The following is a 57671-nucleotide window of genomic DNA, read 5'->3' as shown; positions in this document are numbered from 1 at the left end:
AGCTGGAGAAGACCGCCCAGGTGCCGGCGGGCACCGGCATGGCGTCCAGGCCCTCCGGCGGGGTGACGCCGGTGACCACGCCGTGCCAGTAGTCCAGCTCGGCGCCCTCCTCCCGGTTGTCCCCCAGCTTGTCGCTGACGTTGACGATCCCGCGCGGCTCCTGGTCGGAGAGGGCCTCGATCCGCTCGACCGTCCCGGCGTCGATGCTCTTGACGAACGCGACGATGGCCGGGTTCATCCCCTCGTGCACGAGGGGGACGCTGGCCTTCCGCCCGACCAGGTGGAAGGCGTCCTTCTCGGTGACGCGGTAACGCATGCTGGTGCTCCCTTCGACGATGAGGCGGAAGGACATCCGGGGCTGGGACCGCAGCACCGCGCCCGTCCGCCGGGCCTCGCCCGGGCCGACCCCGTGCACCGCCTGGAACGCCCGGCCGAACGCCTCGGCCGAGCCGTAGCCGTACCGGACCGCGATGTCGAGCAGCGTCGACTCCCCCGCGAGCACCTCGGCGGCTGCGACCGTGAGCCGTCGACGCCGGACGTACTCGGAGAGCGGCATGCCGGCCAGCGCGGAGAACATCCGCCGGAAGTGATACTCCGACGTGACGGCGATCCGTGCCATCTCGGCCATTTCGATCCGCTGGTCGAGATGCCGCTCGACGTACGTCATCGCCTCGTTCAGCCGGTCCAGCACCCGGATCTCCCTCTCTGATGCCCACCACGCTAGGAAGGACGACCCCGGCCGGACCCGACATCCTGTGCCCGATCCGGTCGGGCCGTGGGGTCAGCGCTGCCAGCGCACGACGCCGCCGACCACGGTGAGCGCCACCGTGAGGTCACGCAGGTCCGCAGGCTCGACCTGGTACGGGTCGGCGGGCAGCGCGATGAAGTCGGCGAGCATGCCGGGGCTGAGTCGCCCCTTCAGGTGCTCCTCGTAGGAGGCGTACGCGCCGGCGACGGTGAACCCCCGCAGCGCCGCGTCGAGGCTGAGCCGCTCGTGCGGGTCCACGCCTCCCGGCGGGTTGCCGTCGGGCTGCTGCCGGGTCACCGCGGCGTGGATTCCGTAGAACGGGTCCGGGTCCTCGACCGGCGCGTCCGAGCCGAACGCCACCGTCGCGCCGGCGTCCAGCAGGCTCCGCCAGGCGTACGAGGCGAGGTCCCGGCCGGCGAGCATCCTGCTGGTCAGGGGGATGTCGCTGGTGCAGTGGGTCGGCTGCATCGAGGCGATCACGCCCAGCCGGGCGAGCAGCGGCACGTCCTCCGGCCGAAGATGCTGGGTGTGTTCGATCCGGTGCCGCAGCCGCCGTACCGCCCCGGCGACGGTCGGGTCGGTGCGCGCCGACTCCTGCCAGCGGGCGTACGCCCGCAGCACCATCCGGTTCGCCGCGTCGCCGATGGCGTGTGCCGCCACGGCGATGCCGGCCCCGGCCGCCTTCGCCACCAGCCGCTCGAACTCCTCCGCCGGGGTGACCGCGATGCCGTGGTTGTCCGGCTCGCCGTCGTACGGTTCGCTCATCAGGCAGGTATGCGAGCCGAGCGCCCCGTCGGTGAAGATCTTCACCGGTCCCGTACGCAGCCACCGGTCCCCGTCGCCAGTCGCCCAGCCCAGGTCGATCACCTCGTCCAACGCGGTCGACGGGATCGACTTGTGCACCCGCAGCGGCAGTTCGCCCCGGGCGTACAGGGTCTCGTAGGCGGCCCGGCAGTCCTGCCCGTCGAGGTCGTGGATGCTGGTGAGGCCGACGGCGAGCAACCGGGGCAGGTGGGTGCGCAACTGCTCGACCATGTCCCCGGCGACGGAGGAGCGCAAGATGTCGTAGGCCGCGTCCCCCGCCGCCTCCCGCAGGATGCCGGTCGGCTCGCCGCGTTCGTCGCGGGCGATCTGCCCACCGACCGGGTCGGGGGTGTCGGCGTCGATGCCGAGCCGCCGCAGGGCGGCGCTGTTGACCCAGGTGGTGTGCCCGTCGATGCTGGGCAGCACGGCGGGACGGTCCGGGCAGACCCGGTCGAGATCGGCCCGGGTCGGCTGTACCGGCCGGGCCCACTTGTGGCTGTCCCAGCGTCCGCCGAAGAGCCAGGCGTCGGGCGGCAGGGTGGCGGCGTGCCGCCCGATCCGGGTCAACGCCTCGTCGAGGCTGGCGGTGCCGCGCAGGTCCACCTGCTCCAGGCCGCGCACGTACAGCGCGGAGTGGATGTGACTGTCGATCATTCCGGGCAGTACGGTCATCCCCGCGAGGTCCACCCGACGCGCTCCACCGCCGGCCCGGTCCCGGCACTCGTCGCGGTTTCCGACGGCGACGATCCGCTCGCCGCGCACCAGCATGGCCTCGGCGCGCGGCCGGGCGGGGTCGAGCGTGTGGATCCGGGCGTTCTCGAAAACCGTACCGGTCATGGGGCTGCCTGCTTCGACGGTTGGACAGGGGCCAACCATGCTAGAGGACGGGCTCCCCGACGCGAGGCACCGTCCGCAGAGTGCCGCATGTCGCCGGCGGTGCCCGGTCCAACCGCTGAGACTGTGGACGACTGTCGAATTGGTTGCGGTCGCCCCGCAGGTGTTGTCGCGCAGAGCTACGGGGGTGACGTGCCGCAGTTGTCGATGCATGGGCGGCATCGAGAGGTCGGTTGCGGAACGCCTCGACCTGTACGCGGGTGTCCCGCTCCCGCACCTGTTGCGGGCGTTGACCCGCTCATCGCTGCGCTGCCCGTGGCCCAGCGCCGCATATCGCCTCTGCCGCGGCGGACATCACCGCCTGCGCGAACGCCTTGATCATCGCCTGCAACATGACCGGCGACACGCCCTCGATCCGCTCGCGCAGCAGGTCAACAGGGTTCGAACTTTCAGCTGCGGCCCATCGCGTTCCTCTTCCTTCCCTGGCTCGGTCGTCTTGAAGGACCACGCGATGACCGTCTCCCATCTGCGCAATACGCCCATCGCGGGCAAGCCGCACATCACTCCCGTGGACGCAGTCTGCGTCATGTGCAGATGTGTCAGTAGCCCGTGCGGCGAGCCGGTGACGCGGTGGGGTGTGCCGGCGTTCCCGTGCAGGCCGGAGCCGGGATCGGCAAGGAGGGACGGCTCGCGGATTCCACGGAAAGATGTTATCAATTGGATCACTGGGCCGGAACTGAGTCACGGGTCAGGGAACAGTCGCACAGCGTGACAGAAAGAGCGCCGTGGAACAACAAGAAGAAGTAACCGACTTTTACGACAGCCTCGCGCCGGACTACGAACTTCTGTATTCGGACTGGGAAGATCATACGCGTGACGAGGCCGGCAGGCTCGACGTCATTCTTCGATCCGTGCTGCCGTTCCCGGCCCGCCGGATACTTGACTGCGCGTGTGGTATCGGAACGCAGGCTGTCGGACTCGCCGGTCTGGGCTATGCCGTCACCGGAACCGACCTTAGCGAGACGGCCGTGGCCCGGGCGGGCAAGAATTCCGAGCGCCTCGGGACGCAGATCCAGTTCCGGCAAGCGGACTTCCGCCACCTGGAAGAGGTTGTGCCGGCTGATTACGACGCTGTGTTGGCGCTTGAAAACGCGATCTCGCACCTGCTCGAACCAGAGGACATCCTGCAGGCCTTCTCGTCAATGCGTAGCCGACTCCGACCTGGCGGAGTAACGCTGGTCAGCACGCGTGACTACGATTCCGACCGCGCGGCCAAAATCACCGGGACGGCACCAAGGATCATGGACGACGGCAATCGCCTTGCCTTCCAGGCGTGGGAATGGCAGTCGACGGACGTGTACCGGCTCCGCTACTTCCTGATGTCACGCCAGCCGGAGGCGCAGTGGACGGTCAAGGAGCGGTTGGTCCGCTACCGGGCCTGGCCTCGTGCTGAACTGCTGTCGCTGGCACAGGCGGCCGGGTTCGTCGAATGCCGGTGGCTGTCACCGAGTGAGTCGGGATACCGCCAACAACTGCTCCTCGGTTACAACCCGGTAAGTTGACTGTCGAGAGAGGAGACGGCCTGATGGCACAGGCACCGGTGTCGCGGGAGTTCGAGCAGGTGTACGCGTACTTCGGCCATCACAAGTGCGCAAGCCTCTGGATCCGGCGCGTCTTCGAGGAACTAAGCGCCGGATTGGGGCTCAAGTACGTCGCCTACAGTTCATGGCTGGTCTTCGACCCCGATGAAAAACCGATCGACCAGCTTTACGCTGCGGATTCTTTGACCGCAGGGCTCAGTCTCGGTGCCCGGTTCTTCGCGTTCACCGACGCGCATCCGCGCCACGTGGATCTCTTCCCACCGGGCACGCGATCGTTCCACGTGGTACGGGATCCCCGCGACATCGTGGTTTCCGCCTATTTCTCGCACCTTCTCTCACACGACATCGACGATTTTCCGTCCCTGGCCCGGCACCGTCAACAGCTCGCCGGGATATCCAAGGAACAGGGCCTCTATGCCGTGATGGACTACCTCGAACCGATGTTCGACGACCTCCGGCAGTGGTCGCAGCGACCCGACGTTCTCGAGGTGAAACTGGAAGACCTGATGGCGGACGAGGTCGGCGGGTTCACCGGGATCCTTCGTTTCCTCGGGCTCATGCCGCAGGTCGGCGCGGAAAGGCTCGCAGAAGTACTGGACGCGAACAGCTTCTCCCGGATGAGCGGCGGCCGGACGCCGGGTGTCCCCGACGACGGCAGCCACTTCCGGAAGGGAGTCGCTGGAGACTGGCGGAACCACCTTACCGATGACCACCTCAGCTACTTCCTCGCTCGGCACGCCGACGTACTGGCCAAGTACTCATATCTCTGAGGCCGCCCCCTTGATGCACGTAACCGACGACGCTGGCGTTCGGCTCAGTTTGACCTACGACCTCGTGCACGGTCGGCGGGACGCCGGATAACGACCTCGTGCACGATTAGGTAGCGCCGCGTGAAACTGATCCGCGACGAATCGAAACGGCCGAGACAACGGTGGACAGAGGTGCCTGGCCGTCCACCGGCGTACGCCTCACCGCCCCCCCTGCTCCCTGCCTCCGGGCCCGGGGGCAGGGGGCGGCCTGGTGGCTCGCCGCGCGAGACCGGACCGCGATACCCGGTGGCAAGCCGCGTAGCGGCGCAGCAGCGATCGCCCGGGCCTCGGCGGCGACCGGTCACCCTCGCGATCGTCACGGCAACCGAAGATCGTGCGGTCGCCGTGGCCCGACGGGCCCCACCAGCGACCTTGCGCACATCCGGCGCAGGGTCTACGTGTACGCAGCCGGGTGGGACGGCGAGTCGCCGTTCACCCCCTTCTACCACCGGCTGCGCGCGGAGCCCTCCTGGACGACGTACGCGCTGGACAGTCGGCACAACCTCATGCGGGACGCGCCGAAGGACCTGTTGAAGATCCTGCGAGAGGTCGTTGAACCGCACTGATCATTGAGGACCCGGACGGCCCCGCTGAGGAGCGGGTCGCCGCCCGGCCCGCCACGTCATGCGGACCTTGACGGCTCGTACGGACGTCGGCGCGACCGCCGCCAGCTCGCGGACGCCGCCGGCGTCCTTCCCGCCACGCGATCGTTCTCTGCTGACCCGATGCGTCCGGAATGCCCGGTCAGCGGCGGTTCCGCACTACCTGATCATGACTACTGCTGACCGCATGGGGCAAAAACAGGCGACCTGCGCTACCCGCTCAGGAGTCCTTCGCCCGCCGGCCGCCGATCCCGTCGCCCACCTGTCTACGCGGGTGCCGCTTGAACCACGCTACGATCTCCGACTCCCGGGGCTTCGCCCACCACGGGGCCTTACCCACGTAGTCGTCTGGCGCCGGGAACGGGTCCGAGACATACTTCCCCGCCTCCACCTTGCCGCTCTTGCGGCGGATTTCCGCCCGGGACTCGAACAGGTGCTGAGAGATCGTCTCCTTGCGCATCGACTCGACGCCCTGCACGCGTGCGCCAATCTCGGCAAGGTCGGCGACGGTGTAGAACGGCCGGTCCGGCATCTCGGCTCCCTCGGGGAGCTCGACAGCGACGTCGACCGAACCATACTCGGTAATGGTGTTCACGGTTGGCACCTCCTAACTGGTTTTGGCACTCGTCACGTACCGGCTGGGATACGTCCGGCCGGTGCGTAGAGCTAGCCGGGTGCTGGGCGGTAGGGACAGCGGCGGTCGCCGGGGCCCGAGCCGTTGTCGACGTTCACCACCGGTAGACGGTGTTCCGGTCTCTCTTCCTTCTCTGAGTTCGTCGTAGTAAAGGATCAGCGCGAAGGCCGTCTCTCATCTAATCAACACGCCCAATGAGGGGCACGTCGTACACCCCTTCCCTGGACGCAACCTTCGGCGCCAGCCGGTACGGCTGCCTGCCGCGCCGCTGCCGGGGGCGTCGCTGCCGGGGGCGTCGCTGCCTGCCGCTCGCGGATGGCGTACTCGCTGCGGACGCCCGCGATTCGTCCGGCGTCGGCTGACCTGCCCAGCCAAAAAATGATCATTGCACGCACTCTGCACGGCAGGCGTGGATGCCTGACGGCCGGCGGTGACGTGCGGCGTCTGAACGTCAGAGGTGCAAGAATGGGCGACGGTCCGAGATGCGGGAAGTGAGCCGTGACGTCGAGTAGCGCCGAGCAGATGCCCGAGTGGCCGACCGCTGAGCACGTACCGGCTGAGGAACTGGCGCGTCGTCAGGGCATCCGGCCAGCTGCCTCCGTCGACGACCTGGCCCGGCCCGACCTCTTCGAGTCGGACGACGAGTTGGACGACTTCCTCGCCGAACTCTGCGCCTCCCGCCGAGCTGGCGCCGCGTGAGCCAGGTAATCCCCAACACCGACGAGCCGTCCTGGACACCAACTTTGAACATCGCGAGGCAGTTGGCACGGGAGCTGGTAGGGGTGGCGACTGTGGAGATCGTCGGCATCAAGGGCGGGATATCGGTCGACGTCACACCACGTAACCCCGATGCTCATGCCTTCGGATGGACGGACTTCTCCGACCAACTCATCCTGCAGGTCGGCGACTACGGCGGCCGATGGGAACTGGGAGCCGGCCCCGAAGACGTCGCCCTACTCGAAGACATCGCTCGCTCAGTGATCGCCGGCAGGGTTCGGCAGGTGCTCGCTCCGGGTCGATCGGCCATTTCGGTCATGCGCGCCGATGGAACCGTGGAGACCGAGGTCGGGGGCGAAGCGCCGGCTGGTTGCCTGCCACTGCCCTTCTGGCGGCGTTGGTCCCACAGCATCCAGTACGCCCCGTACAGGTAATCCGGTTGAGGATCAGTTTGGAAGATCGAAATCCGCTGACCCTGTCAGTCTGAAGTGCCTGCTCGGCGGCGAAATCGCGGTGCCCGGTGGTGCCCGTTGAGGACCGCCCACGACACCGACTTCAGGCACGCGGATGGCACGCGGATGGCACGCGCTTGGATCCGGCGCGGCTGGCCGGCGCGTCGTACGGCTTTCCCCCGGCCTCGGCTTTCCCCCGGCCTGTGGGCCGGGGGCGGTTTCGCGTACCGCGCCGGCTTACCGCGCCTGGACCACGTACTCAGGTGGCAAGCCGCGAAGCGGCGCGGCAGCGATCGCCCTGACCTCGACGGCGGCCAGCCACCCTCGCAATCGTCACGGCCTGGCGGTGGCCGTGTACGGCTGGCAGGATGTCGTCATGAATGCCATTCGAAGGGGTCATGCCGCGTAATAGACCGGCATCGCTTCGGTTGCGGGAGCGGACCTGGCGCCGACCGTGGGTGCGTTATCGCAGCACTCCCGGGCTGTCCGGAGCAACCAACGCGGCTATTCGGCAGCTTGAAGGCGTGCGACTGATGCCAGGGGTCGTGGCTGCGGCAATCAACGTTTGGTCCGTGCACGTACGTGGGATCCGACGTCCATGGAAGCAGTGGGAGGCCGAGTTCACCTGTTCCTGCTGCGGCGCGGGCTGGGCTCGCGACATGCTGGAAGACGTCGTGACGATGCTCCCACCGCGCGCCGGGAGTGAGGTGCGTTCCCTCGTTGATGCCTTGGACGCCGTCCTGCTGCGCCGAAGCCTTCACGATCCGCAGACGTCGCCCGAACTACCGTGGTGGCACCGCCGATGCTGACCAGCCGAACGATCGGCCCGCCGCGCCGGCCGATGCCGGCAGGAGGCCGCCAGCAGGCCGAGTGCGGCGGGCGGGCCGCGTTTGCGCGGCCCCTCGATCCTAAAGAGAGCGTCTCGGCAGTTGCTGTATTGAAGCGGGTGTTGAAGCGAAGCTGAAGGGTCTGCTGCACGCCGGGGTGTCGCTCTGGCTCAACGCCGGGCTGCCGGCGCCCGAGGTCGCGCAACGGGCCGGGCACTCGGTGGATGTGCTGCTCAAGGTGTATGCGAAGTGCCTCGACGGGGACCGCAGCCGAATGAACGAGCGGATCGAGGCGGCGTCCAGCCAGTGATGCCGCACAGTTCTCGAAACTCGGTGAGCCACCCGCGCACCTGTGCATCGTCATGCAGGTACGGCTCATCCGGTCCGTGGCGTAGGTCGATGCCGGCGAGAATTCCGAGCGCCCACCACACCGCCTCGTCGACCTCGACGCCTTCCAGGTCGCGCATGATTCGGGTAGCCCAGCGGTCCACCTCGTCACGCGACTGGCGGCCGGAGAGAATGGCGGCGAACCGCGCCTCCAGGTCGGCGTGGCTGGGCGGGATCGGCTGCGGGGTCGTCACGGGCGCGATCCTGTCAGACCGACCTCCGCTGCTGCTCGTCGAGACGGCTCTGACCTGCCCGAACAAGCTTCCGCAAGCGTCCAAGATCATTGCACGTATTTTGCACGGAGGGCTGCAAACGGCGGCTACGGGTGGCAGCCGGCTGCAGAGGTCGGCCGATCGACGCGGTGACGTATCCGCTGGTCAGATAGCATCTTTGCTGATCTTTGAGGTGCCCCCGGCAGGATTCGAACCTGCGACACACGGTTTAGGAATGGAGTACGGCTCAGTCCGCGTGCGGCCTTCTGACCTGCTGCAACGGTTCACGCTCGACAGCTTCCGCTCAAGATCAGTCCGTGAATAATCCGTGGCTGTGCGCATCCTCGGTGAGGCCCTGGCTACGGCCTCGCTGGCTTTCGGCAGTGGTGTCGATGGCGCCCAGCCAACCCTTGAACGACAAGTACTGCTGGAGCTTGTCCGGTATCGGTCCCTGAGTAAGGAACCACTCGTCCCCCAAGGACGCGATAACTAGATCCGACTGATCGAAGCGCAGCACGACTCCACCGACATCCGGCGGGTTGCAGTATCCCTGGATGAGCCCGACATTAATAAGGCGTTGTCCGATCACTCCGCCCAACAGGTCCGAGGGCTGGACTGGTCCAACCACCGTGCTTCCGAACTCCTGCATGTCGTAGGACGGGTAAGGCTCCTCGACTTCCAGGTCAAGCCGTTCGCCACAGCCGTGAGCCATGACGGGTGGCTGCCCCTCGAAGTGCAGCCAGAAGTGGACCAGGCCCTCAGTGCCCGTCACCGAACCATCGTCAACCCAGGACCGCGCTTCAGTCACAGCAAGCAGGCGTCGGCCCAGGAGCGGGCGAAGGACAGCGGTAGCAGTTGCGGAGTCCTCCATGAGGGAACCGTAGCAACGACGGCAACCCCAGTATGGTCGCCCTTTCTCGGCTGCCTGGGGCTATCCGTGGTGCCTGGTCATCGGCGGGTGGCGGTGACCGCCCACGGTACGGGCGTCGGGTGCGTCGAGTCCCGCTTGCCTTGACCACGTACTTCGGTGGCAAGTCGCGAAGCGGCGCGGCAGCGATTGCCCCGCCCTCGACGGCGGCCGACCACCCCCGCAATCGTCACGGCCGTTTCATGCGAAGGGCTGTCGAGCCGAACTGCGGCACGATGGACCAATGGTGAACACCGAGGACCCCAGGTCGGCCGCACGCCGGCTCGTCGAGCTGGCACCTAGCCACGTTGGGCGCGCCTCCGGTCGCGAGCCGCTGCGAGAGGTACTTCAGTGGTTGACCCGAGGACGGCTGGGCCAACGCCACGGCTGGCCAGTAGTTCCGGACCTGGGAACCCCGTGGCAGGACACGATTTCTCCTGAGCGCGCCGGCTGGCGCCAACGAGCTGCCAACGTGGATGCCGATGGCAAACGAGACTTTGCATTTGCGGTCGGCTACCGCATCTGCGAGAAGTGCCGTCTCGGCTGGGTCGAGCATCCATACACGGCTCCGCAGTACCAGCGATGCGGGCTGGCTACGGCTGGCTTGGTGGCGTTGCGCGCGGAGAATCCCGGCGTTGCATGGCACACCCTCGGCGGACACTTCGCCGACTCTGAGCCCTTCTGGACGAACGTGGGGAAGAACGCGGACGGTGGCTACCAGCAGAGGTCCTTGTGTCCCCACATCACCGCCGGATGATGCAACCGCGCACCGAGCCTGTTGTCGTCGATCCGGATCACTGGAGTCTTGGCGGCGAGCGAAAGGCTCTGCAGGTCGCCACGCTCACGAATGCTCTGGCCCGGCCGCGTCGGCCGATGCCGGCCGGAGGCCGCCAGCAGGCCGAGCGCGGCCGGGCATGCGCCGCGCTTGCGCGGCGCCTTGATCCTTATGAGAACGTTTCGGCAGTGCTACCGCTTCCAGGCTGTCGGCCGACGACTCACGTACAGGCACCGCCCACCAGGATCCCGCCAGGGCAAGCGAACCGAATCGTCGGCCGCTACGGACGAGTAGCGCACCAAATCAGGGAGCAGTTGGCCGCGGTCGTCCGGTGACCTTCGGAACCGACTCGGATGGAGGGCTGGCATTGCCTTCCCACTGCCACGCCGCTTCCTAACCTCTCGCTTACAAGGCGCTTCCGGCACGAGTCGTAGCGTCTGCTGGCGACTACAGGGCTCGGGTCAGAGGCAGCCGACCGTCCGCCACGTCTGACCATGACCGCCACGGCTGATCAGGTCCCGCCCTCCCATGACCTCAAACGCACGATTGGGGGCATGGCCCTCCGTCCGGGGTGCGCAGACAGGTTCCCGGCGGTTACGGAGGGCACCAGTCCAGGCGGACGTGGCGCCGGCCGACGCTTTCTGGCGTCCAGGGACGGCTTTGGTCTATTTTGAGCCGCCCTCCGGCTGCCTCGCCACCGCCAGTAGCTGGCCCTCTACACCGGACGGTCGTGAACGCCGGACCTTAAGCCAGCAGCGCTCCGAAGCAACCCAAAGGACGGCCACTATGGACGGCCGAGGGATCGTGAGCAACGCTCAGGGCCGCTAACCTGCAGCAGGTTGCTACCACATGAGATCACTAGGACGGCTGCGGATGACGGCAAAGGACCACCGGCACGACCCTCAGGCAGGCGGCAGGCACTCTGGCCGTCTCGAGCTCACGTGGACCAACAAGTCAAAGACCTTGTTGGCGCATGAGGATCAGAGCTACGAGTGGGTCGATCCTGCCGACTACCGAGTGTCCGAGGTGCGTCTCCTGCACGACGTCGCGAAGGTTGGAGAGACCGCCTCGGATTTGAGGCGGGCTACGGATAATCTGCTGATTCGCGGTGATGCACTACATGCCCTCAACGCGTTGGTGCGCATACCCGAGTTCGCGCGTGAATACGCAGGTAAGGTCAAACTCGTCTACATCGATCCACCGTTCAATACCGGCCAGGCGTTCTCTCAATATGACGACGCACTAGAGCACTCGGTGTGGCTAACGATGATGCGTGACCGAGTAGTTCAGCTTGCTGAGTTGCTCTCTCACGATGGGACGTTATGGGTTCACCTGGACAATTCAGAGGTGCACCGGATGAGATGTGTGCTGGATGAAGTACTCGGCGCGGCCGCGTTCATCAGCCAAGTAGTATGGAAACGGACGAGCGGAAAGTCAGCTGCTAAGCGCGGCATGGGCACAATGTGCGACACGATCCTCGTATATGGCCGCAGTGAGCAGGCTCGACTGAAGCCCCTCTACGGGCCACTTAGCGACAAGCACTTGGCAACGGAGTACCGCCATCGGGACGAGCGGGGAAGATACATGCTAGGGGACCTGGCTGCCCCTGGAGCGCGTAGCGGAGACTCCGGCCTGCCGTGGCGGGGGCGGCCTCCGGGTGGGCGGAACCGCCACTGGGCAGCGCCAACCGTTCCTGGGGTGAATGATGGCGAGGCACTTTCTCTACCTACGCGACAGCGACTTGACCTACTCGACGTCGCTGGCTATGTCCACTGGCCGCAAGGCGAAAACAGCGTGCCGAAGTTCAAGCGGTACTTGACTGAGTCCAGCGGAATCGCTATGGGGGACCTCTGGGACGACATACCGAGAGTGGCGAACTCCTCGAAAGAACGCCGGGGATATGATACGCAAAAGCCCGAAGCCTTAATAGAACGCATCCTCTCGATGGGAACGGAACCGGGCGACATCGTTCTTGATGTCTTCGGTGGCTCCGGCACCACTGCTGCGGCTGCGCACAAGCTTGGGCGGAAATGGGTGACGTCGGAGCGCTCTGTCAAGACAGTGGCCGACTTCATGCTTCCGCGGCTCACCGAAGTTATTGCCGGCAGAGATTCCGCGGGAATCAGCACGCGTGTTGTGGCGATCAATGAGGGATTGCCGGATGGGGTAACGGTCGAATCTGTCAAGACGGCGGCGAACGTGATCGCTACGCTCGACGCCGATGGCATGCTAGATAATCTCGACAAGTCGGTCGTCTCTACGCTTCGCAGCTTGGCGAGGACTCGCACCGAGCAAAGGTGGTCGGGCGGTGGCGGGTTTCGGGTTCTCGACGTTGGTTCGTCGATGTTCGAAGAGATCGACGAGCGGGTATACCTGGCAGATTGGGCAACCGACGAAGCGCTTGGAAAGGCTGTCGCCGCCCAGTTCGGCTACGACTATGCCCCGGATGGGCCCTTCAGTGGAACTAAGGGGAAAACTCGACTAGCTGTCGTCGACGGCCTTGTGAATGAAGGCGTCGTTCGGTTGCTCGCCGACCAGCTGCCGATCGGTGAGAAGATGCTCGTCTGCGGTACAGCCATCGACCCCGATTGTCGGGTGGCGCTCCGGTCGCTCCGGCCCGGTTCCTCTTTGAGGAAAGTTCCGGCGTCCATCCTCGACGATTACCGGATCCGGCGACGGGATAGGCTGGCGCTCGCTTCCGTATTGGACTGGGGTGCCGCCGAACGGATGATTGATACTGCCGCTGCAAGCTCGCCGGAGAGCCTACCGAGGGTAGCAGCAGAATGACGGCCAACGGTATTCGTAACGAAGCTGGCGGTGCCCGAGCCATGACCCCTTCCGTTCCCATTGACCTCGACACTCTCGAGGCGGTTTCATCGCGCCTAGAGTTGCGGACGCCGAACAAAGAAGCGCTCGACAGCCTCATCTTTGAGTTGGCCCAGTACTACGACGTAGAAGGGAAGTCGTCACCCTTCGAATCCGTGATCGACTCGGCCACAGGAGTTGGAAAGACCTACATAGTCGTGGGCGCAATTGAGTATTTGGCGGCCGTGGGTGTACGCAACTTTGCCATCATCGCGCCCGGAGCAACAATTCGTGACAAGACGGTCGGCCATTTCACGCCGGGCCATCGCAAGAGCCTGCTAGGTGGGATGGAATCTAAGCCATACCTTGTCACGTCAAACAATTTCAACACCTCGGCGACGCGTGCAATACTCGATGACGACTCGCGGGCGAAGGTCTACGTCTTCACCGTACAATCGCTCATTGCCCCAACCACCAAACAGGGTCGCAAGACGCACGTTTTTCAGGAAGGCTTGGGCGCCGGTTTTTACGCACATCTGTCGCAGCTTGACGATCTGGTGGTATTCGCCGATGAGCACCATTGCTACTTCGGTCCCGCCTTCTCTGAGGCGATCGTCAACCTAGACCCGTTCGCGGCCATCGGCCTGACTGCAACCCCGGATAAGCGTACACCCGAAGATCAGATCATCTACCGCTACCCACTCGCTGCTGCGATAGCTGACCGGTGGGTCAAAACACCCGTAATTGTTGCTCGCAGGGATGACCGTGTGGATTCGTTCACCAAACTTGCCGACGGCGTCAAACTTCTCGACTATAAGGCCTCCGCTGCTGCGGCATATTGCGCGGAACAGAGCCTTGATCCAATAAACCCTGTAATGTTGGTAGTTGCCCAAAACACGGCCGAAGCCGACGAGTTTGCCGATATTTTGCGTTCCGAGGAGTTCGACCGTGGGCGTTGGGCAGACGCGATCCTCGTCGTTCACTCGAACCTTACGGGCGAGAAGAAGGAGCAAGCTCTGGCCGCACTCGATGACGTCGAGGATCCTAGAAGCCCCGTTCGCATTATCATCTCTGTAGGCATGCTCAAGGAGGGGTGGGATGTAAAGAGCGTCTATGTCATTGCCTCAATGAGGGCGTCGGTCTCCAAAGTCCTCACGGAGCAGACTCTCGGGCGAGGATTGAGGCTTCCCTTCGGGCGGTATACCGACGTTGAAATGCTGGACACCCTCGAAGTTGTTGCGCACGAGAAATACGACGCGCTGCTACGCACGGCTGGCGTCCTCAATGAGCAGTTCATTGACAAGCGGACTCGTGCTGTCCTTCGGCAGAACAGTGCTGGTCAAATGGTTGCGGTGAGCGAGACTACAGAGGTCAAGCCGCAAGTAATTCTCGATCGGGAAGAAACCGGGCCACCGCTCAATAACGACAGTCATGATGCGGCGGAGGAGGCTCATGAGCAGGGCGGCGTAGCTCTTGAGTCTCTGGAAAGCCGGCATGTGGCGCTGGACAAGCAGGCGGCAACCCAGCAGACGATCATAGAGACTTATGCGCCATTGGAAGGCATGCCGAAAATCATCGTACCCGTACTAAAGATGACTGCCGTCCAAACCAAGTTTAGCCTAGCTGATATTACTGATCTCGACGCTTTCCGGAAGCTGGGCAGACAGATTGCCGCAGACCCGGAAACGGAGCTGAGGCGGATGCGTGTCTCCGCCCGCATCGTGACCGGCCGGGACGGGCTCCGGCGAACGGAACTCGTCACCAGCTCCACCACCGACCGTCTAAAGGCATCCAGCTCGCTGCTCCCGCTCCTCGATATGCGCAAGAGCCTGGTCGACGCGATCCTGGCTGCACCCGTGGTACCAAAGCGCGCCAACCAGGCGCATCCCGCAAACCGAATCGTCGACGCCTTCCTTGAAGGAATCGGAGTTAACAAAGCAGAAGAAGTATTGTCAGCATACGGCGATCGGGCGACTGCCAGACTGGTTCGGCAGGTGACGGTAGAGCACCGCAGGTTCCTTGGTGCCCCCCAGTTCGAGGAGGTTGTCGAACTCCGGGCTCTTGGTAAGCCGCGGCAGTCCAAACGCAAGGTCGCCCTTGACCGCACCGGCAAGTTCAGCAAACTTCTCGCCTACGACTCCTTCAGCTGCAGCCTTTACGGTGTCGACTGGTTTGACTCTGAGCCGGAACGGGCAGTCGCAAACATAGCTGAGGATTCGAACGATGTTGCTTGCTGGGTACGGCTGCAGGTGGGTGAGTTGCCGATCCTTTGGCGCTCGGACGGCCGCGAATACAACGCCGACCTGATTGTGGTCGAAGAGGAAGGTGACCACTGGGTGGTCGAGATCAAGAGCGATGATGCGGCCGACTCAGCAGATGTACAGGCGAAGCGGACTGCAGCGCGACGCTGGGTAAATCACGTCAACGCAAGCGACAGCATCGACTCGCCGTGGCATTATCTGCTCGTCACTGAAACTGACATCAAGCAGGCCAAGGGCTCCTGGCGGGCCCTTAAGGCGCTCGAAACGTAGCTCCAACCATTTACGATCGTTCGTGTGGCTGGCGGCGGGTACCCATCGAGATAGTTCGGGTCCACGGTGTACCCGCCGGGCAGCCGCTCGACCGGAAACCTCCAGTTCCGGTCAGCCCTGCCTTGGTGCTAATCAGGTCCTCGGCCACCGGCCTTCGCCCATCAGCAGCCCGGCCCCGTCGGCACCGCCCTTGCGCTTTCTGGGGCCTGACGTGGTCGCCGTGTGACCGGTCCCGTATCATCTTCAGTGTGTCTCGGCCCTATCTGGTGGTCCTAGGTGAACGGCGCGCGATCGGCTGGGTATTACGGGAGCAGCGGATGGCCTTTCCGGCCAGGCCTCGAGCCGAGGTCCGCACGCTGGCTGCCGGCGATCGCCTCTACCTGTACTCGACCCGCGGCGCTTGGAGTAACCCGACGAGACACCGCGGGCGGCTTTTCGCGTATGCCACGGCAGACTCGTCGGTACGTGCATTAGAGCAGCCTGTTGAGATCGCCGGCCGGTCCTTCCACTCTGGGTGCAATCTGCAGATCAGTGGCGTTGCTGCTTACCCAGGCGGTGTGGAGCTACAGCCGCTCGTGCATCTCCTGGGGGCGTTTCCTAAGCCTGAATCGTGGAGCGTCTACCTCCGTCGTCCGCTGGTAAGCCTGTCGGAAGGCGACGCCGCACTTCTCGATCAGGAACTCGCGCCGCTACTCAGGGACCGCAGCGAGGTGGTGTCCACCTACCCTTGGTAGGACACGCTGCGGTCACGCGAGGCTCAGACTTGCTCGCTACGCAACTCCGGCATCATCAGAGCAACTGCCTAAAATGGTCTGATGTCGTCAGCCCTGCGCGTGCCCGACGTGATGGCCGCAGAGCATCAACGGTAGCGGTGGCGGGCGCCCAAGCGGCGACGCGTGCGGCCCCTTCAAGGGCCGCCTTAAACCTGTGCCGAATTCTGGACTAGAGGGCGTTGCCGTGCTCCGCATAGGTGGCATTGTTGCTGTTGCGCGCTGCGATCGCTGTACGAAGCCTGCGAGTGAGTCGAGGCGGCCCGTGATGGTCCAGCCCATCTGCTGCCACGTAACGCCATTCGGTGAGTTCTCCGTCCACGAAGCGGATGGCCTGTTCCTGCTCCGTAGTGAGAGATCCGGCGTCGAAGATGAAGAGGAGCTTGTCTCCTTCGTACTCGGCCGGCGCCCAGTCGACGACGAGCATGGGGCCGACGGCGGTGGTGAGGCCGAGTTCCTCCTCGATCTCGCGCATGCACGCCGCACGCGGTGACTCGCCTGGCTCGACGTAGCCGCCGGGGATGTCCCAGTGCTTCTTGTAGCTGGGGCGTACGAGGAGCACGTGGCCATCGTCGTTGAAGAAGAGGGCGCCGGCGGCGACGCGTGGGGTTGCCATGGGTGGCATCTCGTTGGCCGTCACCAGGGCAGCCTAGATGGGCTAGGTTCAGTCGAGCACCTTGAGCCGGCGTGCCAGTCCGACCAGTTCGGCGGAGGGCTTGCCGCGCTGTCGGCGTACCCAGGTCAGGGCGAGTTGCCGGCTGAGGAAGTGGTGTCGGACCTGCTCCGGTGCCATCTGTTCGGCGTCGAGTAGGACGGCCTGGGCGTCGTCGACCCGGTTCCATGAGCTGTAGGCGCGGGCGACTTCGAGGGCGTGTCGCACCCGGCGTTCCATCGGTAGGCCGGTGGTGTCGACGCGGGGGCCGAGGTCGATGGCGACTTGCAGGTCTCCCAGCTCGGCGGCGGTGGCGACGCGGTGGATGGCGACGTTGGTCGGGCCGAACGCCGTCCAGAGGTGGTTGGCGTCCGCGCCGAGCTGGCCGGCAGCGTGGTCTGCGGCGGCAAGGAAGGTGCGGGTGGTGGTGGCGTCGTTGGCTCGGGCGGCGGCCATCGAGCCGGACAGGAACAGGGTTCCGTAGACGGAGAGCAGCGCCGGTGTGGCGTGCTTGAGGTGGGGCTCAAGGTAGCCGGCGGCGTCTTCGGTGAGGCGTACGGCTTCGGTGTAGCGGCCGGTGGCGTGCAGGGCGTGGCCGACGGATCGGAACAGGGAGCCGGTGATGAGCGGGTCGCCGGTGGATCGGACGGCGGTCAAGCCGCGGTCGGCGGCGATCCACGCGAGGTCGGTTTCTCCGAGCTTGGTGAGCTGGGTGGCGGCGAGTTGGTAGGCCAGGCCGAGCAGCCGGCGGGCCTGGTCCCGGTCGTCGCCGTCGTGGTGGTCGGCGGCGGCCTGGGCGCGGTGGAGCAACTCGGGAAGGCAACCGGTGACGTACCCGAATCGGGAGCCTTGGTAGGCGTCCCAGAGGATGCCTACCTCCTTCTTGAGGACGGTGACGCTCGGTGGCGCAGTGTCCGTGCCGTCCGGGAATGGGCCGAGGGCGCGGTAGTCCATCAGAGCGGCGCGGAGGGCGGGGACGGTCTCGTTGCCGCTCTCGCCGGTCCAGTCGAGCAGTAGGGGTTCGCCGAGAAGAGTGCCGAGGGAGACGTCCAGGACTTCGGCGAGTGACTTGATGACGGAGAGCCGGTCCAGCTCGATCCGGTTGTTTTCGATTTTGCCGAGCCAGTCGGCGGTACGGCCGATGAGTCCGGCTAGGACTTCCTGGGATAGGCCGCGCCGGTAGCGGTACCAGGCGACGCGCTCGCCGATGGTCAGGTGGTTAGTCGTCCCGTTCACCGGTTCACTGTCTCCCCTCGGTCGGCCTCGACCCCGGAAGGATTTTCCGGGTTACCGGGCGGTTTGTGCCACAGCCTGTCTTCATGACGGGGCTGAACGTATCGACTGACTGCCAATCCTGCTCGGGCGCGGGCTGGAAGTACACCTCTGCCCGCACCGCCATCCGGGGATTGGGGCGGGGGTCGGAGCGGACTCGTTCCCTGGCCCGGCGGTCCTGCCTGGACTGTGCGGGTTCCGGTCGTTCGGCGACCTGCTGAGGCTGGCCCGGGGTGGGTGCTGGTGTGGGGCCGCGACCCGAACGGCGGCCCGTGAATGGCCCGCCCGCCCCGGTGCCCCGCACCCTGCGCCGTCCCGGCCGGGTGTGCCGGTGCCGGGTGACCTGGTGCTGGTCGACGGCCGGGCGTCGGTGCAGTTCGCCGGGGACCGCGCGTTGTGGCTGCGGGTGACGTCGGTGGACGACACGCCGACGTACTACGGCTGGGTGTGGCTCACCGGCTATTCCATCGACCTGGCCACCGGTAACGCGCTGGCGCGGCGGGAGGTCTTCGTACAGATCGCCGGCCTACAGATTCAACGACGCAAGACCGACAGTGCGCCGCCTCGCAATGTGGCGCCGGTGATGAGGAGACGCGGTGTTTGACGTCCGGATACAACTCGGCGCGGTGCTGAAGATCGAAGCAACGGATCGTCTCCTACCGTCGGACGGGCCGGTGACGCTGTGGGTGACCGGGGTCCGGCTGGTGGTCAACCGCCCGCCCCACGACGAGTGGATCTGGGTCGAAGGTGTCCGGCTTAGTCCGTCCGGCCGCCGGGGTCCGCAGACGCAGATCCTGGTACACGCGAGCAAGCTGCTGCCCAAAGGTTAGGGCCGGTGACCACGTACCTATCTGGTGCGGCGCGTGCCCAGCTCCGGGCAGCGCAAGGGCAGCTTGACCAGCACACGTCGTCGAGCGCGGACGGGCGCTGCGCCGGCTGTGGGGAGGAAGGGTCGTGCTCTTCCCGGCGGGTGGCGTTGCGGGTGTTCGGCCGGTACGGCTGCCTTCCGCGCCGCTGGCCGGGGTCGTCGCGACCGGAGCAGGTGGGGGCCTCGTCTTCCTGGTCAGGCTGGCTGGCCGCAGCGGTGGAGCGTGTGACGCCGGACGGCTGACCTGACTTGTTCTGTCATGCACACAACTCATAAGCTGCTGTGATTCATGCAGTATTCATAGGTGGGGTGGCCCGCGATGGCGTACGAGATTCCGACGCCGAAGTACCTGCGCGTGTTGAACACGCTGCGGAAGCGTATTGAGGACGGCGACTACGCGCCCGGTGCGGCACTGCCGTCGGAGAACCAGCTCTGTACGGAGTTCGGGGTGTCCCGTCCGACGGTGCTCAAGGCGCTGGGCATCCTCAAGCAGGACGGCTGGATCGAGTCGCAGCAGGGCAAGGGCAGCTTCGTACGCGGCCGGCCCGCATCCGGCCGCACCTCGCCCGACTACGCCCGCGACGCCGTCGAGCTGGACGAGACCGGGGAGACGGAGATCCTGCACGTCGGCCCGGTACTCGCCTCGCCGCGGATCGCGGCGGAGTTGAAGATCCCCGAGGGCACGCCGGTCTACGAGCGGCGCCGCCGGACCGTCTCGGAGGCGGGGCCGGTGGACCTGGTGGCCACGTTCGTGCCGGTGGACATCGCGGTCGGTACCGACATCATCAAGCCGGACCCGATCCCGGGCGGACTGCTCGACCTCATCGCCCGCCACAAGGGCCTACGCGCCGACTACGCCACCGAACGAATGACCGCCCGCCGCGTGAGCGACATCGAGGCAGAGGCCCTGAAGGTGCCGGCCGACGAGTCGGTGATGAGCGTCGTCATCACCGTCCACCAGGCGTCCGGCAATCCGATCATGACGTCGGTGCTGGTGATGCCGGGCAGCCGCCACGAGATCGAGGACACCTACGCCCTGTCCTGATCCGCTGCGTCAGCTCAGCGGCACATCTCACCGGCGGTCCGCGTGACTCGCCCGTCTCCCCGATCGACGCACAGTTCGTTCGTCGTGCGGTCGACCCAGTAGGTCTGCCCGTGTTCGACGAACACTGGCTGGTCCAGGCGGAACCAGCGGTCCACCGTGTCCAGCAGCGTCAGACGCTCGGCTGTCACCCGCTCTGACATGACGTCCTCCTCCATGCCGGCCCTGGATACCCGGGGCCAGCTCTCCACATTGTGCAATCGATTCACCTCTGACCTTGCTTGTGCTTACAAGCTGACGTAGCTTGTTAGCTCAACCGGTTGTCAGGAAGACGACTGGTGAGGCTAGGAGGCTGCCGAAGTGGTTCCGATGACGTTGAAGGTGCCGGTTCCGTCCGAGTACGTGTTCCCCGCCGGGGCGCTTTGCCTCGGGGTGTCGCCGCAGATCGACTTTGAGCGGCGGGGTGAGGCGGACAACCAGGCGCGAGACAAGGAGACCGGGGAGCGGGTCTGGCTGGTGCGGGTGATGGACCTCGACCCGGAGGCCGGGAAGTTCGGCCGGTCGACGGAGGCGAAGGTCAAGGTTGTCGCGGCGCAGCAGCCGGTGCCGCCGCCGTCGACGGTGCCGGGTTACCCGCCGGCGGTGGAGTTCGAGGGCCTGACCCTGACCCCGTACGTCGATTCGCAGCGGTGCAAGCCGGGCCGCTCCTCGGGTGACTGCCGCTCCCGGATGGCGTACTCCCTGCGCGCCACCGCCATCCGCCCGGCGTCGAGTGCGCCGGGTGCGGTGGCTGCCTGACCGGCTCTTGTTCTGCGCGCGGGGCGGGTCGTTTCCCCGCCAAGAGTCCCGACCCGTCCCGCGCTCTCCCATCCCTCACCGTGATGAAGGAGGGCGTGATGCCCACCGTAGTTCCCCCCACCCCCACCCCCTCGCAAGGCCACTGCTCGTCGGGGCGGTGGTCCTGATGTCCCGTACCCGCCTGGTCGGCCTACGCCACGCTTACCGCGAGGTGGAGGCCGCGATGCGGTCGGCGCTGCGGCTGCCGCCGGCGTCGGCGCGGGTGTGCGCGATCCTGTGCCCGCACTGCTTCCGGTGGGTCAAACCGCGCCGGTTCGACCTGCAACGGATGTCCTGCCGTTCGTGCGTGTCGACGTTGGCGCGTCCGGATCGGGGCGGTGACCTGTGCCTTTGATCAACATCATCCCTGGGGACAAGATCCCGGTGGCGCCGATGAACTTGCGCCTACCGGCGTGGCGGGTTCCGGGCTGGCTGCTGGTGTTCTGGTGGCTGGCTCGGGGCCTGCTCCGCCTCACCGTCCTCGCCACCCGGTACTGGTGGCTGACCGCCCCGACCGCGCTCGCCCTCTGGATCCGCGCCGAGTACGGGGGCCGGGTCCTGGCCGGCGTCGTCCTGGCCGTCGCCGGCGGCTGCGCGGGCTGGTGGCGGTGGCATCCGTCGTCGTGGCTGCGCTTCGGCTGGTACCCGCTCGTCGGCCGGGTCCGCGCCCTGCTGGTGTATCGGCGTCGGTGGGCGGCGGTGATGGCGACGTGTGGGCTGGCTACGGCGTTCGCCGGTGACCGGTACGTGCCGCAGCTCCTGCGGGTGCGCTGCGACCGGTACGGCGACGAGCTGACCGTACGCATGCTGCCGGGGCAAATCCCGGATGATTGGGGGCAGGCCGCGGAACGCCTCGCGTACGCCTTCCGCCTGCGCACCGGCCAGGCCCGGTCGACGGCCCGCCCGGATCGGGTGGTGATCCGGTTCCTTCGCCGCGACCCCCTGGCCGGCACGGTGGCGCCGCTGCCGGTGGCCGAGGTGCCGGACTTCGACGGGCTGCCGCTCGGGGTGCGTGAGGACGGGCAGCCCTACCAACTGCGGCTGACCGGCTCACACGTGCTGATCGCCGGGGCGACCGGGTCGGGCAAGGGCTCGGTGTTGTGGTCGCTGATTCGCTCCCTCGCCGGCGGTATCCGGTCGGGGCTGGTGGAGGTGTGGGCGTTCGACCCGAAGGGCGGCATGGAGCTGGCCGCCGGGGTGCCGCTGTTCGCCCGGTTCTCCTACGACGACCCCGACGGCATGGCCGGCGTCCTGGACGAAGCCGTCAAGCGCATGCGCCTGCGGGCGGCCCGCCTGCGTGGGGTCTCCCGGCAGCACACGCCCACGGTCGACGACCCGCTCATCGTGCTGGTGGTCGACGAGCTGGCGGCGCTGACGGCGTACATCACTGACCGGAAGGTCCGCGACCGCATCAAGGAAGCCCTCGGGCTGCTGCTGTCGCAGGGCCGGGCGGTCGGGGTGCACGTGGTCGCCGCGCTCCAGGACCCGCGCAAGGACGTGCTGCCGTTCCGGGACCTGTTCCCGACCCGGATCGGGCTGCGGCTGACCGAGCCAGAGCAGGTGGACATGGTCCTCGGCGACTCCGCCCGCGACCGGGGCGCGCTCTGCGACCGCATCCCCGAATCCGCCCCCGGCGTCGGATTCGTCGTCCTCGACGGCGTCCGTGAACCCGTCCGCGTCCGCTTCGCCTACCTCACCGACGACGACATCCGCGAACTCGGCCGCGACTACCGCCAACTCGGCGACGACACCGACACCGATGACGGACAGGGGGTGACCCGGTGAAGACCAACGCAGACCGGGTGGAGGGCGTGGTCCTGGTGCTCATCGTCCTGACCGTCGGCGGGCTCGCGGGGGCGGCGTCGTTCACCCACGTCCACGACTGGACCATGGCCAACTCCCCGGCCGGTACGGGGGACTGGTTCGGCTGGGCCAACGCCGCCATCTCCGAACTCCTCCCCCTCGCCGCGCTTTTGACGATCCGGCGGCGGCGCCGCACCGGCGGGCCGGTCGGGTACCCGCTGTTCCTGCTCGTCTGCGCCGTCGCCCTGTCCCTGTCGGCGCAACTCGCGGTGGCCACGCCGACCGTGTCCGGGTGGCTGCTGTCGGCCGTTCCCGCCCTGGCGTTCCTCGGCCTGTCCAAGCTCATCTTCTCCACCACCCCCACCCCGGCGGCGCTGCCCGTCGACAAGCCGACCGACACCGGGAGCTGGTCTGAGGTGCCTCCCGGCTACGACCCGACCGAGGACTACCGGCCCGCCGCTGTCGCAACCGTCGACGAGGGCCAGGCCGTGCCCGTCGCACCGGTTCCGCCGGCGGCGGTGCAGCGGCCGGGCTTGGTGCCGGTATCTGCGGCGGCATTCGCACCCCGCAACGGCACCCTGTACGGCTCGGAGGGCGACCGATGAGCCAACTGCCACTGATCCCCGCGACTCCGGCTGTGGAAGCAATGGAGCGGCCTCGGCCGGGGTCGCGGGCGGACCGGATGCGCAAGCCCCTGGCCAAGGACGCGCTCAAGCAGCTCGCCGAACAGAACGGCGTCTGCGTCCGCCCCCTGGCCCTGCGCCGCACCGACACCGTCACCGGCCTTACCGAGGTGGTGGAGGTGCCCTGCGGGGCGACCCTCGCGGTCAAGTGCAAGCCCTGCGCCGAGCGGGGCCGGCGGCTACGTATCCAACAAATCCGCGAAGGCTGGCACCTCACCGACGAACCCACCGTCCGCCCCGACGAACCCGGCGAAGACGTCCTCGCCCTCGTCCGCGTCCGCGCGCACCTGGAATTCGAACGGGAAGCGCTGAACTACCAGCCGATGGACCCGGATCAACGAGCCGCGCAGATCGCCGACGTCGACGCCGCGATAGCCGAGCTGGACGAGGCACTCGCCGAAACGAGCCTGCGGGGGCACCTGACCCCGAAGGACCGCGACGAGCGGCCCCGGCGGAAGCGGTCGACGAGGCGGCGGCAGGATTCACCGGATCTGCCCCGGCTGCCCGTTGACCCGCGCACTGTCGGCCGCGCCTACTCCGGCAAGACCGGCAAGACCTACCGGCCCTCAATGCTCATCACGCTGACCCTCGGCTCACACGGGCCGGTGCACTCCCACCTCCGGCGCGGCGCCTACATCGCCCCCTGCGAGTGCGGGCAACGGCACGGCCCGTACGACGACGTCCTCAGCACTCCGGTCGACCCGGACAGCTACGACTACCGGCGCGCGGCCCTGGACTCGATCCACTTCGCCCGGGTGCTGGACCGGTGGTGGCAGAACGTGCGCCGCGCCGCCGGCTGGAACGTCCAGTACGCGGGAGCCGTCGAGCTGCAAACGCCGGCTCGCCCCACACGCGCACTTCGCCATCCGGGGCACGCTCCCGCGCCGGCTGCTCAAGCAGATCGCGGCGGCCACCTACCACCAGGTGTGGTGGCCGCGCTTCGACGAGCTGGTCTACCCGGTCGACAAGCCACCGATGTGGGACGTCGACCGACAGGCCTACGTCGACCCCAAAACCCGGGAGCCGCTGCCCACCTGGGGTGAAGCCCTCGACGCCCTGGAAGAACCCGACAGCCGGCCGGCGTACGTCGCCCGCCTCGGGCGGATCGACGCCCGCGGCATCGACCACGGCACCAAGGACGCCGAACGGTCCATCCGGTACGTGACCAAGTACGTCACCAAGGACCTGACCGACCAGGCCAAGCCGCGCTCGGACGCGCAGAAGGCGCACTTCGACCGGCTGCACGCCGAACTGTCGATCCTGCCGTGCTCGCCGACGTGCGCGAACTGGCTGCTCTACGGCGTCCAACCCGACGGGGTCAAGGCTGGCTTGACCCCCGGGCGGTGCACCGGAAAGGTGCACCAACGTTCCACGCTCGGCTTCACCGGCCGGCGTGTGCTGGTCTCCCGGCAGTGGTCGGGCAAGACCCTCGCCGATCACCGGGCCGACAACCGCTCCTGGGTCCGCGCCATCTTGGCCGGCGGCATGGCCGACACCGAAGAGCAGGACCAGGCGGTCGACGAGGCGGACGGGCCGAAGCGATACAGGTTCGAACTCGCCCGACCCGAAGACCCCGACGTGCCACCCCTGGAACACCGCCTCCTGCGCTCGATATCCGCCCGCATCCGCTGGCGCGCTGACCTCGACACCGCCCGGATACGAACAGCCGCCGCCGCGCCGGCAACCGCTGCTCCCCTCTCCCCCGCTGCTTGACCATGCAAAGGAAAAACCCCCTCATGGAAAGTGACCTGCTGACCGTTCCGGAAGTCCTCACCGTGCTCAACGGCGTATCGCGGCGGACCTTCTACCGGTGGCGTGAGCTGGGCATCGCCCCGGAGTGCATCAAGCTGCCAAACGGTGAGCTGCGCATCGAGCGGCGCGACCTGCGGTCGTGGCTGCAACAGCACCGGGAAGCGGCGTGAAGTCCCGGGAGGTACGGGTCTGGGACATCCGCGTCAATAAGGGTGCCGGCAAGAAGAGGACATACACCGTGCGCTGGATCGTCGGCGGCCGGGAGAAGTCGCGAAACTTCGCCACTCGGGCGCTGGCGGACAACCACCGGTCGGACCTGATGCAGGCGATCAACCGGGGCGAGGCGTTCAACGCCGCCACCGGTCTGCCTGACTCAATGGTGCAGAGCAAGGGCGCGGTGTCGTGGCTCGAGTTCATGCAGTCGTACATCGGCATGAAGTGGCCGGGCGCGGCGGCGAAGTCACGGGAAAGCATGGTCGACGCCTTGACGACCGTGACGCCGGTGCTGGTGCGGGAGCTGGCGGGACGGCCGGCGGCGGACGAGTTGCGGCGGCTCCTGCGCGTTCACCTCCTACCACCGGGCGCACGTGACGAGGAGGTGCCGGCGGAACTGGCTCCGGCACTGCGCTGGCTGCGGCGGGCGTCGCTGACGGTGTCCGAGGTCGGTGAGGCGGCGGCGGTACGGGCTGCCCTGGACGTGCTGGCGCTGCGGCTCGACGGGCTGTCGGCGGCCCCGACGACGGTGCGGCGGAAGCGGTCGGTGTTCTACAACGTGCTTCAGTACGCCGTCGAGCTGGAGGCGTTGGAGTTCAACCCGGTCGACAAGATCCGGGTACGGGCGCAGCGGGCGAAGATCGCCGAGTCGGTTGACCGGCGGGTGGTGATCAACGGCCGTCAGGCGCGGGAACTGCTGACCGCCGTGTCCTACGTCGGCGAGCGGGGTCGGGTGGGCCGCGGTGAGCGCCTGGTCGCGTTCTTCGCGTGTCTGTACTTCGCGGCGATGCGACCGAGTGAGGCGCTGGCGCTGCGCGAGCAGGACTGCCACCTTCCGGCGACCGGGTGGGGCAGGCTGACGCTGGTCGACAACCGGCCCCAGGCGGGCAAGCGGTGGACCGATAGCGGCGAGGTGCACGACCGGCGCGGGTTGAAGCACCGGGCGGCGGCGGAGTCCCGGGTGGTGCCGATCCCGCCGGAGCTGGTGGGCGTGCTGCGGCGGCACGTCGAGCGGTTCGGGGTCGCCGACGACGGCCGGCTGTTCCGTAGCGGGAAGGGCAACGTGGTGGCCGCGTCGACGTACTCGCGGGTGTGGAAGGCGGCGCGAGAGCTGGCGCTGACTCCGGTGCAGGTGGCGTCGCCGCTCGCCGGGCGCCCGTACGACCTGCGGCACGCGGCGGTGTCACTGTGGCTCAACTCCGGTGTTCCGGCGACCGACGTCGCCGCCCGCGCCGGGCATTCCGTCGACGTGCTGCTGAAGGTGTACGCCAAGTGCATCGACGGCCAGGAGGCGACGGTGAACCAACGCATCGAGGACGCGTTTGGCGGCTCGGGTGCGTAGTCTCGGGGGCAGCCTCACCAGTCCGGATCTTGATCGGAGCAGCTGGTGTGACCTGGGCAAACGTCGCCAAGATCAATCCGTGAATAGTCCGTGGACGGCGACAAACGGCGGCTCAGGGTGGCATTCGGCTGCGCAGGCCGGCCGATCGACGCGGAAGCGTATCCGCTGTTCAGATGGCGTTTTTGCTGATCTTTGAGGTGCCCCCGGCAGGATTCGAACCTGCGACACACGGTTTAGGAATCCTCGGTTCTGGGTTTAGGTCAGCCCTGCCATCTGCCGTTTGCGCTGGGAGAAGAGCCTCATCCACCGGCAGACCTTGACCGTCGTTGTCCGTCGGGGGCCGCGCTATCGGGCACGCGACGGGCACGCGTCCATCTCCGACGTGACGTCTCCCTCACAAGCTCCACGCGGTAGACCCGTCAGCTTGGGGCCGCAGGGTCGCCGCTGTTTACTTTCCGACGCTCGCGTAACCACCCTGCCCCGCCGATCGTTTAGAACAGGTCCGCCGTCTGGCTAGACGGCTCTTCCTGCTGACAGAGCCCAGGCGGGCTCCCCGTGCGACTCGTCACCAGAAGCTCACCGGGGGTGCTCGCGACGGCCTAACTCCGCACCCAGTATCATCACTGCATCGGTTCGACGGGATCACCAGACATGAACGGTCCCGACCGATCAGAGATGAGGAGGTGGTCCATGGGCAGCCCAGATTCGGCACGACCCCCGGGACGCCAGGAGGCCGAGGGCGGTAGGACGCCGCCAGGCGCTAGAGATTCCGGGCGGGAGAGGGACGCCGCGCCGGAGAACACGAGAAGAAGGCGGCGGAGGCGCGATCAGCGACAGGGGCGCCCCCCGAAGCCAGAGGGTGAAAAGTTGGCTCTAAAGTCGCCGAACCGGAGCGAGGCCGGAAGCCGGCAGGCTCGAACAAAGATCGACGCCCGGCCAGCCAGCCAGACGTCGATCAATGGCTCCCCCGGCAGCAAGCGCCACCGGCGGTCAGGTGGAGGTGCAACTCCACCCAACCGAAGGAACTTCGGGCAGTTGCGGGGAATTATCGATAACTACACCCCCCGCATCAACACACTGCTGATCACTACCACCGGACTGATCATTGCGGCGACGAGCCTGATCAAGTCCTGCTCCTAGCTCCTCAGTAACAACAAGGTACCAAGAGGCCGCGTGCAGTAACTGTCGTTCACTCGACAGGGATCATACTGCACGCGGCCTCCTGGCGGAGCGCGTTCACCTCCAACGCGCCTTGACTTTCGCTGGTCAACAGCATGAAGAACCCGTATGTAACAGGTTGGCAAAGGCCTCACAGGCCTCTCTTTTTGCCTTTTGATGCACCTCAACGCCTAGCCAGCTGTGTGAGTATTGCGGACCGTCAGCTTGGAGGTGCGCGGCGTGGCCAAGCTCTGGACCTATTTCGACCATTCGGGCGGGCCAAGAGAGGACGGCGTCTTCTTCGAGGAGCTGTTCGCCCTGGAAGACATGGCGGTCGCGGCGATCCGCAGCCTGATCCTCAGGTATCAGACGAACGAGCTGCTGCCCTCCGAAGACCTCGGGGAGCTCGAAGGCTCCTCGATCAGGGCACTTGCCCACCTTCCCCTCCGGCCACCGTACGGGGTCCTATACGCTGCACTACCAGGGCCGGGCAACCTCTTCATCGCCCTATGTCCGGTTGTGTACCTAGAAGGTAAAGTTGCACCATCCGAACGATCGCTCGCTGAGCAGCGTTTCGACCGAGCCCGTGAGGGTTGGTATGGCGTGCGGGGGAAGTAGAGGGGTGGGCACGTCAACTAGAACCCCTATAGCCAAGTCCGATTGCGTCTGACACTATCGGTTGCAACCGATCACTCTCGGCGCAGCGGGTGCATCGATCGAGATTCAGAGGAGGGAGAAGTCGTCGTGACCGCAGGTCGGGCACAGTCAGCTACCCATGGCATGCAAGACGACCCCCGTGGTTCATCGCCGCCGCACGCCCCCTCTCCGAAGTCGGATGCCAGCCGAGATCGCGCCATTGCTGCCCACAGTCACGACATCACAGCGAGAGCAAGGCTAACCCTTGCTCTCGTCAAGAGGCGCATTTTGCATGGAATAAGTCAACGTCGCGTTGCTGACCGCATGCACACAACTCAATCGGCTGTCTCTGAATTCGAAAAAGGGCTTGTTGATCCACGCCTATCTACTTTTCAAAGGTACGCGAGAGCGATTGACTGCCGGCTGGACTTGTCAGTGGTAGAAGATGACGGGCAGCAGCCAGATTCGCAAGTGTGGACATCTACCGTGATTTTCACCTCATGGAAGAACAGATCGCTGCCATACAAAACCGATAGTGTAAGTGTAACAAGAAAGCCAGCCAAAGTTCTGGAACGAGCCCTTAGGGATGGGCGTCTGCAGCAGCACTACCCGGCCTTAACGCACACTCGGAACCCCTATGTCCGAGAGACTCGCGTCATTGATACCCTAGACACCTTCCTTAGTTCGGTAAGCCGTGGCTGAAGAGATATTGAATGCCAAGCAGCTCTCGGATCGGATCGCCGGCTCCGTTTCGCTTATCGATCTCCGACTGAGGCATGTAGAAGCTAACCTGCTATTCCTTGCACCTGAACCTGAGCTAGAAATATGGCCCACGGTGGAACCGTCAATGAGTCGTGTCAAAGACTTGGTAGTATTTGACACCAAGTACGTTATTCAGGCGCAGGACTCTCGACAGCGGCCAGTAGTGGAAGCGGAAGCGACTTTCACACTAATATTCAAGCTGACTGATCAAACTATTTCCTCCGAGGACCTCGCGGCGTTCGGCGCGGTTGGCGCACTGTCTGTCGCCCATCCTTATGTGCGTGAGTTGATCCATAGCTTGACTGCTCGAATGGGCATACCTCCACTGCTACTCGAAGTGATGCCCCCGGAGTCGGAGCTAGCCTCTACATAACGGCCACGCTTTCAGGTTACGAGAGAGTTTTTGTACCTTCTCGGCAGTCCTAACGCATGGCACAGACTCAGGCGAGTGCTGCTATCCCGTCTGCCGTCGACCCGCCCTCCTGGGAGCAGGGCGCCGCCCGACCCGCCACGTCAAGACGGCCTTGACGCCCGTTCGGACGCTGGCGGGTCGGGCGGCGCCCTGCTCGGCTTGCCCGGGTCGATGGCGGGCGGGATGGCTTACCGCAACACCCACGGACCGCGACGCGCCGACGGCCCCCGGCCATCCTGGAGCCGGAGCGCCCCCGCCGGAGGCGCAGTAAGCGCAACCCTCACACCGGCCCGCTGGCCGCCGGCGGCCCGGCGTGCGCTCCCCGACGCCGCGCGGGCTGCTGGCCGCGCGGCCCGGCCGGCTGCCGGCCCACCACTGCACCCGACAACGGCCTGTCGTCATCCGGCGGCCCACCGGGCTACCCGCCCTCCGCGCCAGCCGCCGGGCGTCCTGCGTGGCCGGAGTCGGAGCGCCAGCGGAGCGACGGACGCGCGCCCAGGCGGCGGCGCGTGCGGCCCGTTCAGGGCCGCCTTGAAGACGTACAGAAAGTTTGAACCACATCGCCTGCAGCCGGCTGGCCTCGTCTCGCCGCCATCTAGGCACGGGATGGTGCGGGCTGAGTGCGCTCCGTATTCTGGCGGGATGGCCGCCCTCGTCGATACCGCCCGGGAAGTTGCGCGACAGCTGCTAGAGACACCGTTGCCCCGTCGATGGAGTCACGTCCAGGCGGTCGCCGCCAAGGCGGACAGGATCAGCGAAGCGGTACCGTTGGAGGATCGGGAGGTGCTCGTAGCATCGGCGTGGCTACATGACGTTGGCTACAGCCCCGACTTGGTGGACACCGGCTTCCACTCCCTCGACGGTGGCCGCTGGCTGCGCCGCGAGCGGTTCAACGAGCGGATTGCCGCCCTGGTGGCTCATCACTCCTGCGCGTGGCTGGAAGCCGAGGAACGTGGGCTCGGTGAGGTCTTGGCCGCCGAGTTCCCTCGGGAGGAAACCGCGGTGACTGACGCGCTCTGCTGCTCGGACATGACGACCGGGCCGGACGGCCAGGATTTCGAGGTGCTGGAGCGGCTGGCGGAGATCCGTTCGCGGTACGGGCCGGAGCACCTGGTGACCCGGTTCATCGGCCGGGCGGAACCGGAGATGGTCGCTGCCGTGCGGCGGACTCAGGAACGGCTCGCCGGCGGCGTCCGTCAGCCGATGTAGGGCTCAGGGCGCTCCTCGTAGCCGTGAGTGATGCGGAGCAGGGTCGACGGGTGAATGTCGAGCGCGGCCAGCTCGTCGCGGGCCACCCACCGGACGTCATGTGACTCGTCGCTCGGGGTCGGGGTACCGCTGACCGGCACGGCGCGGAAGCAGAGCGAGAACTGTTGCCGTACCTCGCCGTCGGAGTACTCGATGACATGACCCGGGTCGGAGTAAACGCCGACCATGCCGGTCACCTCGACGCTGATCCCGGTTTCCTCGTGGGTCTCCCGGACTGCTGTTTCTGCGACCGGCTCGCCGATCTCCTGGCCGCCGCCGGGCAGGGACCACAGGCCGTTGTCGGTGCGCTGGATCAGCAGCACCCGGCCGTCTTCGTCTCGAACGAAAACGGAAACGGCCACGACGATGCTGTTGGCCTTCGGGGCGTTCGGGTCGTGGTAGTGCTCGGTTCTCGCCATGCCTCTAGGCTGCCACCTCGTCGCCTGGACGGGGCTTCGAGGCACCCAAGACTCGGTCGAAACTGTCGGAGTAGGTGCGGAACAGGTCGCCGCCGTTGAGCTTGCGCAGGTGCATCACGGGCGCGTGTGGTGCCGGAAACCCGAGCACGTGCATGTTCACCAACATCTCGTCATCGAAGCGGTAGATCGAGTTGTACAGGGTCGTGTCGTGGTAGAGCACCTTCACCCCTGGCGCACCATCAAGCCGCTTGTAGTACTGCTGAACCTGCCGGATTTTCGCGGCCATCACGCCGGGCGTGCCCTCCTCGACGCTCTTCCGTTCGATCGCCTCGCTGGTCGGGTCCCCGAGCAGGATGTTCACCGCAACACCGTCAACGCCCTTTTGACGCAGGATGTCGACAAGCCTCGGGTCCTGCTCCACGAGGAAGAGGCCGGCGTAGGCCAGCACGTCGATCCGCTTCTCTGCCCGCTCGATTAGGCGACGCCAGAGGTCGTACGGCACCGACGATCGCCGGGAGTAGAGCTGGACCATCTCGCTCTGCCCGATCTTCGACGCCTTCTCCGGGGTCACCGCGTCCGGCCACAGGTACGGCACGTCTTCCCGCACGATCGCCGCGATTGCGTGGCGGTGACGGGGGTACGGCGTCCGATCCTGCGTGATCCAACGCTCCACCGTCTTCGAGTCGACCCCGATTCTCTCGGCCACTGCGGCGGGGGTCAGGCCGTTGCGCAGGATGGCATCGCGTAGCCGCTCGTTCGGCATGTGACCCTCCTCAAGGGACGACTAGGGACGAGTTGAAGGTAGCCGAGACGTCCCCTAGTTGTCCAGCCCATCGGATGGGCTGTCCCCGGCTTTCGGGGAGCCTTATCCGCAGAGGCCACGAGCAAGAGTCCACCGGGGACAAGCTCATTACCTGGCCCGAGACACAGGAGGTTTGTTGTGAAGCTGTACGTGGACACCCAGAGCAAGCAGGTTCAGGTGACGAAGGACCCGGAGCCGAAGAACGACCAGAACGGCAACCAGCGGTCGGAGAAGAACACTGGCCGGCTCATGTGGTCCACCCAGGTCTTCGTGCTCGACGAGACCGGTGGCGAGATCATCACCATCACCACGGCGGGTGAGAAGCCGAGCGTGACGGTGGGACAGCTCGTCGCTGTCGAGCAGTTGGAGGCCATTCCGTGGGCGACCAACGGGCGTAACGGCGTCGCGTTCCGCGCCATCTCGCTGAAGTCGAAGACTGGTAACTCGGCGGCAAAGTAGGTCCCTCGCTCACCGCACTGCGTGAGCTTCTGGTGTCTCATGCACGAAGCGGCCCAATGGTCCGCTGATCCATCTCACTCGGCTCGGAAACGTCTCTGGCTCCTACGCCTCCGAGCCTGGCAGCTCTGTTGCCACAATCATCGCTGGCGCGAGACCGGTCCTGACCTGTCCGTCGGCCGGTCCCGCCTGCCCTTCCAAAGGAAAGGGAGAAGTAGATGAAGTGTTTCATCTGCGGAAGTCCTGCTACCAGGCGGGTCGAAGTTCAGAAGATGTCTGGAACGTCCACGAGGTACGTCTGCTGCGATAGCTGCGAGCCTCGGCACATCCCGCAGGGGGATGTGGTCGCCATCAAGTCGGAACCGATTCGCTGATCTAAAGCGCATCTGACATTTCCGCTGAGTAATCGAGTGCGGGGTCGGTCTGGCTCCTACACCCACCGACCCCGCTCTCTCCAACCCATCCAGCCCAATCGCTTGGGAGGACGTGTCATGTCCAAGTCTAGCCCTCGCCGCTCGTTCGGCCGGCAGTCAACCGGAATGGTGACAGTCATCGAGGCCAAGGTTCACCGGTCCTCGGCCCGGAACGCCCGGATGGCGTTCATCCTCACTGCGGTCATCATCGGCATCCTCGCGGCCGTGGTGGCCGCTTCCTACGTTCACCCCATCATCGCGCTGTTCGTGGGCGTGGTCGTCGCCGTCCCATGCGGCGCTCTGGCCTGGCTCCTGGTCCGCATCTGGCCGGTGCTGCGGCTGCTGTGGTGGTGGACCCCCGAAATCGCCCTGACCGTTCTGCTGCTCGCGGGCTGGGTGCAGCTCGCCACCCACACTCCGACCCTCGTCACCCTGGTCGTCGTCGCCGTCGTCCTTGGCGTTCCGGCCGCTGTCCCCGTTGCCCGCCGCCAGGTCGTTGCCTGGGTGTGGTGCCTGATCGTGCGCCACCGCCTGCGCGTGTGCTTCGCGCAGTTCATCGTCGCCAACCAGTCCGGTTCCCTCCCGCTGGTCCTGTGGGCTCGTCCGACGCCGGTCGGCGAACGGGTCTGGGTCTACCTGCGGCCCGGCCTGTCCCTGGCGGACCTGGAAGGCCGTCTCGACAAGATCGCCGTCACCTGCCACGCCTCGTCCGTCCTGGTCGAGCGCGCCTCCGACGGCAACGCCGCGTACCTGCGGTTCGACATCAAGCGCCGTGAGGTGCTCACCGCAACGGTCACGTCTCCGCTGGCCGACGTCATCAACCCCGACGCCCCGGCTATCGACCGGCCGACGCCGGTCATCCCCACCGCCCTGGACCTGCCTGATGTCCAGGCACCCACCATCGCGCTGCCCATTCAGCAGCCCAAGAAGCCGGCCGCCACGTCGGCCAATGGCAGCAAGCCGGCCTCCGCACCATCGTCGGACGTCGACGACGTCTCCGACTGGATCTGACCCCACCCGCACCCGACCCGGACGCGGGGAGCCCTACGGGCTCCTTCGTGTGGCTTCCCGCGCCCATCAACGCCCAAGGAGGGCACCCATGACCACGGCAACCGCCCCGACCGCCGGCATTCCGGTGGGGCCCGGCCTGTCGATGTTCGACCCGATCTTCCTCGGCATCGACGAGTTCGGCCAGCACGTGAACGTCACCCTGGCCTACCGCAACCTCCTCGCCGGCGGCGAACCCGGTGGAGGCAAATCCGGCCTCCTCAACGCGATTGCCGCCCATGCGGCTCTCTCGGCGGACTCCCGCCTCGTGCTGCTCGACGGCAAGCTCGTCGAGCTGGGCCAGTGGGAAGACTGCGCTGACGCGTTCATCGGCCCCGACATCGCCGCCGCCCTGGCCGTCCTGCGCCGGCTCCAGCAGGTGATGAACAACCGGTACGCCTGGCTGCGCGCCCACGGGCGCCGCAAGCTCACCCCCGCCGACGGCCTGTCCGTCATCACCGTCCTCGTCGACGAGATCGCCTTCTACTCCGCCACCATCGGCAGCAAGCAGGAACAGGAAGAGTTCGTCGCCCTGCTGCGCGACCTGGTCGCCCGGGGCCGGGCCGCCGGTATCCCCGTTGTCGCCGCGACTCAGCGGCCGTCGTTCGACATCATCCCCACCTCCTTGCGGGACCTTTTCGGCTACCGCGCCGCGTTCCGCTGCACCACCCCGAACAGTTCCAACATCGTCCTGGGCCACGGCTGGGCCGAGCAGGGCTACTCCGCCACCGACATCGCCCCCACCAACCAGGGCGCGGCCTACCTCATCGCTGAAGGCGGCGTTCCCCGCCGCATCAAGGTCGCCTACCTGTCCGACGCCCAGATCGCCGGCATCGCCGACTACGCGGCCTGGATCCGACGTCCCAGCGGCATCACCACCCCGACCGGCTCCCCCTCTGACTGGGGGATCGCGGCATGACCACCCGAGAGCGCACCTATGCCCGCGCCAACAACCAGCGGGCCGCTCAGTACACCGAACTGTGGGTCATCGGCAGCCCTGAGGACCTGGCCGTGATGTTCGAGGCCGCCAACCGCACCGGACGACTCGTCTTCGTCTCCGCGCCCATCCCGATGGGCGGCGACGACACCCGCTTCCGCCGCTACGTGCGGCTGCGCAACCAGTAGCAGTCGACAGGACCGGACCACGCCTGGCAGCAATCCCCGGTCCTGCCGACCTCCACCAACAGCCCTCGAAAGGACGTGGCTGCCATGAAGGCTACCCAAATCCCACCCATCACCGGAACGGTCACTCCCGCTGACCTGCTCCGGATGGCTGCCCTCTACCTGCGCCGGCACGGCTGGCACCAGGGCACCTACTACGCCCCCACCACCGACACCCCCACCCCGCCGGCCTGCGCCAGCGGGGCTATCGCCATGGCCGTTGCGGGCCGCCGCGCCGACCAGTTCCACGGCCTGGGCTGGGAAACCGAAGCCACCTTCCGCCAGGTCGTCCGCATCCTCACCGCCTATCTCGACGACCACGAGCCCATCCGCGCCATCGACGAGGACGGCTTCCTCATCGACGAACACTCCTTCCCGTACTCGTGGAACGACGACCCCGGCCGCACGGCCGAGCAGGTCATCACGGCGCTTGAGGCCGCCGCCGACGAGTGGGACTCCCTCCACACCACCGGGGGCGAGAACCGATGAGCACTGTCAAGAAGTCCTTGACGCCTCACCTCCCGCGACAGAAGCGCCGGGAGGTTGTCGAGAACGACGAGTTCGCCGCCTTCGCTCGGCGCATCATCCGGGCCCACGGCCGCCGCGTCGCTACCGGAGACGTCGAAGCTCTCCGCGACCTCCTCGCCCTGTCCGACGCCATCGACCAAGCCGTCTCCGACGCCGTCGTCGGGCTGCGGGCGTTCGGCTACTCCTGGGCCGAGATCGGCTCCCGCCTCGGCATCTCCCGGCAGGCCGCCCAGCAGCGCTGGGGAGACCGCCCGTGACCACCACCATCTATGACCCGACCGGCACCCGCACCGGGTTCCCCACCTTCCCCTACCGGATGGCACCCGACGGCCTGGCCACCCGCCGCCAACTCCGCACCGCCGGCCTGCGACCCGCAGGACAGGAACCCGTCGCCCAGATCATCTGGCGTCGCGGCAAGCGCGTCGCCTACCTCTACCGCCTCGACCACGCCAAGCCCAAGCGCACCGCCACCCCTGCCCAGCGGGTGGCCATTGGCAAGGCGCTACGTGCCCGGCGTACCTGCGGCGTGTGCGGGCTGCTCCAGCCCTACTACATCCCCCGCCGCTACGGCTGCTGCCTCGACTGCCACGGAGGCCACTGACCATGTCCGTTCCTTGCCCCTGCGGCGACTACTACTGCGCCGACAACACCCCGCTGACCACCACCGACCGCAGCGACTGCTGCCAGTACTGCGGCTTCCACAACTGCGACGTCTGCGGCTGGACCGCCCCCGCACCGACCGGAGGTGACCAGCAGTGAAGCCCACCGCCGGCCCTCGTCTGGAGGGCGTCGTCCTGGTCCTCATCCTCCTCGCCGTCGCCGGCTTCGCCGGAGCCGCGTCCTTCACCCACGTCAAAGACTGGACCCTCGCCAACTCCCCCACCGGCACCGGGCAGTGGTTCGGCTGGGCCAACGCCGTCATCTCCGAACTCGTCCCCATCGCCTGCCTGCTCACCATCCGGCGACGTCGCCGGCTCGGTGCTCCCATCGGCTACCCGCTCTTCCTGCTCCTCGCCGCCGCCGGGCTCTCCCTCGCCGCACAACTCGCGGTCGCCAAGCCGGGCATCTCCGGGTGGCTCCTCTCCGCCGTTCCCGCCCTGGCGTTCATGGCCCTGGTGAAACTCGTCCTTGCCCCGGCACACACCGCTGACAACACCGCCCCGTCCGCCAAGCCGGCCGAATCGATCCACGTCCAGGTGGCCGAGCAGGTCACCACCGAACCGGCCCCGCCGGCCGCCATCACCCCGACCCCTGCCCCGGTTCCCGAGCCGGTCTCCACGCCGGTCATCGAGCCGGAACCCGTCACCGTGCCGGCACCGGAGCCGGTCGACGTCCCCACTCACCTGCTGCCCATGGCCCGCTTCGCCGCCGTCCAGCACGAGCAGAACACCGGGTCACCGATCACCCCGGTCGAGCTGGCCGACCGGCTCGACATCACCCCGGCCGCCGCCGGGCAGCTCCTCACCACCCTGACCGGTGGTGCCCGATGACCATCTACCTCGTCGACATCGAACACATCACCCACACCTGCCCCGCCAACCCTGACGGGCACCCCTACGACATCCGGCGCACCGTCGTCGACGTCATCCCCGGCGGTCCCTGCCGGACGCCGGTCACCGTCCGCTGCGGCGAACAGACCGCCCTGATTCCCTGCCACCGGCACGAGCCGGCCAAGCGCCAATGCGGCGCCTGCCGGGTCATCGTCACCGAACGCACCATCACCACCCGCACCCCGGACGGGGCTGCGGCCTGATGGCCTCGACGCTGGAACTCACCCCCCGCGCTTCGGCCCGGGGGGTGGGCTCGAACGCCGACACCATCGTCTACGACTACACCGCAGCGGGGGCCGCCTTCACCCGCGCCACCCGCCCCGACTACTTCGGCTGGATCGAACACATCCGCGCCGCCGCCGGCTGCACCCGCCCCATCCGACTCGCCGGCCAACTCCTCACCGTCGACTCGACGACCGGCCGGGTCGTCGAGCAGCGGCACACCGACGGCATGCCCGACGCGGTCATCTACACCCCCTGCGGCAACCGCCGGGCCACCGTATGCCCCGCCTGCGCCCACACCTACCAACGCGACGCCTACCAACTCCTACGCGCCGGCCTCGTCGGCGGCAAAGGCATCCCCGATACCGTCACCCAGCACCCCGCCGTGTTCCCCACCTTCACCGCCCCATCCTTCGGCCCCGTCCACGTCCGGGCCGTCCGTAAGCACACCTGCGCCGACCACAAGCGCTGCGACTGCCGCCCCGACCCCTGCCACGCCCGACGCGCCACCGACCCCACCACCGGCCGCTGCCCCCACGGCCGCCCCGCAGCATGCTGGGCCCGACACGAACCCGGTGACGCCGTCCTCGGCCAACCGCTGTGCCTCGACTGCTACGACCATGACCACCAGGTCGTCTGGAACCTCTACTCCGGAGAGCTGTGGCACCGCACCAAGCAGGCCGCGGAACGGCACCTCGCCAAGATCGCCCGCCGCTGCGGCATCCCCCGCGTTCAGGTCGTCACCGCCTCCGGCAACACCCGCGCCGTCGCGCCGGTCCGGCTGTCCCACGGCAAAGCCGCCGAGTTCCAGGCACGCGGCGCGGTCCACTTCCACGCCCTGGTGCGCCTGGACGGCGTCGACCCGGACAACCCGGCCGCTGTCGTCCCACCACCGGCCGCGTTCACCGTCGCCGACCTCGTCGACGCGCTCCGGCACGCCGCCGCGCAGGTCGCGTTCACCACCCCCGCCCACCCCGATCAGCCCGACGGGTGGCCGATCACCTGGGGCGAACAGCTCGACATCCGACCCATCACGCTGACCGGCGGTGGTGAGGTCACTGACAGCATGGTCGCCGGCTACCTTGCCAAGTACGCCACCAAGAGCACCGAGGTAACCGGGCACCGCTCCACCCGCCTCACCGCCGACACCATCGCAGACCACGCCGACCCCGACGGCGACCACACGGCCCGCCTCATCGACGCCTGCTGGCGACTCGGCCGACCGACCGGCACCCCGGTCCCCCTGTCCCAACGCCCCCGGGACCCCCGGCCCCGGCCCGGCTTCGTCGACCGCTGGGAGTGCCCCGACTGCGGCACCCACACCCGATACCGGGCCTGCCCCGTCTGTGTCGCCCAGCGTCAAGCCGCCCTTGACACCGAAACGACGACACCGGCCAACGCCAACCCATACGCCCGACTGCGCCGGTGGGCGCACATGCTCGGCTTCGGCGGCCACTTCCTCACCAAGGCCCGGCGGTACTCCGTCACCTTCCAAGTCCTGCGCGACGCCCGCCGCTCCTACCGGCAGCACGAGGACCAGGACCACACGCACCCGACCCCCGGCGGCCAACTCGTCGACGACTTCGACGACACCACGCTGATCGTCGGCACCCTCACCTTCGCCGGCGTCGGCTGGCACACCACCGGAGACGCACTCCTCGCCAACACCGCCGCTGCCATGGCCAGAGAGCGACAAGCCGCCGGCCGCGAAGAACTCGCCCACGAACTCGGCACCACCCCTGCCGGCACCACGCCGGCTGCCGCGTAACGAGAAGGGAGACCTCATGGACAGGCTGCTAACCGTCGAGGAAGCGGCTGCGCTACTCGGCACGACCGAACGCTTCCCCCGACGGCTGATCGCCGAGCGGCGGATTGCGTTCGTCAAGCTCGGCACCCACGTACGGATCCGGGAGAGCGTCTTGATCGCCTACATCGCCGAATCGACCGTAGAACCGCTTTCCGTGCGTTGGCGTAACGGGGCGGTGGCCTGATGGGTGCCGCTCGTAAACGCCGCTTTGGCCGGCTTCGCAAGCTGCCCTCCGGTCGGTACCAGGTCCGCTACCTCGGCCCGGATGGACTCGACCACCCGGCCCCGAGCACCTTCCGCAGCAAGGCGGAGGCGGACCGGTTCCTCAGCATCGTGGAAGCCGACATTTCCCAGGGACGATGGATCGCGCCATCTGCTGGCCGGACGACTATCGCCGAGTGGGCCGAGCAGTGGTTCACCGCCACTGAGTCCGGGTGGAAACCCAAGACCCGGCACACCTACCGGTCGGTGCTCGACCGCCTGGTCCTCGTGCACCTCGGCCGTACGCAGCTGGCCATGCTCCGCCCGATCGCGGTGAGCCGGTGGATCGGCACGCTGTCGGCAACCCTCAGCGCCTCGCAGACACGTCAGGCGTACCGACTGCTCGCGCAGATAATGGCCTCGGCGGTGGACAACGGCATGATCCCCTCGTCGCCGTGTCGGGGTGTCAAGTTGCCTCGGATACCGGAAGCCGACCCGCACATCCTCACCGTCGAAGAAGTCGCCCGGCTCGCCTCGAACTGCACTCTCGGTGATCGGGTTTTGGTGCTGTTGCTCGCTTACGGCGGCCTACGCATCGGTGAGGCTCTGCCGCTGCGTCGCCGTCACATCGACCTCACCAACAGCAGGGTAGTCATCGCCGATGCGGTCAGCGAGTTACCGGGTGGCCCTGTCATCGACACGCCGAAGAACCATCAGCGGCGAGCACTGCTGGTGCCCGCGTTCGTCGCCGAGCTGGTCGGGGAGCACCTCGCTACCCTCCCCGCCGACCCCGACGCCTTCGCCTTTCCCGGTCGGCAGAAGCACACCGCCCACCGACAGCAGAGCTACTACGGCTTCCGCCGCCGGTTCGTCCAAGCTGTGGCAGCCGCCGGGCTTGCCGACATCACTCCGCACGACCTGCGCGCCACCCATGCAAGCTGGGTGGCCGACTCTCACGGTGTTCTCGTTGCCGCCCGTCGGCTCGGACACGCCAACGCCAGCGTCACCACCCGGCACTACGCCCGCGCTCTCGACTCCCGCGATGCCGAGGTAGCCGCTCACCTGGACAGCCTCGGTCGGACACGATCGGGCACGCAACGGGCACGGAAGTCCCGGAAGGTTGGAGAATGATCGGTGATCAAGGGTCTGACCTGGTGCCCCCGGCAGGATTCGAACCTGCGACACACGGTTTAGGAAACCGATGCTCTATCCCCTGAGCTACGGGGGCGCGAGGGCCTAGTCTAGCGACCTGGGGGTTCGCCTGGGGTGGCAGGGAGTGGCCCACGTTCACCCGCGTCACCCGGACCCTGTTCTCCCAGCCCAGGAGCACACCTGGAGCACACGAACCCCGGTTTGCGACCGGAGGTCGACTGCGGTGACCCGCGTTGGCACCGGTTCGCCCCGGTTGGCATCCGCTGGAGAGCACACACTGGCAAGGTCGTCATCGTCGCACCCAGCGCCTGATTCCCAAACTGACCGACCACTGAAGGAGAACGCCACGACGATTCCGGCTGGCCCGGCCCGGCGGTCAGGCCACCGGTCGTACCGTGAAACGGCGTCTGCGGCTGCGTCTCATCGGCCCGACGAGACGCAGCCGCACCGGGCGGAGGGCCTTGATTCCCTTGTCCGCTCAACTGACGGAGGTGACCCCCGTCACCGCCCCGCCCCGGTCTTGTAGCATCGGCCCCCGTGCCGGCATGGGAGTTCTCGCTTCCTGCAGTTTCGTTTCGCTCGCCCCCCGGGGCGGCCCCGGACGTGCCGTTCAGCGTCATCCTGCGAGCAGCCCGCGAGCGCGCCGGTGTTACGCAGCGGGAGCTGGCCGACCGGGCCGGCGTGAGCATCGCGACCATTCGTGATCTGGAGCAGGGCCGCAGCCGACTTCCACGCCGGGCATCGCTGCACGCCATGATCGAGGCACTGGGGCTGTCCGGCGAGGGAGCTGAGCTGGTGCGGGCAGCCGCAACGGCCCGCACGGAACCGGCACCGCAGCCCGACCCCGTGCCCGGCGCCCCTGTCGACGAACTCTCGGTGGCGGTGCTCGGGCCACTTCAGGTGCGGTGCGGTCCGCACGAGGTGGAACTGGCCTCCACCAAGCAGCGCCGCATCCTCGTGCGACTGGCGCTGAACGCCGGCGAGGTGGTGGGACGCGAGGAACTCGTTGAGCTGCTGTGGGGTTACCAGCGGCCACAGCGGGCCCAGCAACTGCTGCAGAGCTACGTCGGCCGGCTCCGCCGGAAGCTGCGACTCCACGACGCGACGGGGGTGCTCCGCGCGGCAGGCGATGGCTACCGCCTCACGCTCGCGCCCGGGCAACTGGATCTGCTTCGGTTTCGCCGGCTCATCGCGCTGGGTGCCGGCGAGGCCGACCCCGAGCTGGCCAGCAACCATTTCGCCGCAGCGGCGCTCCTGTGGCGCGGCGAGCCGGACGTGGAGGCGCTGCGCGACATTCCGGTGACCACCGCTCTGCGGCATCAGTACGCACAGCTCCTCCGCAGCTGGGCGGCGCTCGCCCGGGAATTCGGCGGCGGCGAGCAGGTGCTGCCGCCGTTGCGGGAGTTGGCCTGGCAGTTCGAGCTGGACGAGCCGGTGCACGCCGAGCTGATCATGGTCCTGTCAGCCAGCGGCCGGCAGGCCGAGGCGCTCGCCACCTACCAGCGGATTCGTGCCGCTCTGGTGGAGCACCTGGGCATCGAGCCCAGCCCGAAGCTCCGGCAGGCGCACGACTACGCGTTGCAGCGCCGCGAGTCGCCGGCCCCGGCGCCGGCGCGCCGCCCGGTGCTCCAGCAGGCGCCCGCCCCGCCGCCGGGGTTCGTCGGACGGGCCACCGAGCTCATCACGATCAGGGCCGCGTTCGAACGACGTACGTCCGAAGAGGGGCAGGTCTCCCCCAACATCGTCACGCTCAGCGGAGCTGCGGGAGTGGGCAAGACCGCCCTCGCCCTGAGGGCGGCGCACCAGTTACGCACCGGCTACCCGGATGGGCAACTCTACGCCGACCTGCGGGGCGGAACCGGGGCAGCCGTCGCACCCATGGAGGTGCTTGGACGGTTCCTGCGCGCCCTGGGCGTGCCGGCTCGCCAGGTTGGCGTGGATGAGGCCGAGGCGTCGGCGTCTCTGCGCAGCGAGCTGGCCGACCGCCGAATGTTGATCATTCTCGACAACGCGCGGGAGGCGGCGCAGGTACGGCCGCTGCTTCCCGGTCCCGGCCATTGTGACGTACTGGTCACGAGCCGGTGGCGACTGCCGGACCTCGCCGGCGCGACCGTCGTCGACGTCCCGACGCTGCCCATCTCGGACGCCGTGAAGCTGATCGCGGATGCTTGCGGCAGCCGGCCGCAAGCAGATCCCCGCTCGACCCAGGAGGTCGCGCTGGCGTGCGGGAAGCTGCCGCTGGCACTTCGCATCGTGGCCGCCCGGCTCGCGAACCGGCCAGCCTGGAGCACCGCCGATCTGGCCCGGCGGCTGCGGGACGTGAACGGGCGGCTGGCCGAACTGGCCGTCGGCGACTCCAGCGTCCTGGCCAGCTTCCAGCTCAGCTACCAGGACCTCAGCGAAGCCGCACGGCGGGCGTTTCGGCTCTGTGCCCTGCATCCCGGTGACGACTTCGGTCTCGATGCCACCGCGGAGGCGCTCGGCCTGGACCCGGTCGCGACGGACTCTGTCGTCTGTGAGCTCCTGGATGGCAACATGTTGCTCCAACTGACCGCAGATCGATTCAGGTTCCACGACCTGCTCGGGCTGTATGCCGGCAAGCTGCTCGCCGACGGTGATCCCGGTGAGCGCGACGCCGGCCGGAGGCGTCTGCACGCCTGGTATCTGGAACACCTGATCGCCGCGATGGGGTGGGTCTCCCCACACACGGTCCAACTACCGACCACCGTCCCCGGGCGGGCCGATGCCTTCGCGGGACAGGACCGGGCACTGGAGTGGCTGGACCGGGAGGTCGCCGCGCTGGTGGCCCTGGTCGAGCAGACCGCCGCGCGGGGTCCGGACCCGCTGAGCTGGCAGATCGCCGACCAGCTACGGGGGTACTTCCTCGTCCGGCGGCATGTGGATCGATGGCTGCGAACGGCGGAAGCCGGTCTGCGGGTCGCTGCGGAGGCAGCGGACGAAGCCGCACAGGCCGCGCTGCTCATCAGCCGCGGGCAGGCCATGTGGGCCCTGGGTCGCCACCGGGAGGCACTGGACGACTACCTGGCGGGCGCGCTGCTGGCCGAGGCGGGCGTATGGCATGAGGCCGCGGCGTACCTGTGGCACAGCATCGGCGTCGTACAGGCGGAGCAGGGCCTGCTCGACGACGCCCACACCTCGTATCGACGCGCGCTTACCCTGTGCGGTGACGAGAGCGCCGGGTACGTCCGGTCTCTCGCGCTCAGCGGTCTGGGTGCCATGTACGCGGATCAGGGGCGGCTCCGGCCCGCCGCCGAGTGCTTCACCGCCGCGCTACGGATCAACGAGCGGGCCGGCCGGGAGGCGTCTGCGCTGTCGACGCGGGGAAACCTCGGCATGGTGCTGCGTCAACTCGGCGAGTTCGACGAGGCCGCATCTCATCTGACAGCGGCACTGGCCGGCTACCGACTACGCTCGAACATGCACGGAGAGTTGTCCACCCTGGACGAAATCAGCCAGCTCCACCGGCAGCAGGCCGCCCCGGTCGCCGCCGTCAGCGCGGCCCGGGAGGGTTACGACGTCGCCCTGATCGTCCGCGACCAGCGTGCCCAGGTGGCGTTGCTGACCACACTGGGCGAGGCGCACCTGGCCGGCCTGGACGTGTCGGAGGCGACGCGGTGCCTGCTCCAGTCGCAGGCCATGGCGAGGCAGCACCACTACCCGTATTTCGACGCCCGCGCCGGTGTGGGCCTGGCCGGCGCGTTCCTCTACACCGGCGACCGCGACGCCGCGCAGCGGGCCTGCGAGCTGGCCCGCGACACGGCACGGACGCACGGTTTCCGCCTTCTTGAAGCGGATGCCCTGGCGGCGCACGCCCACTGCCTTGCCGGGCAGGATTCCCGGGCGGCGGGTCGGTTGGTCGACGAGGCAGTGACCATCTATCGCGCCGCAGGGGCGGACCGGATGGCGGACGCCCTCACCCGACGGTGGCTTCGGCCACCGGCCACCCGATTTTGACCAGTCGGAACGGCGGTAAGGAACCGGTACGGGACAACTACGGGAAGCCGGACGTCGGTCCCGCGTACCAGCCCGTCATTAGCTTCCACGCGATGGGAGTAGTCATCGATCTCGGGTGCCGACGGAAACCCACCCACGAGAATGCTCCCGAACGGCTCGCCCAGCCTCGCGAGGAGAACACCCACAATGGATACCCCGTTGGACTGTCATCGGCTTCCGAAGAGGGTCGATCCGATCACCGGTTGCGGGGGCGGCAGCCCGGCGCCGCTGTCCCCGGGCAGAGCATCATGACCCTGCGCTTCACACTACTGGGCCCGGTGGGTGTCACGGCTCACGGCTCCCCGGTCAACGTGGATCGGCCCCGCCGGCGGGCGGTGCTGGCCTACCTGCTGCTGCACGCCAACCAGGTGGTGTCGGTCGACCAGCTGGCCGCGGCGATCTGGGGAGTCAGCCCGCCGTCGACGGCGAGAGCCCAGATCCAGTCCGAGATCTGGGCGCTGCGCCGGAGCATCCAGCAGGCCGACATCGCCACCGAGCCGATCGTCACCCAGCCCGGCGGATATGTGCTGGCACTGGCGCCCGACCAGCTCGACCTGGCGAGGTACACGACCCTGACCACGACGGCCCGGGTCGAGGGTGAGCGGGGCCTCCTGGAGAACGCCTGCAAGCTCATGCGCGAGGCATTGGCGCTCTGGCGGGGAACTCCCCTCTCCGGTGCGGCCGCCGACTTCGTCGAACCCGGCCGGTTGCATCTGGAGGAGAGACGCCTCGCCGACCTGGAATGGCTCCTCGGCCTGGAGCTGACCCTCGGCAGGCACCATGAGCTCATCGCCGAACTGACCCGGTACGTTGCCGAGTATCCGCTGCGCGAACGCCTGCGCACCCAGCTCATGGTTGCGCTGTATCGCTGTGGCCGGCAGCTTGAGGCGCTCCGGGTGGCCCGGCAGGGCTGCGAGATGCTCGCCGATCAGCACGGGCTCGACCCCGGCCCGCTGCTCCGCGACCTGGAGCTGGCCATCCTGCGGCAGGATCCCAAGCTCGATCTTGACGAGAGGGCCACGCCGGACGGCAGCGCCGCTGTCACGGGCACGGCGTTGCCGGGGTGGCGCGCCGAGCGGCGTCCTCACGCCGCCGCGCGTCCCGACAGCACTTCGCGGTACGCCTGGACGCTCTCGGCGGTGGCCCGGGACAGCAACTCCGGCTGAGGCCGGCGCCCACGGCGCAGCCCGTCCACGACAGCGGACAGCCACGCCCGGACCTCGTCCCCGGTCATCCGTACCAGGTAGTCGTCGCCGCACTCCGGCGGATCGAGGCAGATCCCGCCGTGGCCGACGGCCTCGGGCAGCCCGCCGGTCCGGGTGGCGACGACGGGCACACCGTGCACCACGGCCTCGCGGGCGATCATCCCGAAACTCTCCCGCCACAGGCTCGGCGCCAGCAGCAGGTCCGTCTCGGCGTACAGCGAACAGACGTCGGCGCGGTAGCCGACGACCTCGACGCACGGCAGTTCCGCCGCGACGATGCCCTCAGCGGCCAGATCGGCGGCGGTCCAACGTCCCTCCACGAAGCGGAAGCGGAACGGCAGGTTCGCCCGGATGGCGGCTGCGACCAGGTGCATCACCACACCGAGACCCTTGGCCGGCTCCGGGTTGACGAAGGTGAGCCGGTACGGGCCGGACCGGGCGGAGCCGGCGGGGTCCGCGCCGGGCGCACAGGAGCACGGGCGCAACAGCGGCTCGATCGGCCGGGCATTCCGACCGGTCTGCCCAAAGAAGAGGTCTCGGGCGAATCGGGACGGGACCACGACTTCGTCGACGAGGCAAAGCGTCTGCGCGACGGGCCGAAGGTCGGCCGCGGGATGCTCCAACACGACCGGTACGCCCGCCGCCCGCAGCCGCTGCGCTAATCCGGTCTCCTCACCGAGATGCCCCCAGAGCAGGGCCGCATCCGGACGGTCCTGGTGGAGCAGCCGGTCGAGTGATCCCGCCAGGGTGCGCAGCGCCGCGCCATGACCGCTGCCCGCCGCACCGGGGTCCATCGGCCCGTCCAGCACCGTCACCCGCTCACCGGCGGTCCGCAGTGTCGCAGCGAGCTGCCGGAGGTGGATCGCCTCGCCCGACTGCCCGGTGGAGATGCGGTGCACGCTGACGACGAGAAGGTGTTTCATCGCCCGCCACGCACCCCACCGGACCGGTACGAGGGCAGACCGAATTCGCCACGGATGCGTTCGAAGGCGGCAGCCCGGCGGCGAAGCAGCTCGACGCCGGCCGGATCGTCCTTGCGGTAGACGAACGGGGACAGCCAGACCACTGCCCGGTCGTCGAGCGGGCGCAGGGACCACGGCGTGTCCGCCAGTACCGCCTCTGCCTGCACGGCGTGCGCGAAGGCGACGACCGTCGACGGTGCGAACGGCAGCGCCGCCGTGTGCCACTCCAGCCCTTCGGCGAGCTGGGCGACTTCCTCCGGGTGCTCGCTGTCACCGCCGACGATGCGCAGGTCGTCGGGGTGCTCCGAGACCCGCAGCGCCAGCCGCTGCCCGTGCTCGCGGACCAGCCGCTGGACGTCCGCAGCCTTGGCCCGCAGGGTCGCCATGGAGCCGGCGGTCACGGACAGGTCGAGGACGAGCCCGTCGTGGGCGGTGGCGATCCCCTGCGCCCGCCGACGCGCCTGCGGTGCCAGGATGGAACTACTCGCCAGCCCTTCCACGAGCAGCTCACGCCAACAACGCACCAGTTCCTCGGTCAGGGCCGGCTCGGAGAGCACCACCAGCCGCATCGCCTGCGCCGGTGCCGCCTGGAGGACATGGGTCAGCTCCACCACGATCGGGCCGTACCCGCCGGTCTGGAACAGCGCTCCCTGGCCGTGCGGACCGGGCGGGTAGGGCAGGGCGCCCCGGACCCGCGCGTCCTCCGCACCGGTCCAGCCCAGCCGGTGCATCGAACCGTCGCGTTCCATCACCAGGAAGTCCCGGCAGTGCCGCTCGCGTTCGCCGAGCCCGGAGAGCAGCCCCCGGTCGAGGGCGTTGCCGAGGACGGAGGTGTGCGGTCCGGAACCCGGCGGCGGCAGGTGGAACGGCGCTCCGGCGTCGGTCAGTGCCGCCTTCAACCTGGCGAAGGTCACCCCGGGCTGCACCGTGGCGAGACCGATCTCGACATCCAGGCTGAGCCGGTCCAGTCGGGCCAGCCGGACGATCACGCCGGGCGTGCGCACGCGGGAGTCGTCGTACCCCCAGTTTCGCCCGCGACTGTCGACCCGCCACGGGACCGCGCTGTCGTTGAGGATCCGGACCACCGCGCCGAGCTGGGTCAGCGACGTGGGCTCCACCACCCATTCCGGCGGATGTCCACCGGGCACGGTCGACGCCGCCGATGCCGCCGACGTCACGATGGCGCCCGCGTTCGCCAGCCTGTCGAACACGCCCGCCCGGCTCACACCTGCTCCAGCGCCGTGCGTACCCGATCCGGTGCGACCCCGTACTCGTCGCGCAGAATTCGGGTGACCGACGTGTAGGCGGCGACCAGCGTCGCCACCTGCGGCCCGCGCTTGATGCTCCACAGGTGGCCGAAGTTCGGGGGGGCGGTCATCCAGGTGAGCGTCTGCGGCGACCAGACCGCGCCGAAGACGTTCACCACGGGATGCCCGGCGGTGATCGTGAGGTGCGTGGCGAGCACCTGTTCGGCGACGGTCATGTGCGAGTGGATGTCGCGTCCCGGGGTGGACGGGTTGTCGGCCAGGAAGGACAGCCCGGTGCGGCTGATCCGACGGGCCAGGTCGGGGTCGGCGGCCCGGAACAGCGAGGTGTTGCCGACCAGCGCCAGCGAGTCGGGCAGATCCACCCCGGCCGGGTTGGCGAGTTCGCGCAGCCGGGTGTAGAAGTCGACGTCGCCGCGTTCCAGGTGGGCGAAGAGCGAACCGGGCCCCTGCGGGCGCAGGCCGACGCGCAGGTAGGCATCGGTGTCGACGAGCACCGATTCGGGAAAGCGATCGAGGGCGAGCAGCTTCGGCAACGCGAAGCAGGCGACCCGATCGTAGTGTCGGTCCAGCCCGGCGTCGTCGAGGACCTCCGTCCGGTCGTAGTGGCCGAGCCAGCCGAGTTGATCGAGCCAGTCGATCGTCGGCGGGTCGGCGTACAGGTCGATCGGACCGGCGTGCCGCTGCCAGGACAGGATGCTCAGCAGCCAGGTGGCGCAGGACAACTGCCGGTAGGGGCGCGGATGCCGGCTGGGAATCCGCCAATAGGCGTGCACCCCGCGCAACGGCTCAGCCACCGGCCACCACCCGGGAGACACCGTCCTGATCGCGTACGACGGTCAGGTGCCGGCTGCCCAGGTGCTCGCCGACCGGCCGGTGGCTGACCACCATCAGCGTCTCCACCCGCTGACGGACGGCGTTCAGCAGCCGCAGTTCCATCTCGCGGTCGAGGGAGTTGGTCGCCTCGTCGAGGATCAACAGCGATGGTCGGCGCAGCAGCGCCCGGGCCAACGCGAACCGCTGCACCTCGCCCGCGCTGAAGGTGGCGCCGTTGATCCGCAGCGTCGTGCGCAGCCCCAGCCGCAGCGGGCGCATCACCTCGTCCAGCTCCATCAACGTGAGCATGTTTCGGATTTCCTGGTCGTCCAACTCGGTCGCGCCGGCGCAGAGGCTGTCGCGAATCGTGGTGTGCATGAAGTCGGAGCGGGGCGGCACGTAACAGACCAAAGGCCGCAACTCGTCCGGGTCCCAGTCGCCGGCCGGCACACCGTAGATGACGGCCCGGCCGGCCGGCGCCGGGTCCAGCCCGCTGACGATGTGCGCCATCGTGGACTTGCCGACGCCGCTCACCCCGCCGACGGTGACCGTCTCACCCCGCTCGACACGCAGGTCGAGCCGCAGGTCGAAGCCGTCCCTGGGGCGGCAGACACGCACACCGTCCAGCTCCACCGCCGGCGCGTCCGGCACCGGCCGGGTGTGCGTGCCGGCCGGCATCGCCGGCAGCGTCAGCAGCGTCGCCACGTAACGCAGCTGCCGCTCCAACTGGGCGACGGCCGGCAGGGTCTGCGCGATGGAGATGACCGAGAACAGCACCGTCCCGCCGAGGGTGAGGAATCCGAACAGCTCGCCCGTGCTGACCAGCCCCGTCGTGGCCAGCACCGACCCCACGATGAGAATCACGTACAGGCCGGAGAAGCGCAGGGCCTCACTCGGCCCGTACACCCAGGAGAGCCTGTACTGCAACGCTCGTACCGACTCGTGCAGCAGATCAAGCCGCCGGGCGTGTTCGGCCCTCAGGTGCGAGACGGCCCCGAGACCACGGAAGGTGGTCAGTCCTCGGGTCGTGGTGATCAGGACATCCTGGACCTCACCGTCCAGGCGCAGTTGCTCGTCGTAATGGCGGCTGATCGGCCGTCGGGCGAGCAGCGTCACCCCGATGTGCAGGGCGCCGAGGGCCGCCACCACGCCGGTGAGCGGCAGCGACATCGACGCCATGAATGCCAGCAGGATCACCACGGCGATGGCGTCGGTGAACATCGACAGGGCCAGGGTGGTGCCGGCCTCCCGCACCTCCCGGGCGCTCTGCACCCGGTGCAGGACCCCACCCGAGGTCATCTCGGTCGTCGCCGACGTGCGGGTCAGCCGATCGACGAGGTTACCGAGCATCGCCTGGTCGAACGCCAGCCCGACCGCTGTGAGCTGCCGGTGCCGCAGCCAGAACAGCACACTCAGCGCGACGAAGAAGGTGATGAGGGCGGCGGCCAGGGGGCCGGCGGCCACCCGGCCACCGGCCGCGACCTGGTTCAGGTACGGCAGCAGGACCAGGTTGAGCATGGTCAGGCCGGTGTAGAGCACGAGGCTCATCACGAGCAGCGGCACGACCTGGCGGAAGCTGAGCTCACCGGAACGCACCAGCGGCCACAGCCACGAGGCCCGGGCCGACCGGCGGGCGCGACCGGCCGACGCGACCCGCGCCGCAGGCTGGTCGCCGGCACCTGGCGTGACCGGCTGGGAACCCGGCAGCAGCACCCAGCCGGAGGACCGCTCGCGGTAGCCGCGCTCGTCGAGCCACGCGTGACCGAACGACGGATCGAAGATCCGCACCTGGCGCCGCCGCCGACGTTCGACGGTGATGAAGTGGTCAGCCCGCAGGTGAACGATGGCGCCGGGGGTCAACGCATCGAAGGGGCAGTCCCGCCGGGCGCGGTAGCGAACGCCGCAGACCTCGGCCGAGGTGTCCCGCAGGTCCCGCATGGAGAGCGCCCCACGTACGGCCAACGCGTCCCGCAACGCCGGCTCGGGGAAGTCGTGGCCCAGCAGCTTCAGGCTGGTGACCAGGGCCTGCACCCCGCAGTCGTTGTCCTGCGTCTGCAGGCTGACTGTCATACGGGGACTCCGATCACTCGTGTTCCGGCCACGGCGGACGTGCCGTCGCCCAGGCTCACCCCGCTCCCCCACCACGGCGGGGTACCGGTCTCGGTCTCCGCCAGCGCCAGCGCCACCCCGACCGGTCCGCTGAGCACGGAGAGAACGTACGGCGTGTCGAAGACGTCGGCCACCGCCTGCCCGTCGACCCGGTCGAGGTGGGCCGAGAGCCGGGCCGCCAGCGCGCTCGCCCGATCGGCGCCGACGAGCCCCGCCCAGCACGGCGAGAGCCGGATGGCGAGGCTCAGCCCGGCGAGGCCGTGGCAGAAGGTGACGTCGGCGGTCTCGTCGACGAGCAACCCGTCGAGCCGACGCAGGGACGCCTGGGTGATCGGCGCTCGGACTATCCGCTCCAACACGGCCGGTTCGGCGTCCGGGCCCAGCGCGGCCAGCATTCCTGGCAGGCCGGAGCACAGCGTGACCCCGCTGGCACCCAGGCCACCGGTGTCGAGCACCGCAGGCTCCAGCCGCTCGATGTCACGGACCAGGGCGTCGACCGGGCCGGTCAGCACCTCGTCCCGGCCATACCGGCGACCGAGCATTCGTAGCAGCAGGATGCCACCGCTGCGACCGTGGTAGAGCCCGCTCGACGGCACCCGCAGGATGCCGAGGGCGGTCCGGGTGAGCGCGGGTGCGAGTTCGTCACGCGCCGTCGGGCCCGCCACGTCCCACAGCGTGATCCCGATGCCCCCGGCGCCGTTGATCGGATCCAGCTCGCCGGCATCGACGAAGCGCCGGTACTGGGCGGTCAGCACCTCGGCAGCCGCCGGGCCGGTCGACGCCGGCACATCCAGGTGTCCGGCAGCCGAAGCGAGGCAGCCGTCCACCAGACGATGCAGCAGCCAGGTGATCCGGTGGTCGGAAACGGGCTCACCGCGCAACGCGAGCTGGGTCAGCGACCCGGCCAACGGACGGTGGTCGAGCCGCGACGCGAGCAGAGCCAGGGCCGCCAGCGCATCCACGGTCGCGTTGCCACGTTGGCGGAGATGCCCCATCAGCCGGCGGAGCAGCCGACGCGCGGCGTCGACCTCAGGCATGCCCGGTCCCGCCCCGTGGCACCCGGGCCATCCGGCCCTTCAGCAGCCGCGCCGCTGCCATCACGATCTCCGGCTCGCGGCTCACCGCCTGTCCGAGCGGAAGCCCTCGGTTGATGGTCATGTGGATCATGCTGCTGAGCGCCAGACGGCGGGCGTCCTCGTTCATGTCCACGAGATGGCCGAGCGTCGGGTCAGGCTCGGCGAGTACGAAGTCCAGGGCCCGCTCCAGATCGGGCCGGGCCGAACGGAAGGCCGCCATCCAGTCCCGCTGGGCCAGGGAACTGGGCAACCGCGGATCCAGCCCACGCAGATCGCACAGCAGGTCGAGGGCTCCGTCGTCCCCGCCGAGTTGCCGGCACCAGGCCGCGATCCGGGACACCGCCAGCGCGTACCGGCCCGCCTGGTCCGGGCCGGCGGTGAGCCGCCCCACCCACCAGGCCGAGTCGCCGCAGAAATGACGCAGGGTGTCCGCCCGGCATGCCGGGCCGCCGTACCGATAGTCCTCCGGCACCCAGGCGCGGACCTCGACCTCCCACGGTTGCTGCGGCACCAGTCTGGCCAGGTGGGTGCGCAGATCGGCGAGCAACGTCTCGGTCGCGGCCGAGGAACGCACGCGTACCCGCAGGTGAGGCCGTTCGTCCCGGTACCGGATGTAGAACAGCTCGGCCCGGCGCATGAGCGCCATGACGTCAGCCCTGGCCAGCCACGTCTCCACCGCCCGGTCCGGGGCGTACACGTACCAGCTGGTCCAGTCCGGGTCCGCCACAGGCAGCCGGTCCACGAGCCGGGTCCGCGACAGCGGCCGGCTCACCGTCGACTCCCGGTACGACCAGGGCACCCAGAGGTCGTGCACGTGGCCGCCGAGATCGGACCACACCGGCGTTCTCACCGGCAGCGCCTCGTGCAGCTGGAGCCTGCCCTCGCGGCGCAGCCGCTGGGTGAACCACCGTCGTTGCACGGCGTCGGTGAGGTCGATCCGCATGGTGAGGTCCGCGCCCTCGGTCAGCTCCACCGTGGATCCCAGCCCGACTTCGGTCAGCACGTCGCAGAGCCCGACGGGATCGGCGGCCAACTCGAGCAGGTCGGCCCGGTGCTGGGCGTTCAGCACCAGGCCACGGCGGGCAAGCAGGCAACGACCGGCGGTGATGCGCGGATTCATGCCACCCGGCGACCGCCACTGGCTCGGGTCGGCTGCCGGTATCGTGTCGGCGGCCTCGTCCATGAGCAGCCCGAGCAGCCTGACCGTCCAGGGGTTGAGATCGTGACTCAACGACAGCGGGCTGTCCCAGCGTAGTTCCACGAAGCGCCCGTCGGCGCGGTTGATCAGCTGGAGCCGCCCGTCCACGACGACGACCGCCAGGTCGGTGAGGAGAAGGTCGCCGGGACGGTGCGGCAGGTTGAGGTTGAGTCGGGGCAGATCGCCGACCCGCCGTCGGGCCAGCGGCGCCCGCCGGTCCAGCGGAATCCAGCCGATCTCGACGGCCAGCCGGCCGGCGTCCTCCACCGTGGCGCAGAGATCCGGAACGCGCAGCTGCTCGCCGAACCTTGCCCCCGGCCCGCCCCAGAACCCCGGCATGATCATCTTCAGCCAGGCATCGGCACCGGAGCACGGCTCGGCCAGGAGCGCGCCGCAGGCCATGCCGAACCGGGGTCGGGTCGAGCCCGCGGGATCGGAGACCCCGGCATTGGGTTGCCCCGCCCGCCACTGGTCCAGCGTGACCGCGTCGTTCCACCACTCCACCGCGCTGTTGTCGCGGCGGCCGGGGGGCACGAACAGCCGCCGCGGCGCATCCGGGAGGTCAGGGGTCTCCGAGGGCGTCGGCGGTCGCCGCCAACTGCCCAGCGAGTGGTCCACCGGTGCGGTCAGCAGCCAGGTCAGCGGCACCGCGCCGCCGGAGAACATGCCGCCCACGTACTCCCTGACCCGTTCGAGCCGGTCGGACGGCCACGGCACCCGCATCATCTGGGCGACGCCGTCGACCAGCGCCTCCACCGGACCGCGGTCGAGGCGGGGCCGAACCTCGCTGAACGCGTCCACGAACTGGTCGGGGCGGAAGGGCCGCTCCTCGGCGAGCACCGCCTTCACCGGATCCGCGGGCGAGGCCGCCACGGCGGTCCCCACCAGCATCTCCGGCGCGTGCTCCGGCAACAGCAGGTGCCGGCGTACGCAGAGGTCGAACTGTGCCGTGCCGTCATCGCCGAGGTCGGCGGCCCAGTCGGCAGCGGAGCGCGGTGCGGCGGCACGCTGTTCCCCGAGCAGCTCGGCGAGCCGGCAGATCGCCGGATCGTCCGACAACGACGTCGTACCGCCCCGGTCCGGACGCACGTACGACCAGCGGCCGGCATCGGCGACGAGGGTGGGATTGACGAACCAGTTCCCGGTCGGCCGGGGCAGATCGAGGCGCGCCAGCCGGATCTCGGTCGCGAGGTCGATGTGTGTCGTGGAATCACCGTCGACAAGGTCGGCGAGCATGCTGAAGCCGAACATTCCGAACGGGGTAGGCCGAAATCGGGCCCGGTTGCCGTAGATCGCCATTCGGGTCGGCTGGTCCTGCCAGTCGCGGTCGTCATCCCCGGAGCGCTGGAAGGTGGTGGCGTACTCCACGGCCAGTTCCAGCAGCCGCCGTGACATCTCGCCGACCCGGGGCGACGAGTCGTCGCAGGGCACGGCCGGCAGCACCGGCACCCGGACCAGGCACCAGCCCGGCGTGGACAGCGTCCGTGGGGATGGCGTCATTCCAGCGGCTCCGGTCATCTGTGCGGCCGCATGGCCGCGTGCGGCTTCATGGTGGCGGCGTCCAGACGCGCCTCGGCCAGCCGCTGCTCCACACCGGGGTCCGCCGAGTCGCAGGCCTCGATCAGGGCGAGAACCGCGTCGAGGCAGACGTGGTAGGCGGCGGAGAGGACCGCGCGGTATTCCGCCCGCAGGGCCGGCGCGAACGGCCGCAGCCGCCCGTCCCGGGCCAGCGCGTCGAAGCCGTGCAGCATCCCGGTCAGACCGCGTCGGGCCAGGATGGTACGACTTTCGGCCTCGGCGTAGGCGGCCTGCCAGGGCGATCCCGGCGACAGGCCGGGACCCAGCAGCTCCAGCAGCCGCTCGGCGAGCCCGATCGCCACCCCGGGCATGTTCGCCAGGAACAGCTCCGCATCGGCGTAGATCCCCAGCGGACGAGTCGTCGGGATGGCCGACATCTCGATGACGTCCTCAGGTCGCACCCCCAGGCACCGGGCACTCAGGGTGTGACTCGTCGTGCCGAGCAGGCCCGGGCCCTCCCACGGGTGCTCGATGTGCAGTCGGGCGCGATCGATCAGCACGGTGGTGCGGTTGCCCTGGACCGGCTCGCACCCCATCGCCATGAAGGTGGCCCGGTCCGCGCCGGAGCCGAACCGCCAGCACCCGTCGACCACCAGCTCACCGTCCGGGCCCCGGTCCAGCCGGCCGACCTGGGCGACCACGCCGTAAACCGCGTTGGTTCCGGAGTATGCCCGGGACAGCAGGTCACCGGACGCATACGTCGAGAGGTAGTGCGCGGTGCCGTTGGCAATCATGCAGAGCCACGCCTCACTGGCGTCCTCGGCTGCGGCGCGACGAACGAGATCCAGGCCTGCTACCAGGCTCTGGACCTCGTTCGGACCGTCGCGCAGCCACAGCAGCGTAGCGGCGAGCTGTCGCATCGATCGTTACCTAACTATTGGACGATCAGTACGATCCGCCGCCGCCGCACCGGTTGGTGGTGCTGGTGCAGCCGGTGGTCGGGATGATCGAGGTCCAGTTGATACCACCGGCGATCTCGCCGGCCTCGACGTCGATCCCGGCGAGATCGAGGTCGTCGAGGTCGACGAAGTTCTCCGCGTGGTCCACCATCTGGGCACCCGCCTTGATGTTGTTGGTCATATCCACCTCTCAGTTTCGTGACAGTGAAGTGTGCGGTCGGGGGTCCCACCCGAATCGCACAACATCGATGGCGGCCAAGCATTGCTGACGGCAGTCTGCGCCTTCTATGCGTCCGCTATGCGCCCAGTGACTGCCAGCCTCCGGACGCCAATCCCCTGCTGGTCGCCCGATCGACCTCGCTGACGCAGAGTGACCAGCACTAAAGGGTCTGCGCGCTCCCACACCCGGGGGGACATGGCCGCTCCAGCCATCGACAACCGACGATGGAATCGGGACGTCCGTCCGCTTGTCACTCAGCCGCCACGCCGGTCGACCAGAAGGTCGAGACCGTCGAGGATCCGGTCCAGACCGAACTCGAACGCCTGGTCGTGCCCGCCGTCGGCGGCTGCCGCGGCCATCGTCGCGACCAGCGCGGGAAAGCGGTCGCCGTGGCGGCGCAGCTGCTCGGCGATCTCGGCGGTGAGGTCCGCTTCGGGTTGCCGGCCCACCATGGCCTGCTGGGCGATCGCGCGGACATGGCCGGCGAGCACCCCGATCGCGTCGAGGCGCTCGCTCCCGGTCAGCCCGGTGGACGGCAGGATGCCCGCCGCGCACTCCATCCAGCCCAGCTCATTGGGGCCGACGGCCCGGGGACCGAGGATCGCCTCCACCGTCCAGGGGTGCCGCACGTACGCGTCGAGCAGATGGTGGGCCCACTGTTTCAGGGCGGCCCGCCAGTCGGCCGGGTCGATGGCCGGGGGCACACCGATCGCGCGCTCGACCATGAGCGCCACGAGTTCCCCCTTGCCCGCCACGTACCGGTAGAGGGACATCTTGGTGAACCCGCGGTCGGCGGCCACCCGCTGCATGGTCACCGCCGCGAGGCCTTCCGCGTCGGCGATCGCGATCCCCGCGTCAGCGATGTGCTCAAGGCTCAGGGCGGGTTTGGGTCCTCGGGTCGGTTGCGCCCGGCCTTCCCACAGGAAGTCGCTCGACACCTGGCCTCCACGCGTCTGGTTGTTGTCCACAATCTGTTTCCATGGTACACAGTAACGATAGTGTCCACCGGACACTGTTTCTTGTTGGAGGGCCCGTCATGAGGAATTCGACCGTGCTGATCTCCGGTGCCAGCATTGCGGGGCCGGCGCTGGCGTACTGGCTGGGCCGGTACGGCTTCCGGCCGACCGTCGTCGAGATCGCGCCCGGCCTGCGGGCCGGTGGCAACCGCGTCGACTTCCGCGGCCGGACCCACCTGAGCGTGCTGGAGCGGATGGGCGTACTCGATGACCTGCGCGAGGTGCAGACCGGCGGCACCGCGATGCGCTTCGTCGACGCCGCCGGCCGCAAGCTGATGGAAGTGCCGGCCGACTTCGCCGGCGGCGACATCGAAGTGCCACGCTTCGACCTGTCCCGGGTGCTCCATGAGCGGAGCCGAGACAGCACCGAATACCTGTTCGGTGACAGCATCGCGACCATGACCGACACGTCGCAGGGCGTGCACGTCACCTTCACCAGCGGCACGCGCCGCACCTTCGA

54 protein-coding genes, 1 tRNA gene and 2 pseudogenes (2 of these 57 only partly in view) are annotated in these 57671 nt (G+C 68.2%); 37 read left to right on the top strand and 20 right to left on the bottom strand.

Translation table 11 applies throughout. The features are described from left to right. Positions 1–691, bottom strand: the 5' portion of a protein-coding gene (locus tag ACH4T9_RS01095; RefSeq protein WP_396669186.1) for a helix-turn-helix domain-containing protein. It extends 176 nt beyond the left edge of the window; the window shows 691 of its 867 coding nt (coding positions 1–691); the start codon lies at positions 689–691; its stop codon lies off the left edge, out of view. Between the two features lie 90 nt (positions 692–781). Then, complete coding sequence (locus tag ACH4T9_RS01090; RefSeq protein WP_396669185.1) at positions 782–2389, bottom strand: amidohydrolase; 1608 nt, start codon at positions 2387–2389, stop codon at positions 782–784. Positions 2390–3171: 782 nt separating this feature from the next. Here ACH4T9_RS01090 and ACH4T9_RS01085 point away from each other — a divergent pair. The 3 genes from ACH4T9_RS01085 to ACH4T9_RS01075 all read left to right on the top strand — a co-directional run bounded on the left by ACH4T9_RS01085 (position 3172) and on the right by ACH4T9_RS01075 (position 5362). After that, complete coding sequence (locus tag ACH4T9_RS01085; protein ID WP_396669184.1) at positions 3172–3948, top strand: class I SAM-dependent methyltransferase; 777 nt, start codon at positions 3172–3174, stop codon at positions 3946–3948. A 23-nt stretch (positions 3949–3971) separates the two neighbouring features. Further along, positions 3972–4757 (top strand): sulfotransferase domain-containing protein, encoded by a 786-nt coding sequence (locus ACH4T9_RS01080; RefSeq protein ID WP_396669183.1) that lies wholly within the window; start codon positions 3972–3974, stop codon positions 4755–4757. Between the two features lie 437 nt (positions 4758–5194). Continuing rightward, complete coding sequence (locus ACH4T9_RS01075) at positions 5195–5362, top strand: hypothetical protein (RefSeq protein ID WP_396669182.1); 168 nt, start codon at positions 5195–5197, stop codon at positions 5360–5362. Positions 5363–5618: 256 nt separating this feature from the next. Here the strand turns inward: ACH4T9_RS01075 and ACH4T9_RS01070 are convergent, their stop codons facing one another. Continuing rightward, positions 5619–5993 (bottom strand): hypothetical protein, encoded by a 375-nt coding sequence (locus ACH4T9_RS01070; RefSeq protein WP_396669181.1) that lies wholly within the window; start codon positions 5991–5993, stop codon positions 5619–5621. A gap of 537 nt (positions 5994–6530) precedes the next feature. Between ACH4T9_RS01070 and ACH4T9_RS01065 the strand changes: the two genes are divergently transcribed. Both ACH4T9_RS01065 and ACH4T9_RS01060 read left to right on the top strand, forming a co-directional pair. Continuing rightward, on the top strand, positions 6531–6731 hold the full coding sequence (locus ACH4T9_RS01065) for a hypothetical protein (protein ID WP_396669180.1): 201 nt from the start codon (positions 6531–6533) through the stop codon (positions 6729–6731). Next, entirely contained in the window at positions 6728–7183 is a 456-nt protein-coding gene (locus ACH4T9_RS01060) for a hypothetical protein (RefSeq protein WP_396669179.1), read from the top strand. The genes ACH4T9_RS01065 and ACH4T9_RS01060 overlap by 4 nt, the downstream gene beginning before the upstream one ends. A gap of 1153 nt (positions 7184–8336) precedes the next feature. On the opposite strand, the pseudogene ACH4T9_RS01055 reads toward ACH4T9_RS01060, so the two are convergent. Further along, positions 8337–8609, bottom strand: a pseudogene (locus tag ACH4T9_RS01055) (hypothetical protein); the annotation flags it as partial. Between the two features lie 328 nt (positions 8610–8937). Then, on the bottom strand, positions 8938–9399 hold the full coding sequence (locus ACH4T9_RS01050; RefSeq protein ID WP_396669178.1) for a hypothetical protein: 462 nt from the start codon (positions 9397–9399) through the stop codon (positions 8938–8940). A 1783-nt stretch (positions 9400–11182) separates the two neighbouring features. On the opposite strand from ACH4T9_RS01050, the gene ACH4T9_RS01045 reads away from it, so the two are divergent. From ACH4T9_RS01045 to ACH4T9_RS01035, 3 genes are all read left to right on the top strand, one after another. Then, positions 11183–13096, top strand: coding sequence for a site-specific DNA-methyltransferase (locus ACH4T9_RS01045; RefSeq protein WP_396669177.1), 1914 nt, complete (start codon positions 11183–11185; stop codon positions 13094–13096). Further along, positions 13093–15645 (top strand): DEAD/DEAH box helicase, encoded by a 2553-nt coding sequence (locus tag ACH4T9_RS01040; protein ID WP_396669176.1) that lies wholly within the window; start codon positions 13093–13095, stop codon positions 15643–15645. The genes ACH4T9_RS01045 and ACH4T9_RS01040 overlap by 4 nt, the downstream gene beginning before the upstream one ends. A 248-nt stretch (positions 15646–15893) precedes the next feature. Then, positions 15894–16379: a hypothetical protein gene (locus ACH4T9_RS01035; protein WP_396669175.1), complete on the top strand. Its 486-nt coding sequence runs from the start codon at positions 15894–15896 to the stop codon at positions 16377–16379. Between the two features lie 208 nt (positions 16380–16587). Here the strand turns inward: ACH4T9_RS01035 and ACH4T9_RS01030 are convergent, their stop codons facing one another. Continuing rightward, positions 16588–17055 carry an NUDIX domain-containing protein gene (locus ACH4T9_RS01030; protein ID WP_396669174.1) on the bottom strand — a complete coding sequence of 156 codons (468 nt, stop codon included), beginning with the start codon at positions 17053–17055 and terminating at the stop codon, positions 16588–16590. Positions 17056–17079: 24 nt separating this feature from the next. After that, positions 17080–18303: a helix-turn-helix domain-containing protein gene (locus ACH4T9_RS01025; RefSeq protein WP_396669173.1), complete on the bottom strand. Its 1224-nt coding sequence runs from the start codon at positions 18301–18303 to the stop codon at positions 17080–17082. 367 nt (positions 18304–18670) lie between these two features. On the opposite strand from ACH4T9_RS01025, the gene ACH4T9_RS01020 reads away from it, so the two are divergent. From ACH4T9_RS01020 to ACH4T9_RS01010, 3 genes are all read left to right on the top strand, one after another. Further along, positions 18671–18943, top strand: coding sequence for a hypothetical protein (locus tag ACH4T9_RS01020; protein WP_396669172.1), 273 nt, complete (start codon positions 18671–18673; stop codon positions 18941–18943). After that, on the top strand, positions 18936–19169 hold the full coding sequence (locus ACH4T9_RS01015) for a hypothetical protein (protein WP_396669171.1): 234 nt from the start codon (positions 18936–18938) through the stop codon (positions 19167–19169). The genes ACH4T9_RS01020 and ACH4T9_RS01015 overlap by 8 nt, the downstream gene beginning before the upstream one ends. A gap of 357 nt (positions 19170–19526) precedes the next feature. Next, complete coding sequence (locus ACH4T9_RS01010; protein ID WP_396669170.1) at positions 19527–20252, top strand: GntR family transcriptional regulator; 726 nt, start codon at positions 19527–19529, stop codon at positions 20250–20252. A gap of 14 nt (positions 20253–20266) precedes the next feature. Here the strand turns inward: ACH4T9_RS01010 and ACH4T9_RS01005 are convergent, their stop codons facing one another. Beyond that, the gene (locus ACH4T9_RS01005) at positions 20267–20467 is read right to left on the bottom strand and encodes a hypothetical protein (protein WP_396669169.1); all 201 of its coding nucleotides are present in this window, start codon (positions 20465–20467) and stop codon (positions 20267–20269) included. 151 nt (positions 20468–20618) lie between these two features. Here ACH4T9_RS01005 and ACH4T9_RS01000 point away from each other — a divergent pair, with 151 nt between their 5' ends. From ACH4T9_RS01000 to ACH4T9_RS00955, 10 genes and pseudogenes are all read left to right on the top strand, one after another. Then, positions 20619–21047: a hypothetical protein gene (locus tag ACH4T9_RS01000; protein WP_396669168.1), complete on the top strand. Its 429-nt coding sequence runs from the start codon at positions 20619–20621 to the stop codon at positions 21045–21047. Positions 21048–21213: 166 nt separating this feature from the next. Then, on the top strand, positions 21214–21441 hold the full coding sequence (locus ACH4T9_RS00995; RefSeq protein WP_235966267.1) for a hypothetical protein: 228 nt from the start codon (positions 21214–21216) through the stop codon (positions 21439–21441). After that, complete coding sequence (locus tag ACH4T9_RS00990) at positions 21432–22871, top strand: FtsK/SpoIIIE domain-containing protein (RefSeq protein ID WP_396669167.1); 1440 nt, start codon at positions 21432–21434, stop codon at positions 22869–22871. The genes ACH4T9_RS00995 and ACH4T9_RS00990 overlap by 10 nt, the downstream gene beginning before the upstream one ends. Next, the gene (locus tag ACH4T9_RS00985; protein WP_396669166.1) at positions 22868–23494 is read left to right on the top strand and encodes a DUF2637 domain-containing protein; all 627 of its coding nucleotides are present in this window, start codon (positions 22868–22870) and stop codon (positions 23492–23494) included. Before ACH4T9_RS00990 ends, ACH4T9_RS00985 begins: the two co-directional genes overlap by 4 nt. Next, positions 23491–25285: pseudogene (locus tag ACH4T9_RS00980) on the top strand (replication initiator). The gene ACH4T9_RS00985 and the pseudogene ACH4T9_RS00980 overlap by 4 nt, the downstream one beginning before the upstream one ends. A gap of 23 nt (positions 25286–25308) precedes the next feature. Next, positions 25309–25494, top strand: coding sequence for a helix-turn-helix transcriptional regulator (locus ACH4T9_RS00975; protein WP_396669165.1), 186 nt, complete (start codon positions 25309–25311; stop codon positions 25492–25494). After that, a complete protein-coding gene (locus tag ACH4T9_RS00970) occupies positions 25491–26879 on the top strand; it encodes a tyrosine-type recombinase/integrase (RefSeq protein WP_396669164.1) in 1389 nt (462 codons plus the stop codon). The genes ACH4T9_RS00975 and ACH4T9_RS00970 overlap by 4 nt, the downstream gene beginning before the upstream one ends. A gap of 1398 nt (positions 26880–28277) precedes the next feature. Further along, positions 28278–28655, top strand: coding sequence for a hypothetical protein (locus tag ACH4T9_RS00965; RefSeq protein ID WP_396669163.1), 378 nt, complete (start codon positions 28278–28280; stop codon positions 28653–28655). Between the two features lie 162 nt (positions 28656–28817). Then, positions 28818–29375: a helix-turn-helix domain-containing protein gene (locus ACH4T9_RS00960; protein WP_396669866.1), complete on the top strand. Its 558-nt coding sequence runs from the start codon at positions 28818–28820 to the stop codon at positions 29373–29375. A 1114-nt stretch (positions 29376–30489) separates the two neighbouring features. Next, on the top strand, positions 30490–31056 hold the full coding sequence (locus ACH4T9_RS00955) for an HD domain-containing protein (protein ID WP_396669162.1): 567 nt from the start codon (positions 30490–30492) through the stop codon (positions 31054–31056). Here the strand turns inward: ACH4T9_RS00955 and ACH4T9_RS00950 are convergent. Both ACH4T9_RS00950 and ACH4T9_RS00945 read right to left on the bottom strand, forming a co-directional pair. Then, the gene (locus ACH4T9_RS00950) at positions 31044–31514 is read right to left on the bottom strand and encodes an NUDIX hydrolase (protein WP_396669161.1); all 471 of its coding nucleotides are present in this window, start codon (positions 31512–31514) and stop codon (positions 31044–31046) included. The genes ACH4T9_RS00955 and ACH4T9_RS00950 overlap by 13 nt on opposite strands. 4 nt (positions 31515–31518) lie before the next feature. Beyond that, positions 31519–32277, bottom strand: coding sequence for an XRE family transcriptional regulator (locus tag ACH4T9_RS00945; protein ID WP_396669160.1), 759 nt, complete (start codon positions 32275–32277; stop codon positions 31519–31521). Positions 32278–32454: 177 nt separating this feature from the next. On the opposite strand from ACH4T9_RS00945, the gene ACH4T9_RS00940 reads away from it, so the two are divergent. The 13 genes from ACH4T9_RS00940 (at position 32455) to ACH4T9_RS00880 (ending at position 40832) form a co-directional block, all read left to right on the top strand. Further along, positions 32455–32775, top strand: coding sequence for a hypothetical protein (locus tag ACH4T9_RS00940; protein WP_396669159.1), 321 nt, complete (start codon positions 32455–32457; stop codon positions 32773–32775). A 488-nt stretch (positions 32776–33263) separates the two neighbouring features. Further along, complete coding sequence (locus ACH4T9_RS00935; protein ID WP_396669865.1) at positions 33264–34196, top strand: hypothetical protein; 933 nt, start codon at positions 33264–33266, stop codon at positions 34194–34196. 88 nt (positions 34197–34284) lie between these two features. Further along, positions 34285–35151, top strand: a complete 867-nt coding sequence (locus tag ACH4T9_RS00930) for an FtsK/SpoIIIE domain-containing protein (RefSeq protein WP_396669158.1) — start codon at positions 34285–34287, stop codon at positions 35149–35151. Further along, on the top strand, positions 35148–35357 hold the full coding sequence (locus tag ACH4T9_RS00925; protein WP_396669157.1) for a hypothetical protein: 210 nt from the start codon (positions 35148–35150) through the stop codon (positions 35355–35357). The genes ACH4T9_RS00930 and ACH4T9_RS00925 overlap by 4 nt, the downstream gene beginning before the upstream one ends. A gap of 84 nt (positions 35358–35441) precedes the next feature. Next, entirely contained in the window at positions 35442–35882 is a 441-nt protein-coding gene (locus ACH4T9_RS00920; RefSeq protein WP_396669156.1) for a hypothetical protein, read from the top strand. After that, entirely contained in the window at positions 35879–36178 is a 300-nt protein-coding gene (locus tag ACH4T9_RS00915) for a hypothetical protein (protein WP_396669155.1), read from the top strand. Before ACH4T9_RS00920 ends, ACH4T9_RS00915 begins: the two co-directional genes overlap by 4 nt. After that, positions 36175–36522: an RRQRL motif-containing zinc-binding protein gene (locus ACH4T9_RS00910; protein ID WP_396669154.1), complete on the top strand. Its 348-nt coding sequence runs from the start codon at positions 36175–36177 to the stop codon at positions 36520–36522. Before ACH4T9_RS00915 ends, ACH4T9_RS00910 begins: the two co-directional genes overlap by 4 nt. A gap of 2 nt (positions 36523–36524) precedes the next feature. Further along, a complete protein-coding gene (locus tag ACH4T9_RS00905; RefSeq protein WP_396669153.1) occupies positions 36525–36680 on the top strand; it encodes a hypothetical protein in 156 nt (51 codons plus the stop codon). Next, on the top strand, positions 36677–37411 hold the full coding sequence (locus ACH4T9_RS00900) for a hypothetical protein (RefSeq protein WP_396669152.1): 735 nt from the start codon (positions 36677–36679) through the stop codon (positions 37409–37411). Before ACH4T9_RS00905 ends, ACH4T9_RS00900 begins: the two co-directional genes overlap by 4 nt. Next, a complete protein-coding gene (locus tag ACH4T9_RS00895; protein ID WP_396669151.1) occupies positions 37408–37674 on the top strand; it encodes a hypothetical protein in 267 nt (88 codons plus the stop codon). Before ACH4T9_RS00900 ends, ACH4T9_RS00895 begins: the two co-directional genes overlap by 4 nt. Beyond that, a complete protein-coding gene (locus tag ACH4T9_RS00890; RefSeq protein WP_396669150.1) occupies positions 37674–39461 on the top strand; it encodes a replication initiator in 1788 nt (595 codons plus the stop codon). Before ACH4T9_RS00895 ends, ACH4T9_RS00890 begins: the two co-directional genes overlap by 1 nt. 16 nt (positions 39462–39477) lie before the next feature. Continuing rightward, complete coding sequence (locus ACH4T9_RS00885; RefSeq protein ID WP_396669149.1) at positions 39478–39684, top strand: excisionase family DNA-binding protein; 207 nt, start codon at positions 39478–39480, stop codon at positions 39682–39684. Between the two features lie 149 nt (positions 39685–39833). Then, positions 39834–40832 (top strand): tyrosine-type recombinase/integrase, encoded by a 999-nt coding sequence (locus ACH4T9_RS00880; protein ID WP_396669148.1) that lies wholly within the window; start codon positions 39834–39836, stop codon positions 40830–40832. Between the two features lie 21 nt (positions 40833–40853). Here ACH4T9_RS00880 and ACH4T9_RS00875 read toward each other — a convergent pair. After that, positions 40854–40929 (bottom strand) — tRNA-Arg (locus ACH4T9_RS00875). Between the two features lie 527 nt (positions 40930–41456). Between ACH4T9_RS00875 and ACH4T9_RS00870 the strand changes: the two genes are divergently transcribed. Together ACH4T9_RS00870 and ACH4T9_RS00865 are read left to right on the top strand one after the other, a co-directional pair. Beyond that, positions 41457–44828 carry a BTAD domain-containing putative transcriptional regulator gene (locus ACH4T9_RS00870; protein ID WP_396669147.1) on the top strand — a complete coding sequence of 1124 codons (3372 nt, stop codon included), beginning with the start codon at positions 41457–41459 and terminating at the stop codon, positions 44826–44828. Between the two features lie 287 nt (positions 44829–45115). Then, positions 45116–46033, top strand: a complete 918-nt coding sequence (locus ACH4T9_RS00865) for a BTAD domain-containing putative transcriptional regulator (protein WP_396669146.1) — start codon at positions 45116–45118, stop codon at positions 46031–46033. Here the strand turns inward: ACH4T9_RS00865 and ACH4T9_RS00860 are convergent. The 9 genes from ACH4T9_RS00860 to ACH4T9_RS00820 all read right to left on the bottom strand — a co-directional run bounded on the left by ACH4T9_RS00860 (position 45952) and on the right by ACH4T9_RS00820 (position 57133). Further along, positions 45952–46995 carry a glycosyltransferase gene (locus ACH4T9_RS00860; protein WP_396669145.1) on the bottom strand — a complete coding sequence of 348 codons (1044 nt, stop codon included), beginning with the start codon at positions 46993–46995 and terminating at the stop codon, positions 45952–45954. The two genes, ACH4T9_RS00865 and ACH4T9_RS00860, sit on opposite strands and share 82 nt — an antisense overlap. Beyond that, complete coding sequence (locus ACH4T9_RS00855) at positions 46992–48245, bottom strand: FAD-binding protein (RefSeq protein WP_396669144.1); 1254 nt, start codon at positions 48243–48245, stop codon at positions 46992–46994. The genes ACH4T9_RS00860 and ACH4T9_RS00855 overlap by 4 nt, the downstream gene beginning before the upstream one ends. Before the next feature lie 11 nt (positions 48246–48256). Beyond that, complete coding sequence (locus ACH4T9_RS00850; protein WP_396669143.1) at positions 48257–49096, bottom strand: hypothetical protein; 840 nt, start codon at positions 49094–49096, stop codon at positions 48257–48259. Further along, positions 49089–51185 (bottom strand): ATP-binding cassette domain-containing protein, encoded by a 2097-nt coding sequence (locus tag ACH4T9_RS00845; protein ID WP_396669142.1) that lies wholly within the window; start codon positions 51183–51185, stop codon positions 49089–49091. Before ACH4T9_RS00845 ends, ACH4T9_RS00850 begins: the two co-directional genes overlap by 8 nt. Continuing rightward, positions 51182–52261: a hypothetical protein gene (locus tag ACH4T9_RS00840; protein WP_396669141.1), complete on the bottom strand. Its 1080-nt coding sequence runs from the start codon at positions 52259–52261 to the stop codon at positions 51182–51184. The genes ACH4T9_RS00845 and ACH4T9_RS00840 overlap by 4 nt, the downstream gene beginning before the upstream one ends. Continuing rightward, the gene (locus tag ACH4T9_RS00835) at positions 52254–54998 is read right to left on the bottom strand and encodes a thiopeptide-type bacteriocin biosynthesis protein (protein WP_396669140.1); all 2745 of its coding nucleotides are present in this window, start codon (positions 54996–54998) and stop codon (positions 52254–52256) included. The genes ACH4T9_RS00840 and ACH4T9_RS00835 overlap by 8 nt, the downstream gene beginning before the upstream one ends. Positions 54999–55012: 14 nt before the next feature. Beyond that, on the bottom strand, positions 55013–55936 hold the full coding sequence (locus tag ACH4T9_RS00830) for a hypothetical protein (protein ID WP_396669139.1): 924 nt from the start codon (positions 55934–55936) through the stop codon (positions 55013–55015). A 25-nt stretch (positions 55937–55961) separates the two neighbouring features. Then, positions 55962–56156, bottom strand: a complete 195-nt coding sequence (locus ACH4T9_RS00825; RefSeq protein ID WP_350883965.1) for a hypothetical protein — start codon at positions 56154–56156, stop codon at positions 55962–55964. 293 nt (positions 56157–56449) lie between these two features. Next, on the bottom strand, positions 56450–57133 hold the full coding sequence (locus ACH4T9_RS00820) for a TetR/AcrR family transcriptional regulator (RefSeq protein WP_396669138.1): 684 nt from the start codon (positions 57131–57133) through the stop codon (positions 56450–56452). A gap of 98 nt (positions 57134–57231) precedes the next feature. Between ACH4T9_RS00820 and ACH4T9_RS00815 the strand changes: the two genes are divergently transcribed. Then, a protein-coding gene (locus ACH4T9_RS00815; protein WP_396669137.1) for an FAD-dependent monooxygenase crosses the window boundary here: on the top strand, positions 57232–57671 show its start. The gene runs 766 nt beyond the window's last position; only the first 440 of its 1206 coding nucleotides appear in the window; the start codon lies at positions 57232–57234; its stop codon lies beyond the right edge, outside the window.

The sequence above is a fragment of the Micromonospora sp. NPDC020750 genome (assembly GCF_044334565.1).
Classification (GTDB): Bacteria; Actinomycetota; Actinomycetes; order Mycobacteriales; family Micromonosporaceae; genus Micromonospora.
This window is presented reverse-complemented; position numbering and strand designations above follow the sequence as displayed.

What these genes read in the sequence shown, in the direction of transcription:
- ACH4T9_RS01090 (WP_396669185.1), bottom strand. Translation starts at nt 2,389, where the DNA reads ATGACCGGTACGGTTTTCGAGAACGCCCGGATCCACACGCTCGACCCC.
- ACH4T9_RS01080 (WP_396669183.1), top strand. Translation starts at nt 3,972, where the DNA reads ATGGCACAGGCACCGGTGTCGCGGGAGTTCGAGCAGGTGTACGCGTAC.
- ACH4T9_RS01045 (WP_396669177.1), top strand. Translation starts at nt 11,183, where the DNA reads ATGACGGCAAAGGACCACCGGCACGACCCTCAGGCAGGCGGCAGGCAC.
- ACH4T9_RS01040 (WP_396669176.1), top strand. Translation starts at nt 13,093, where the DNA reads ATGACGGCCAACGGTATTCGTAACGAAGCTGGCGGTGCCCGAGCCATG.
- ACH4T9_RS01010 (WP_396669170.1), top strand. Translation starts at nt 19,527, where the DNA reads ATGGCGTACGAGATTCCGACGCCGAAGTACCTGCGCGTGTTGAACACG.
- ACH4T9_RS01005 (WP_396669169.1), bottom strand. Translation starts at nt 20,467, where the DNA reads ATGGAGGAGGACGTCATGTCAGAGCGGGTGACAGCCGAGCGTCTGACG.
- ACH4T9_RS01000 (WP_396669168.1), top strand. Translation starts at nt 20,619, where the DNA reads ATGACGTTGAAGGTGCCGGTTCCGTCCGAGTACGTGTTCCCCGCCGGG.
- ACH4T9_RS00995 (WP_235966267.1), top strand. Translation starts at nt 21,214, where the DNA reads ATGTCCCGTACCCGCCTGGTCGGCCTACGCCACGCTTACCGCGAGGTG.
- ACH4T9_RS00975 (WP_396669165.1), top strand. Translation starts at nt 25,309, where the DNA reads ATGGAAAGTGACCTGCTGACCGTTCCGGAAGTCCTCACCGTGCTCAAC.
- ACH4T9_RS00960 (WP_396669866.1), top strand. Translation starts at nt 28,818, where the DNA reads ATGCAAGACGACCCCCGTGGTTCATCGCCGCCGCACGCCCCCTCTCCG.
- ACH4T9_RS00955 (WP_396669162.1), top strand. Translation starts at nt 30,490, where the DNA reads ATGGCCGCCCTCGTCGATACCGCCCGGGAAGTTGCGCGACAGCTGCTA.
- ACH4T9_RS00950 (WP_396669161.1), bottom strand. Translation starts at nt 31,514, where the DNA reads ATGGCGAGAACCGAGCACTACCACGACCCGAACGCCCCGAAGGCCAAC.
- ACH4T9_RS00945 (WP_396669160.1), bottom strand. Translation starts at nt 32,277, where the DNA reads ATGCCGAACGAGCGGCTACGCGATGCCATCCTGCGCAACGGCCTGACC.
- ACH4T9_RS00935 (WP_396669865.1), top strand. Translation starts at nt 33,264, where the DNA reads ATGTCCAAGTCTAGCCCTCGCCGCTCGTTCGGCCGGCAGTCAACCGGA.
- ACH4T9_RS00930 (WP_396669158.1), top strand. Translation starts at nt 34,285, where the DNA reads ATGACCACGGCAACCGCCCCGACCGCCGGCATTCCGGTGGGGCCCGGC.
- ACH4T9_RS00925 (WP_396669157.1), top strand. Translation starts at nt 35,148, where the DNA reads ATGACCACCCGAGAGCGCACCTATGCCCGCGCCAACAACCAGCGGGCC.
- ACH4T9_RS00920 (WP_396669156.1), top strand. Translation starts at nt 35,442, where the DNA reads ATGAAGGCTACCCAAATCCCACCCATCACCGGAACGGTCACTCCCGCT.
- ACH4T9_RS00915 (WP_396669155.1), top strand. Translation starts at nt 35,879, where the DNA reads ATGAGCACTGTCAAGAAGTCCTTGACGCCTCACCTCCCGCGACAGAAG.
- ACH4T9_RS00905 (WP_396669153.1), top strand. Translation starts at nt 36,525, where the DNA reads ATGTCCGTTCCTTGCCCCTGCGGCGACTACTACTGCGCCGACAACACC.
- ACH4T9_RS00895 (WP_396669151.1), top strand. Translation starts at nt 37,408, where the DNA reads ATGACCATCTACCTCGTCGACATCGAACACATCACCCACACCTGCCCC.
- ACH4T9_RS00890 (WP_396669150.1), top strand. Translation starts at nt 37,674, where the DNA reads ATGGCCTCGACGCTGGAACTCACCCCCCGCGCTTCGGCCCGGGGGGTG.
- ACH4T9_RS00885 (WP_396669149.1), top strand. Translation starts at nt 39,478, where the DNA reads ATGGACAGGCTGCTAACCGTCGAGGAAGCGGCTGCGCTACTCGGCACG.
- ACH4T9_RS00865 (WP_396669146.1), top strand. Translation starts at nt 45,116, where the DNA reads ATGACCCTGCGCTTCACACTACTGGGCCCGGTGGGTGTCACGGCTCAC.
- ACH4T9_RS00860 (WP_396669145.1), bottom strand. Translation starts at nt 46,995, where the DNA reads ATGAAACACCTTCTCGTCGTCAGCGTGCACCGCATCTCCACCGGGCAG.
- ACH4T9_RS00845 (WP_396669142.1), bottom strand. Translation starts at nt 51,185, where the DNA reads ATGACAGTCAGCCTGCAGACGCAGGACAACGACTGCGGGGTGCAGGCC.
- ACH4T9_RS00840 (WP_396669141.1), bottom strand. Translation starts at nt 52,261, where the DNA reads ATGCCTGAGGTCGACGCCGCGCGTCGGCTGCTCCGCCGGCTGATGGGG.
- ACH4T9_RS00835 (WP_396669140.1), bottom strand. Translation starts at nt 54,998, where the DNA reads ATGACGCCATCCCCACGGACGCTGTCCACGCCGGGCTGGTGCCTGGTC.
- ACH4T9_RS00830 (WP_396669139.1), bottom strand. Translation starts at nt 55,936, where the DNA reads ATGCGACAGCTCGCCGCTACGCTGCTGTGGCTGCGCGACGGTCCGAAC.
- ACH4T9_RS00825 (WP_350883965.1), bottom strand. Translation starts at nt 56,156, where the DNA reads ATGACCAACAACATCAAGGCGGGTGCCCAGATGGTGGACCACGCGGAG.